The organism is Thiorhodococcus fuscus (assembly GCF_042682685.1).
Lineage (GTDB): Bacteria > Pseudomonadota > Gammaproteobacteria > Chromatiales > Chromatiaceae > Imhoffiella > Imhoffiella fuscus.
On sequence record NZ_JBHUHX010000004.1, the window covers coordinates 169,341 to 225,400 of the forward strand.

Sequence of the window (56,060 nt, forward strand, 5' to 3'; positions counted from 1 at the left end):
GCGCCAAGCGCGCACGGGAGTCGCGGTCATGAAAGAACCCGGTTTCGGTGAGGGCGTCCTGGTCGCCCTGGTGGCGGCGATCCTGGGCGCGGCCCTGTTCGACGGCTTGGCCCTGTTGGTTTCGGCGTCTGTCGCGGCGAGCTGGGCGCTCGTTGCGCTCGGGTTCGGCTATGTCCTCTATCTGCTCGGACGTGCCGATCCCTCGGTGGGGCGTCTGCCGCTGCTTCTGCTCTGGTTGGCCGTCGCCCTGGTGTCCGGGGCGTTGACCTCGGATCTCGGGATCCTCGCGCTCTCTCAATTGGCCAGCCTCTGGCTGGTGCGTGCGCTCTGTTTCCATGCCGGTCCGGTCGCAGCGGCGATGGATCTGGGGCTGTGCCTGCTTGGGGGGCTTGCCGGATTCTGGGCCGCTCAGCGTACCGGAAGCCCATTCCTCGCCATCTGGACCTGCTTCCTCGTCCAGGCGCTGTTCGTCTACATCCCTCGGCCAATAGGGTCGGGGGCTGTTGCGGACATCGATTCCAACGCCTTCGATCGGGCCGAAAGGGCCGCCGAGCGCGCCTTGCGCCGCCTCTCCCGGTTCGGATGAGTCCTGGTCTTGGAACATGAACCGATCGAAGTCACACGCCAAACTCCACATCCAGAGGTCGATCGCTATGAAATCGCAGACCATCCGATCCGCTTTCAAGAACAGCCCCGCGCTCAAGACGCGGCTGTTGGCCGTGAGTCTGCTTGGGCTCACCGCCGCTGCTCTGGTCTATTACCCGAGTCTCATGTCCGCCGAAAGGGGCGTCCCCGATCAGCCGGTCCAGCAGCCGATGCTCAGCCTGCCGGATACGGCCCAAACGCCGGTCATCGAGGCCGTTTTCGTGCTCGACACCACCGGCAGCATGGGCGGTCTCATCCAGGCGGCCAAGGACAAGATCTGGTCGATCGCCACCAGTATGGCGTCGGCACGGCCAACCCCCGAGATTCGCATGGGGCTCGTCGCCTATCGCGACCGGGGCGATGACTATGTCACCCGGGTGGTCGATCTGTCGTCCGATCTGGATGCGATCCAGGCCCAGCTCATGCGCTTTCAGGCCCAGGGCGGTGGCGACGGGCCGGAGAGCGTCAATCAGGCGCTGAACGATGCGCTGCACCGAATCGGATGGAGTCAGGGGACGGGTGTCTATCGGGTCATCTTCCTGGTCGGCGATGCCGAGGCGCACATGGACTATCAGGACGAGGTGCAGTATCCGGCGATTCTGCAAGAGGCCCGCCGTCAGGGCGTCCGCATCAACGCCATCCAGTGTGGCGATTTGTCTCGGACGCGGAATCAATGGCAGCAAATCGCCCAACTGGGCGATGGCAGCTATTTCCAGGTCGGCCAGTCTGGAAGCGCCGTGGCCATCGCTACGCCGTTCGACGAAACCTTGGCTAAGCTCGGCGCCGATCTCGACGACACCCGGATCTATTACGGTGCGGCGGATGAGCGTGCGCGCAAACGCGAGAAACTGGCCGCGACCAAGGCGGTTCAGGCCGAGGCGTCTGCGGCCAGCCGGGCGCGCCGCGCCGAGTATGCCGCGACCAAGAGCGGCGCGGCCGGTCTGTTCGGCGATAAGGAGTTGATCGAGGAGGTCTCGACGGGGCGGGTGGCGCTGGAGGATCTGCCAGTCGAGCAATTGCCCGAGCCGCTCAAGAGTCTGGAGGTCGAGCAACAGCGTGAGTTGATCGCCAAGCAGGAGGCCAAGCGCGATGCGTTGCGCCAGGAGATTCAGCGGGTTTCGGCCGAGCGCGCCAAATATCTCAAGGATCGGCTCTCCGAGTCGGGTGCTGCCGAGGCGTCGCTCGACAACAAGATCTTCGGCGCGGTACGCGAGCAGGCGGCGGATGTGGGTCTTGAATACGACGCTGCGGCACCGGCCTATTGAGCATCGACGGGGATGACGCCCCATCTTGACCCCGCAGACCCGTCACGGGATAGTGCCGCGCGTTCCCTCCATCCCCTCCATCAAGCGGGTCTGCATCATGTCGACATCCACTCGGGAAAGCGTCTCTCTGGCACTCGGAAGCGGTGGCGCTCGGGGGCTCGCCCATATCGGAATCATCGAATGGCTGAACGATCACGGCTACCGCATCGCCTCGATCAGCGGCGCATCGATGGGATCCCTGGTCGGAGGCGTCTATGCCGCTGGCGAACTGGACGCCTACAAACGCTGGGTCTGTTCGCTGGGGCGAACCGATGTGCTGCGGTTTCTCGACTTCGCCTTCAGCGGTGACGGTCTGCTCAAGGGCGATCGCATCATGGATACGCTGCGTGAGATGGTCGGCGAGTGCGCGATCGAGGATCTCCCGATCAACTTCACGGCGGTCGCGACCGATATCGAGCGTCAGCGTGAGGTTTGGATCACCGAGGGACCGCTCTTTGATGCGGTGCGGGCCTCGATCGCCGTGCCCGGTATCTTTACGCCTCATGAGTATCAGGGCATGACCCTGGTGGATGGCGGCCTGCTCAATCCGGTTCCGATCGCGCCGACCTTCCGCGATTTCACCGATCTGACCATCGCGGTCAATCTGAACGCCAAGGCGTCTCGATCGAAGCGGACGGATCCGCCGTCTACGCCCCACAAGTCCGAGCCGGATCGCGGCTATCAGACGCGGATACGGCAGTTTCTCGATGCGATCGGGGGGAATTCGACGAGTTCGGGGGATTCGCGGTTGGGGGTCTTCGAGCTGACGACGCGTTCCTTCGAGACGATGCAGAACGCCATCGCGGCGACCAAAATCTCGGCCTATCGGCCCGATGTGCTCATCGATGTACCGCGCGACTCCAGCGCCGCGCACGAATTCCATCGTGCACGGGAGCTCATCGATCTGGGGTATTCGCTCGCAGAATCGGCGATGGGGGCTCGCTGATGCTGAGTCGCTGAGATCGGGGGCGCGAGCGTTGGTGGATGAGGCGACTCAGTGCGCGGATGCCTTGATGGCCTCTTCGCGGGTGAAAAAGGCGTTGTCGCGGACGAAGCCGGAGACGATTTCCCTACGTGCCGCCGTGACATGACCTTCGGCATCCCGATCGGCGATCCAGGACTCTGGCAGACCGTCCAGTACATGGATCGGTGCCAGGGTCCCGTCACTGAAGCGTGACAGCTGATATTCGCCGGTGCTGCGGTTGAGATAGCCGGGGCGGAACCCGTAGTCTCGATTGTTCTGGCTGATCCCGCGTGTCTGGGCATAGAGCCGGTTTTCGTCACGTAACGACATCTGGGTCAGTGCTCCGCGCAGGCGTTGTGCGCGCTCGCGGTCGCGCTGTACGTCCTGAGTGATCGTGACGGTCTGAAGCTGTTCGTTGTACATGTCTTCACCCCTCATTCGGAGATTCGGTGGCGGGTCTTTTTGGCACTGTTGAACTAAGCAAACGCACTAAGCAAACCTTGCGCCAGTCTCGCCGAATTCGCATCGTCCAGTGTTGGGCGATGCGCTTCGTCTAGGTTATCGGCAGATTCGTCCGTTCCAGTACCCTCCTGAGCACGAAACTGGAATGTACCCCCGAAACACCGTCGATTCGTGTGATCCTGTTCAATAAAAGCTCTTGATAGGCATCCATGTCACGAACAATCACCTTAAGTTGGTAATCTGCGTCACGTCCTGTGATCAATAGGCACTCCAGCACCTCGGGCATCTCCTGCACGGCCGTCTCGAAACGCTCGAAGCGCTCCGGGGTGTGTCGGTCCATCGAGATGCTGAGAACGACCATGAGGTTGAGCCCCAGCCGTTGGGCATCCAGCCAGGCCCGATAGCCACGGATGATGCCGGATTCCTCCAGTGCCCTGACCCGTCTTAGGCAGGGCGAGGGCGAAAGCCCGATACGCTCTGCAAGGTCCTGATTGCTCATGCGTCCATCCTGTTGGAGTTCTTCCAGGATGCGTCTGTCGTAGCGGTCCAATGTGGCTCTCTCCCTTGCTCGCGCATGCGAAGGTTATCTTTGGTGAATGTCGTGCCGATGAGGTGTAATTTGGCAGAATATTGCTGATTATCTGCTTCATGCGCCTCCATTCGCAATCGTCTGCCGTGCGGATCGACGTATCCTTTCAACCGTCGACCAACCAGTCGGCATCTGCGGCAAGCGCTCACGAGGCGTGCGCCATCAGGCTCCGGATCCCAACCCGGATCGGAGCGGCCCGAGCCCCACCAGGGAGAGGCCAGAGATCCTTTTCACGCTAGCCAATTCCGATGACCAGGGAGAATTTCATGAGCAGTTTCGACCACCGCAGATATCGCCCCGGCCCGGTGGTGCATTTGCCCGACCGCCAATGGCCGAACCGAACCGTCCAGGCTGCGCCCATTTGGACCAGTGTGGACCTGCGCGACGGCAACCAGGCGCTGATGGAGCCCATGAGCGTGACTCAGAAGCGCCGTCTTTGGAGCCTGCTGGTCGGGATGGGATTCAAGGAGATCGAGGTTGGTTTCCCCGCTGCCAGTCAGCCGGATTTCGATTTCGTCCGCTGGCTGATCGACGAGCGCCAGATTCCCGAAGACGTGACCATTCAGGTTTTGGTGCAGGCGCGTGAGGATTTGATCCGCAAGACCTTCGAGGCGTTGCGGGGCGTTTCCCGGGCCATCGTGCACGTCTACAACTCGACCTCGCCCGCTCAGCGCGACTGGGTGTTCGGCCAGGATCGCGACGGCGTGAAGGCGATCGCCCGCCGGGGCGCCGAGTGGGTGCTGGCCGAATCGCGACGCTATCCGCAGACTCGCTGGACCTTCCAGTATTCCCCGGAGAGCTTCACGGCCACGGAACTGGATTATGCGCTGGAGGTTTGCGAGGCGGTTCTGGACGTTTGGGAGCCGACCCCCGAGCGGCCGAGCATCATCAATCTGCCGGCGACGGTGGAGGTGGCCAGCCCCAATGTTTTCGCCGATCAGGTGGAATATTTCTCCACCCATATCGGGCGGCGCGAGGCGATCGTGCTCTCGGTCCATACCCATAACGATCGTGGCGGCGCGGTCGCCGCAGCCGAGGTGGCCCTGTTGGCGGGGGCCGATCGCGTCGAAGGGACCTTGCTCGGCAACGGTGAGCGGACCGGCAATGCCGATCTGTTGACCCTGGCCATGAACCTCTACAGTCAGGGCCTGGATCCGTGTTTGGACCTGAGCAATCCGGACGAGATCGTGCGGATCTGCACCGAATGCACCGGTTTGCCCGTGCATCCGCGCCATCCCTGGGTCGGTGAACTGGTCTACACGGCCTTTTCGGGAAGCCACCAGGATGCGATCCGCAAGTGCCTGGCGCGCCAGACCCGCGAGGAGCCCTGGCAGGTAGCCTATCTGCCGATCGATCCGCAGGACTTGGGTCGCAGCTATGAGGCGGTGATCCGGGTCAACAGCCAGTCGGGCAAGGGCGGCGTGGCGTTCGTCTTGGAGCGGGATTACGGATTGGTGCTGCCGCGCTGGATGCAGGTGGAAATGGCGCGTCTAGTCCAGCAGGAGACGGAGAGGTGTGGCGGCGAGATGGATTCGGCCAGGATTTATGCCATCTTCGAGCGTTGTTTCATGACGGATCGCAGCCCGTACTGCTTGAGCGGATATCGTCTGGACCGCAACGGTAGCGATCGCATCGAGGTCCGGATCGGTTCTGCTGCGGGCGAACAGATTCTGCATGGCGCGGGACAGGGGGCGCTTGCCGCCTATGTGGACGCCTGGACGCGCTGGAGTGGGCGAGCGCTGCGGATCATCGACTATCAGGAGCATGCGATCGGTGCCGGGACCGACGCCGAGGCCGTGGCCTATGTGCAGCTGGAGATGGAGGGTACCCGGGTTTCTGGCGCGGCGATCGATCGGGATACGGTTGCGGCATCACTGCGAGCGGTGCTCGCGGCACTGAATCGGTGCGGGGCGGAATGGATGCAGGCCGCTTGAGGCTTGGGGTCTAGGTCCGCGAGACATCTGAGGCGACTGCCAGGGGGGGCGGATCATGCGATCCGCCCCCCTGGAACTTGCCGGCATTCAGGAAGAGAATCTCTTCCGTAGGATCCGGTGCATGTGTTCGCGGAACCGCCTGCCGTCAGGCTGACAGAAGGTCTGTCTCGACGGCTGAGGCTTCGAGCGGGGGCGAAGAATCCTGCGGGACGACGTTCAGTGCATTGCTGAGTACGCGTGGCGTCCGGCGAAGAATTTCGGGATGATCGCTCAGAACCACCACAGTGGCTCCAATGCGCTGGAGCTGTTCGTTCAGCATCCAGAGTAGCGCAAGCCCCGAGTCGAAGACGCGGTCGAGCCTGGTGAGATCCAAGATACAGGTACGCAAGGTCGTGGGGATGGTGGCTGAAATCAGACAGACGTCTTCGGATATCGTCAGGTCGAGATCGCCATGGAACGACAGATCCAATCTGTCTTCACTCGGAATAAACGACGTAATCATCGGCATGAACCCATCCTCCTGTGGTGCGCCGTGGGCCGATACCCCAAGGCTGCAGCAATGAAACTGGTCCTGATCGGACCGCTACAATCCCGGAAACCGGCTGCGCGTCGATTATGGACCCATTGATCCGTGTTGCCCAGCGTTCTTTTTTAGGTCGTTATTGCAAGGCTCTGGGCTAGATCGGAGGGATCGGTATTCAAGCCCATATTATAGAAGGAAATAAGACGGGCGTGTAGTCCGTAAGATTACTTAACCATGACCGCTGCGGGGTGCGATCCATGTGGGTTCATGTCGGCAAGTGGCATTGAGCCCAGCCCCATTGAACGGTCAAGAGGGAAGCAGAAGCAGCTCCGGTGGGTCGATGCCCCAGCTTTTCGGCAGTTCGGCGCTGACGATGCGCTCCTCGGATGCCTTGTTGATACGGGATAGATCGAGATCGCTCACGGCGAGGAAACGCCGCTGCTTGGCGTCCATGACGATTCGGATCACCGGCTTGAAAAGATCCTCGCGTCCGGATTCGATGACCACGCCCAATCTGCCGCTTTGCAGTTTTACCAGGGTACCCACAGGATAGATGCCGACGCAGCGGATAAACTGCTGGACCAGAGCCTGATCCAGATGATGGCGCCATTCGAGTAGTTTGCGCAGCGCCTGATGCGGCTCGACCCCCTTGTGGTAGACACGCTCGCTTGAAATCGCGTCATAGATGTCGACGATGGCGGCCATTTTGCCGTGGAGCGAGATGGCTGGTGCGGTCTTGTTGTTGGGGTAGCCGCTGCCGTCCATGCGTTCGTGGTGCTCGATGGCGACCGCCAGGGAGATCGGCGGAAAGTCGGGAATCTTGGACAGGATGTGATGGCCCTGATCCACGTGCCCGCGCATGATGTCGAATTCCTGCTCGGTCAGTCGTCCCGGTTTGTTGATGATGCGACCGGGGATCATGGCCTTGCCGATGTCGTGCAGTATGGCCCCAAGGGCGATGTCCTCGATCTCTTGTTGCTCCATGCCTAGCGCCCTGGCGAAGCATGTCATGAGGACGGCAACGTTTACCGAGTGCTCGAACTGATAGAGCCCGACGCGCCGAATCCGGCTGAATGCAAGCAGCGCATCCGGATTGCGAAACACGGAAGACACCATCTCGCTGACCAGTGGGCGTGCCTGATCCAGAGCGGGGGCCTTGCCGAGACGGGCGGCGCTCATGAAGTCGCCGATGAGGCCGATCGCTTCGGTATGAATGCGTCTCGCCGCGAGGCGCTCGACGCTGAGCGGAACCTCGTGCGCCTCTCCGCCGCCCTCTTGGGCGACCTCGGCCAAATCCTCTTCCAGCGCCTGGGTGACCTCCGTTTCGGTCGGTGCCTCTTCGACGTCCAGCCCGTACTCGGTATCGATGTAGAGTTCGCGGATTCCGAGCGTGCGGATCTTTTCCAGGGCGTTGTCGCTCTTGAGCATGAAGCGGCTGCGGATGAATCCGTGATCCAACCAGCCACAGTTCAGGTCGTGGATGTACATGCCGATCTGGAGCTGATCCACCCCGATCTTCTTGATCATATCGATACGTTCTCCGGTCGTAGCAGGGATGGATGTTCGCTTCGCCCTAGGCGTCTCTCCGGTCTAACATTTCGCTGGCGTGTTCGCGCGTCTTGCGTGTGATCTCCGTTCCGCCAAGCATGCGGGCGATCTCCTCGATTCGATTTGTGTCGTCCAATGGCTCGATATGCGTATGGGTCTGGCCATCGATGGCCTCTTTGCGCACCCGATACTGCTGGTGGGCTTGGGCTGCGACCTGGGGCAGGTGGGTGACGCAGAGCACCTGGCGCGAGGCGCCGAGACGGCGCAGAAGACGCCCGACGATCTCGGCGATTCCGCCGCCGATCCCGACATCGACCTCGTCGAACACCAGGGTCGGGACGCTGCCGCAACTGGCGGTGGCCACCTGGATCGACAGGCTGATGCGCGAGAGCTCGCCGCCCGAGGCGACCTTGGCCAGTGCCTGAAGCGGCTGTCCCGGGTTGGCGCTGACCAGAAATTCGATCCGCTCCAGGCCGCCGCCTCCGGCGCGTTCCGGCTCCAGGTCGTCGATCCGTACTTCGAATCGGCCTCCGGCCATGCCGAGTTCCTGCATGGACGCGGTGACCGTTTCGCCAAGACGCGACGCGCTCTGGGCGCGGGCCGCGCTCAGTTCGCGCGCTCGGTCGAGGTAGTGCCTATAGGCGGCGTCGCGTTGCGAACGCAGCGCGTCCAGGGTGATGTCGGCCGCCTCCAGTGTTTCAAGCTCGGAGCGACGTTCGACCAGAAAATCCGGTAGCTGGTCGGGAAAAACCCGGTATTTGCGCGCCAAGTCGTGGATATGGGCGAGACGCTCGGCGACGCTGTCCAGTGCGCCCGGATCGATCTCGAGTCCGTCGAGATAGTGTCTCAGGCTGGCGGCGGCCTCTCCGGCATTGATTGCCGCCGTTTCGAGCAGATCCCGGCAGACGCCGAGTTCGGGGTCGATCTCCAGGAGTTCGTCGACCTCGCTGGTCGCCGATCTCAGTTGATCCTCCACCGAGGGTTCGGTCTCCGATAGGGTCTGGAGGATGCGCGCCGCGCTCTGCTGAAGCCGATCGATATGCCCGAGCCGGCGCTCTTCCTGGTTCAGCGTGTCGATTTCGCCTGGGCTCAGGTCGAGGCGCTCCAGTTCATCGACCGTGAAGCGCAACAGGTCGAGCCGGGCAGCCCGGTCATGGCTGGCTGATTCCAGGGCCGAGAAACGCTGTGCCAGCGCGCGGTATTCGGCAAAGGCCGTAGCGACGGTCTGGGCAAGAGCGGTTTGTCCGCCATAGGCGTCGAGCAGATCGCGCTGCGCAGTGGCTCGCAGCAGCGACTGGTGGGCGTGCTGTCCGTGGATGTCGACGAGCAGATCGCCTAGCGCCCGCAGTTGGCCGCCATTCGCCGGTCTTCCATTGATATAGGCCCGCGATCGGCCTTCGCGCGGGATCAGGCGGCGCAGGATGCAGACGCCTTCGTCGTCCAAATCCTGTTCGGCGAGCCAGCGGGTCGCCGAGGGGCAGTGCGTCAGGTCGAACTGCGCGACGATTTCGGCGCGCTCGGCGCCCGCGCGGATGAGGCTGGCCTCGGCCTTGTCGCCCAGAACCAGACCGAGTGCGTCGATAAGGATCGATTTTCCGGCGCCGGTTTCGCCCGTGAGTGCGGTCATGCCCACGCTCCAGTCGAGCTCCAGGCTGCTGACGATTACCAGATCGCGAACGAGCAGGTGGCTCAGCATGTCGGCCCCCGAGTCGCAGGCGCGTTGTGTCCCCAATGCAGTTTGGCGCGGAGGATTTTGTAATGATCGTGTCCCTTCGGGTGCAGCAGGCGCACCTGATTGGGATGACGTGCGATCTCGACGATCGACTCGGGCGGCAATTGACGGATGGTTTGTCCGTCGCATGTCACCTGGACATGCCCTAGATCGTGTCCGAGCACTCGGATCTCGATGCGCCGGTTGCCCGGCACCACCAGCGGACGGTTGCTCAGGTCGTGCGGGCAGATGGGGACGAGCAGGATGGCGTCGAGCGCGGGATCGACCAGCGGGCCGCCGCCGGAGAGCGCATAGGCGGTCGACCCGGTCGGCGTGGACACGATGAGGCCGTCCGAGCGCTGGCTGTTGACGAAGACCCCGTCGATATAGGTCTCGAACTCGATCATCCGTGCCGTATTCCATTTATGGATGGCGACCTCGTTGAAGGCGGGGTAAGGCTCGCTGGTCCGCTCGCTGGCGCGTACCAGGGCGCGGAGCATGGAGCGGGACTCGGACTCGAACTCACCGGCGATCATCTGGTCGATGGTGGTCTCGATCGCGTCTGGGGACACGTCGACCAGGAAGCCGAGCCGGCCCAGGTTGATGCCCACGAGCGGGACTTCGTAGGCGGCCATGCTGCGGGCGGCGTGCAACAATGTGCCGTCGCCGCCAACGATGATGATGAGATCGCAACGGGCGCCCAATTCCGAAGCGGCTACTGCCGCGCCGACATCAGCGCCGATGAGGTGTGCGCCCTCGGCGTCCAGCAGGACCTCCAGGGTGTGCGAGCGCAGATGATGGACGAGACGGTGCAGCGTCCGTTGCACCCGCTCGGGATCTCCTTGTTTGGCAACGATGCCGACGGTTTGGAATAGCGGCATGGATTTTCTGAATGATGGATGGACAAGGCCGGTGGGCAGGAACGCGCAAACGTTAGCATGGGGCCCAAGTGACGCCAATACCGCCGCTGGAGTCGGGGCTTCGGCGGCCCTTATCGAGTTTCATCGCGTCGCGTTCTGGTGTCGGTGGTTTCGGTGTGTCTATTTTTCAGTCGGTTAGATGCACTAGATGCGATCGTTCATCCCCGCGTCATCGCGGAAATGCCAGCGATTTCAGCCTTTGCGTGGGCGATTCGGTCCTCGGTTCGGCTGGAACGCGCCTTGACAGCATCCGTGCGAATCCCTAAATTGCGGTGTTAGCACTCTATGTTGGTGAGTGCTAAAGCGCGGATCCGGGAATCGGCCCGGTTACGGCACAACAACCAACGGGTATCGGTGGCAAGACTTGGCTAACGACACGCGAAGCGGTGATTCCCAGGTAAGCGATCGTGCGCAGCATTTCCTGAAGGCGCTGGTCGAGCGCTATATCCGGGATGGGCAGCCTGTTGGCTCGCGAACCTTGGCGAAGGATACCGGGTTGGAGCTCAGTCCTGCCACCGTGCGCAATGTGATGTCCGATCTGGAGGATCTGGGGCTGGTGGTGTCGCCTCACACCTCGGCCGGACGGGTCCCAACGGCCGCCGGATACCGGATGTTCGTCGATTCGCTGCTCACGGTGCGGCCGCCCTCGCCGGATGATATCGCCTCGCTTCAAGGGCGTTTCGAATTCGGTATGGATCCGAAAACCCTGGTCGAGACCGCATCGAACCTGCTGTCCGGGATCACGCATCTCGCCGGTGTGGTGATGCTGCCGCGCCATGAGCGTAGCGCTTTTCGCCAGATCGAGTTGCTGCCGCTGTCCGACAATCGGGTGCTCGCCATTCTGGTGACCAGCGAGGGCGAAGTCCACAATCGGATCGTCAACACCGACCGGTGCTTCACCGCGTCCGAATTGGAGCAGGCGTCGAATTTTCTGACCCAGCTGTTCACCGGTCAGGATATCCGCGAGGTGCGCAAGCGCCTTCTGGACGACCTCAAGCACACGCATGCCAACATGGATCAGATGATGGTGCGTGCCCTGGCGATCGCGCAGGGGGTTGTCGAGTTCGCCGAATCGCATGACGACTGCTTCATCGCCGGGCAGACCAATCTGATGGAGTTCGGTGAACTGGCGAGCATGGATCGGCTCAAACAGCTGTTCGACGCCTTCAACAAGAAGCGTGAGATCCTGCATATTCTGGATCGCTGCATCGCCGCCGACGGCGTACAGATCTTCATCGGCGAAGAGTCCGGATACGGACTGCTCGACGATTGCAGCCTGGTCACGACCAACTATCGCGTCGAAGGCAAGGTCATCGGCGTGCTCGGCGTGATCGGGCCGACGCGCATGGACTACCAGCGCGTGATTCCAATCGTCGATATCACGGCGCGGCTGCTGTCCGCCGCGCTGCGACAGTAATCGAAAGTCACATTTATCCCCGCCGTCCCCGGTGCCGACAGTTGGTGCTGGGATCAGGCTGTACAGAGAATCGGAGGTCATGATGAACGCGGATCCACATCGCCCGGAGTCCACGGAGGAGGGCAGTACCCCGCAGGTGGAGGATGCGTCTCTGCGCGCGGCCGTGGATGCCTACATGGAGACGACGGCCGCCGAGCCACCGGCGCAGCAGGCCGCATCGGGCGAGCCGGAGGCCGAAGCCGAGGGCGAGTCTGAAACGATCTCGGTCGAGGAGTTGATCGCCGCGCTCGATGTGGCGAAGGCCGAGGCCGACGACCACCGTGAGCAGGTCCTGCGCACGCGCGCAGACATGGAGAACCTGCGCCGCCGTCACAGTGCCGAGCTGGACAAGGCGCACAAATATGCGCTGGACAATTTCGTGCGCGAACTTCTGCCCGTGCGCGACAGCCTGGAGCTCGGGCACCAGGCCTCTATGGACGAGGCGGTCGACATCACCAAGCTGCGCGAGGGGACCGAGCTGACTCTGAAGCTTCTGGGCGACGTCATGGAGAAGTTCGGCGTGTCTCTGATCGATCCTCAGGATCAGCCGTTCAACCCCGAACTGCATCAGGCCATGACGATGCAGTCGCGCGAGGACGTACCGCCCAACACCGTGGTAGGGGTCATTCAAAAGGGCTACTCGCTCAACGGCAGACTGGTGCGTCCAGCGCTGGTCATGGTGTCGCAGCAAGCATCCTGAGCCCAGGCTTGAATGGGGTCCGACCCTCCCCAATTCGACTGAATTATTCGGCGCCTCAGCGCCCCTGAGAACATTTTCGGAGAAGAAAAAATGGGAAAAATCATCGGCATCGATCTCGGTACCACGAACTCGTGCGTCGCCGTGATGGAAGGCGACAACGTCAAGGTCATCGAGAACGCGGAAGGCGATCGCACCACGCCTTCGATCATCGCCTTCACCGGCGATAGCGAGGTTCTGGTCGGTCAGTCCGCCAAGCGTCAGGCCGTCACCAACCCGGCCAATACGCTCTTTGCGATCAAGCGTCTCATCGGCCGCCGCTTCGAGGATAGCGTGGTCGGCAAGGACAAGGACATGGTCCCGTACAAGATCGTCAAGGCCGACAACGGCGACGCCTGGGTCGAGGTGAACGGCAAGAAGATGGCCCCGCCGGAGATCTCGGCCAAGGTGCTGCAGAAGATGAAGAAGACCGCCGAGGACTATCTCGGTCATACGGTCAGCGAGGCGGTCATCACCGTCCCCGCCTACTTCAACGATTCGCAGCGCCAGGCGACCAAGGACGCCGGACGTATCGCCGGCCTTGAGGTCAAGCGCATCATCAACGAGCCGACTGCGGCCGCGCTCGCCTACGGCATGGACAAGCAGCGCGGCGATCAGAAGATCGTCGTCTACGACCTGGGTGGCGGCACCTTCGACGTCTCCATCATCGAGATCGCCGAGATCGAGGGCGAGCACCAGTTCGAGGTGCTCTCCACCAACGGCGACACCTTCCTCGGCGGCGAGGACTTCGACCTGCGCATCATCGATCATCTGGTCGAGACCTTCAAAAAGGAGCAGGGCTTCGATCTGCACAACGATCCGTTGGCGCTGCAGCGTTTGAAGGAGGCTGCCGAGAAGGCCAAGATCGAGCTCTCCACCAGCCAGCAGACCGATATCAATCTGCCCTATATCACGGCCGATCAGACAGGTCCGAAACACCTTAACGTCAAGCTGACCCGCGCCAAGCTGGAGTCGCTGGTCGAGGATCTGATCGAGCGCACCATGGCGCCCTGCCGCACCGCGCTCAAGGATGCGGGCGTCAATGCGGGTGAGATCAACGAGGTCATCCTGGTCGGTGGTCAGACCCGCATGCCCAAGGTGCAGGAAAAGGTCGCCGAATTCTTTGGCAAGACCCCGCGCAAGGATGTCAACCCGGACGAGGCGGTCGCCATCGGCGCAGCCATCCAGGGCGGCGTGTTGGGCGGTGAGGTCAAGGACGTGCTGCTGCTGGACGTCACCCCGCTTTCGCTGGGTATCGAGACCCTCGGCGGCGTCATGACCAAGCTGATCGAGAAGAACACCACCATTCCGACTTCGGCCCAGCAGGTGTTCTCGACCGCCGACGACAATCAGACCGCAGTGACCGTGCACGTGCTCCAGGGTGAGCGCGAGCGTGCGGCCAGCAACAAGTCGCTGGGTCGCTTCGACCTCACCGACATTCCTCCGGCGCCGCGCGGCGTGCCCCAGGTCGAGGTCAAGTTCGACATCGACGCCAACGGCATCCTCAACGTTTCGGCCAAGGACAAGGCGACCGGTAAGGAGCAGTCCATCGTCATCAAGGCCTCTTCCGGTCTGTCGGACGAGGAAGTCGATCGCATGGTGAAGGACGCCGAGGCCCACGCCGAGGAGGATCGTCAGTTCCAGGAACTGGTCGCCGTGCGCAACCAGGCCGAGGGAATGATCCACGCAGCCCGCAAATCGATGGAGCAGCTCGGCGACAAGATGGAAGCCGGCGAGAAGGACGCCATCGAAGCCGCGATCAAGGACCTCGAAGAGGCCGTCGCGGGCGAGGACAAGGATCGCATCGAGGCGGCGAACAAGACCCTGGGCGATCTCTCCGGCAAGATGGCCGAGCGTCTCTACGCCAATGCCGGCGATGCCTCGGCGTCTGGCGCTGAGGCCGGCGAGAACGCCTCGGCCGGGAAGAGCGCGGGTGGTCACGACGACGTGGTCGATGCCGAGTTCGAAGAGGTCAAGGACGACAAGAAGTGAGGTGACGAACTAGCAGCTGACCCTGGGTCCTAGGAGCGAAAGCGTACAGGTGCCAACACCCGTGCGCTTTCTGCTTGATGGGGCTGGTAAACTGATCAGTTGCCGGTAGCTGGAAGCAAATCAATGTCAAAACGCGATTACTACGAAGTCCTTGGTGTCCAACGCAATGCGAGCGAGGCCGATATCAAAAAGGCCTTTCGCCGTCTGGCGATGAAGTATCACCCCGACCGAAATACGGGGGATGCGGACGCGGAAACCAAGTTCAAGGAAGCCAAGCAGGCTTACGATGTCCTGAGCGATGCGAAGAAGCGCTCGGCCTACGATCAGTTCGGCCATGCTGGTGTCGATTCGGGCGCTGGAGGCTTCGGTGGCGGTCCCGGTGACTTCGCTGGCGCGGGTTCCTTCTCCGATATCTTCGGGGATGTCTTCGGCGACATATTCGGTGGACGGACTGCCGGCGGTAGACGCAGCCAGCGCGGGGTGGACCTGCGCTACGACCTGTCGTTGACCCTGGAAGAGGCGGTTGCCGGCAAGGATGTCAAGATCCGTATTCCCACGCTGGTGGATTGCCAGTTCTGTGGCGGCAGCGGGGCCAAGCCGGGCACCCAGCCCAAGCAATGTCCGACCTGTGCGGGCATGGGGCAGGTGCGGATGCAGCAGGGCTTCTTCTCCATTCAGCAGACCTGTCCGGACTGCCGCGGCGCGGGCGTCGTGATCGACGAGCCTTGCTCGCACTGCCGGGGTCGCGGCCGAACCCAAGAGGAGAAGACGCTGTCGGTGAAGGTTCCGCCGGGCGTCGATACCGGGGACCGCATTCGTCTGGCCGGGGAGGGCGAGCGTGGCGAGCAGGGCGGCCCGCCAGGGGATCTCTATGTGCAGGTCCAGGTCATGGAGCACCCCATCTTCACCCGCGAGGACAGCAATCTCTATTGCCAGGTACCGATCGGCTTCGTTACGGCGGCGTTAGGAGGCGAGTTGGAGGTCCCGACGCTCGACGGCAAGGTCATGCTGAAGATCCCGGCGGGTACCCAGACCGGCAAGATGTTCCGGGTGCGCAATAAGGGCGTGAAGCCGGTACGTGGCGGCGTGGTGGGCGATCTCATCTGCCGAGTGACGCTGGAGACGCCGGTCAACCTGACCGACCGTCAAAAGGAGTTGCTCCAGGAGTTCGAGCTCAGCGTGCGGGAGGGTGGCTCGCGGCACAATCCGCAGTCCCATTCCTGGCTCGATGGCGTCAAGAGTTTCTTCGAGAAGATGGGTCTTTGACCGATCGGACCCGATAACAGTACAGGTTGGAGGCCGCCGAATGCATGGCGGTTTGACCTCGCCAGCCCCGATCCGGCATGCGCGAGCCTTCCGATGAGGAGTCGAATGAATCATGAGTGAGATCAGAATCGCCGTTGCCGGCGCGGGCGGACGTATGGGGCGCAACCTCATCCAAGCGGTCACCGAGGCCCAAGGATTGAGATTGGGTGCCGCGACCGAACAGCCCGAGAGTTCGCTGCTCGGCGCCGACGCGGGCGAGTTGGTCGGTGTCGGGCATCTGGGCGTTCCCCTCGTCGCCGACTTGTCCGAGGTGATTGACGATTTCGACGTCCTGATCGACTTCACCGTGCCGACCGCGACCATGGTGCACCTGGCGCTCTGTCGTCGTTCAGCAAAGCGGATGGTGATCGGCACCACCGGGCTCGATGAGGCGCAGCGGGTTCAGGTGACCGCCGCTGGCGAGGAGATCGCCATCGTTTTCGCGCCCAACATGAGCGTCGGCGTCAATCTCTGTCTCAAGCTGTTGGATATCGCGGCGCGGGTTCTGGGTGATGACGTCGATATCGAGATCATCGAGGCCCATCATCGCCATAAGGTGGATGCGCCTTCTGGAACCGCGCTACGGATGGGCGAGGTCATCGCCGACGCGCTCGGGCGCGATCTCAGAGAGGTTGCGGTTTACGGTCGGGAAGGGCAGACGGGCGCGCGCGCCCGTCGGACCATCGGATTCGAAACCATCCGCGCGGGCGATGTCGTCGGCGAGCACAGTGTCTGGTTCGCCGCCGAGGGCGAGCGGATCGAGATTGCCCACAAGGCGTCGAGCCGCATGACCTTTGCGGGCGGTGCCGCGCGCGCAGCGGGCTGGATCGCGGAGCGCGAGCGCGGTCTGTTCGACATGCAGGATGTCTTGGGGCTGCGCTCCCTCTGAGGGCTCGGGCTTGCGAGTGGCGAGGTCTCGCTGCGTCACTCCTGATCGATGGCGCCGGGCTTCGCCCGGCGTTGTTTCAATCCTCGCAGGAATACCCGTGGGCGATGAGCCCTTCCGTCAGGTGATCGGCGATCATGGGGTGCGATAGCAGATAGGCCGCCGCGTTCAGCGAATAGTCTCCGATCGCGTCATCGACCGCCGATTCCCAGTCCTCGATGCTGTAGTCGCCGCGTCCGAGCCACATGAGTGCGACCAGCTCGGCGCGTTGGCGCTCGCTCATCGTTCCAATCGCCTGCATCATCTCCTGGACACTGTAGTCCTCACTGTGATCGGCGAGTATCTGTAGGGCCCAATCCTCTGTGGGGCTCGACGGGCTGTCGGGGATAACCACCTCCTCCTTGGCCTGGAACTCCCGTGCCTTATCGATGATGCGGCACAGGGTTTCTAATTTCAGGTGCAGCATAGTTGGGAGCCTCTTCCCCCTGTTTCAGGTCGACCTATGGCTTCGCCAGGATGGCTGTCCGCAGGGTGACGCTTGGTCTGGTTGGAGTCCATTGTACTGCGATCTGCTCGGTTGTCTGGCCGAACTCAGATCAGTATCGGCATGATCGTTGGTTCTCTTGTGCGTTGTGGTGCGCTCCGATTTTGCAACGTTCTATCCAACAGGGTAGCGGTTCGTTACTGGATGCAAACGCGAGCGGATCCGAGATACGATAGGCTCGACGGGCAAAAATCGAACAAGGGTTGCGCTCTGCCGATAAGGTCTCTATACTTGGTTCCTCTGATGCGGGGTGGAGCAGTCAGGCAGCTCGTCGGGCTCATAACCCGAAGGTCGTAGGTTCAAATCCTGCCCCCGCTACCAAATCCAAAAAGGCTTAGAATTATAACTCTAAGCCTTTTTTCGTTGCGTCCGGCCCTAGGGTCGAGCCTCGACGCTTGCGCGCAACGGATCCTGGCGATAGAAGGCCCTGAGCTGCCGGTAGACCTCCGGGTATGGGGTGGCCAGGGTGTCGGGGATTTCGAAGAAGGCCTCGGTTGCGACGGCGAAGAACTCGGCCGGCGATTCGCTCGCATAGGGATCGATCGCTGTGTCCTCATTTCGGCTGACGCGCTGGCAGAGGTCGTCGAAGGCACTGATGAAGGCCTCTTTCCAATCTGCGGCCGACATGTCTGCGTGGAGCGGTGGACAGCCGTTGGTGGCTCCGGAGCGCGCGTCGAGTTTGTGAGCGAGTTCATGAAGGACGACGTTGTAGCCATCGAGCTTGCCGCCCGCCTTGATGTCGGCCCAGGACAGGATGACCGGCCCGTGGCTCCAGGACTCGCCACTCCTGCTCTCTCGCTCGGTTTGGACCAGTCCGTCTTCGTTGATGAACTGGTGCTCTGGCATGAAGACATCTGGATAAAGGATGACGGAGTACCAGCCTCGATACCAATCCAGACCCAGTTCGAGGATCGGCAAGGCGGCCTGAAAGGCGATCGTCAGGCGCATCCGGTCGGTTACCACGAGACCTTGGGCGGGCTCCAGCGTCTTGTCGCGCAGGAAGCGCATGGCGAGATCGGCGAGGCGTTCCGAGGTGTCTTTGTCGAGTCGGTCGAGGAGCGGCAGTCGTTTCCAGGCCCAACTCCAGTCCGCCGAGTCGAAACGCGTCCGCTCGCGCGCGATGCCGCGTGAGCGCCACCAGTCCATTAGATGTCGCATGCTGCTGGTCTCTCGGTTCCAATGGATTCTGGTACGCCTGGGTTCTCGACTCAGGCTACAGGTCCTTTCAGAGGGTCCTGCTCTCTGCCGCTGACGACGGGCGTCGTCAGCGGACGTTCCGCGACGTCAGACTTTGAACTGCCCCATCTCGTTGCGCAGGGCGTTTGCCAGACGTGACAACTGCTCCGTCGATGCGCCTACCTGCTCGGTCGCGCTGGCAACGCGCGCCGTCTGCTCCTTGAGGTTGCCGACGTTGCGCGCGATGTCTCCGGCCACGGCGGTCTGCTCTTCGGTCGCGGTGGCGATCTGGGTGGTCATTTCATCCATCGTGCGCACCCTGGAGACGATGCCGTCCAGTGCCTGGTCGACATGCTGGGCCTGGTCGACGACGTTTTCGGTCTGCTCACGGCTATGGTTGATGCGCTCCACGGCCAGGCGCGTACTGCTGCGCAGCTGTTCGATGGTCTGGCGGATCTCCTCGGTCGAGTTTCGGGTGCGTCCGGCGAGCGTTCGCACCTCGTCCGCCACCACCGCGAATCCTCGACCCTGCTCTCCGGCCCGGGCGGCCTCGATCGCGGCGTTGAGGGCGAGCAGGTTGGTCTGCTCGGCGATGCTCTTGATGACCTCCACCACAATGTCCACGGTCTCGCTGGCGCGCCCGACCTCCTCGATCACGCTCGCGCTCTCCTGGATGTCGCTGCCCAGGGTGCGGATCGCGATCAATGCCTGAGCCTCGGCCTCGCGACCTTGGCTCGCCTCGGTACGGGCCTGATCGGTTGCCCTCGCCGTGTCGTGAACATTGCGCGACACCTCTTGCAGGGTCATCGACATCTCTTCGACCGCAGCGGCGACCTGCTCGGTTTCGGCGACCTGTTGCTGAATCGTCGTGCGATTCTCTTCGCTCACCATGCTCAGCTCTTTCGCTGCGGATGCCAACTGTGCGACGGAACCCTGAACCGAGCCGACGATGCCTTGGAGCTTCTCGACGAAGCGGTTGAAGCTGTGGGCGAGCGTGCTCAGTTCGTCCCGTCCGTCTGCGGGAAGACGGGCAGTGAGGTCGCCATCGCCATCGGCGATATCGGCGAGCATCAGGTTCATTCGGTGCAAAGGTCGCGTGATGGCCCGAATGACCATCCAGGAGAGCAGCGCGCCGAGCATGACGGCGATGCTGGTCAGTACGATCAGGCGCAGATCGGTCTCCTTGATCCGGTCCTCGATGCGGTCGGATTGCTGGTCCAGGGATTCGGCGACGCTCGTACGCAATGCCTCGGCCTTTTCCGCGATTTGAGGGCCGATTTCGTCCAGCGTTTGAATCCCTGCGTTCCGGGCTTCGATGACGGCGACCACTTCATCGAAGGCCTCCTCATAGCTGGATAGAAGTCCCTGCACCTTCAGGCCAGGCGCACGCTGTTCGGGTTGATCGACAATGGCGTTCAAGGCGTCGTGCAGCGGCTCGAGCTCTCCTTTCACGCCTTGCAGCGAGTCGGCATTGTTCTCCAGCAGATATTTGACGACAAAGAGGCGCGTTTGCAGCAGGTGGCGTTGGGCGACTCCCACGCGGTAGCTCGTCTCGATGTCGCCATTGCGATGCGCGGTCTCCATCATCTCGGTCAGCGTATCCGCGATCTGGGGACCGATGACATCGAGCTTCTCTGCGACGAGCGTATTGCGCTGCTCCATGTTGGTCACGATCGTCGAGTCGAACGTGTCGATGTATCGGGCATTCAGTGCGGCGATGTCCTCCATCAGCTTTACCCGGCGCGGTTCCTCGATCGCCTGACGCGCCCGCTCCAATTCCGTCTGGCTCGTTGCGCGCTCCTCTCGGAATTGCTCGGCATCCTTCGGGTCGCGCGATTTCAAATAGGACTTCACCGCAAGGCGCTGTCGCAGTAAATCTGCAAGGACCTTGGAAGCGACATCGGCGTCTGGGATCAGATTCTGTGTGATCGTCCCTACCGATTGATCCACCGCTCGATTGGCCTCGAAGGCCACGATACCCTCGATCACCAACAGGAGGATCAATACTCCGGGTACGAGCCAGATCTTGAAGCCAACGGATAGCTTGTTGAGCAATAGCTGCATGTCCTCGTTCCTTCATCAATGTAGGAATGGTCCCAGCTGAATCGGCATCGGACGATGACAGCGTTGACTGGGAGGTTAAGGTTTGGCCTGGTCGTTGAATCGGACTCTACGCCGTTCTTGCGCACCTGTATTTGACCGTTGTGAAGAATAGCGTCGTCGCCGGAATCGAACTGAGGTGGGTATCGCAGAATTCCTTACTAATACAGTCTGGATTGTGGATTGTGGCGTGGGGTAGGGTAGGGTGGGCGACGGCCAAATACAATGTATTGGAATGAAACTGAAATGCCGTGCACACAGGAGGCCAGTCGTAGTGGCCAAGCGGTCTCATTGCGACTCCGGTCGCACTTGCGAGTCGTACTCTGCGACCAGAACTCGGTTGCGACCTTGTGCCTTGGCTTCTAGAAGGGCGTCGTCGACGCGTTTGAGCAGGGATTGGAGCGGCTCCTCTGGCTCGGCTTCGGCAACCCCGAGGCTCACGGTGAATGGTGTCAGCGGAGGAATCCTCAGCGATGCAACACAGGTGCGCACGGTTTCGGCCACGGTTACGGCGGCCCGCAGCTTCGTGTTCGGGAGCAGGACCATGAACTCCTCTCCACCCCAGCGCGCTAGTTCGTCGGTTTTGCGCAGCCGCTCCGAGAGCGTTTGGGTGAGGCGTGTGAGGGCGAGATCGCCTACATCGTGCCCGAAGGTGTCGTTGATCGATTTGAATCGGTCTATGTCGAGCATGATCAGCGAATAGGGCGTTCCATAACGCTCGGTCTGAGCGTGTGCCGTCTGTAGCATCGTTTCGCAGTAACGACGATTCCAGGTGCCGGTGAGCGGGTCGTGATGCGCTGCGTACTGGAGTTCGGCTTCCAGGGTCTTGCGCTCGGTGATGTCGATCAGTACGCCGTTGAAGAGCGTGGAGCCGTTGGTATGCTGGCGCGGCTGAGAGCGTCCGAGCAGCCATTTGACGCCTTGGGGGGTGTTGACGCGCCACTCGCATTGCCAAGGGTGGTGGCCGCGAACGGCGCGCTGGATGCTTCTGCTGAGCAGTCCCTGGTCGTCTGGGTGTGTCGTGGCCAGCAAGGGAATGGGATTGCGCAGATCCGGCTCTTCCAGTAGACCGAGCAGCGTTCCCAGTCCGGCGCTGACGAACAGCATGTCGATCTGGCCGTTGGCGTCGATCTGCATCTGGAAGACGACACCGGGGAATGAATTGGCCAGATCGATGACCTGCGCCTCGCGCGCCTTCTGTTCGGTTAGATCCGAGAAACTGACGACGACGCCGACACATGACCGTGCTCGCGCGATGGGGGCGGCGTAGAGAAGGGTGGGTATCTGTACGCCGTCGCCACGGATCAGCCATTCCTCGTGGTTTTTGAGTGCCCGTCCGCTCGTTCCCACGCCTTGAATCGCGTAGGTTTTTGCTTCGTTTGCGTCGGGGATGATGGTTCGCAGATGGGAGTTCAGCAGTTCGCTCTCGTGGCGATATCCGAGCAGGTGCAATGCCGCTGGATTGACGAAGGTGAAGCGGCCGTCCAGGTCGATGCCGAAGACGCCGTCATGGATACTGTCGAGCAGGAGTCGATTGAAATGCTCCGTCTCTTTCTGCGCGGTGATGTCGTGGATGATCGAGAGCAGTAGACGCCGGTCGTCCACCTCCACCGGGCCCGCGTAGGTTTGTACGTCGCGCAGGCTTCCGTCCGCGAGACGATGCTTGAAGTGCAGCGGTTTGTGGCCGCCTTTCCAGGAGGCGATGCGTTGGGCGATGGGCAGGGCGGATCTGCCCAGTGAGTTGATTTCCCAGATATGCAGGGAACAGAGTTTGTCGTAGGGGTATCCGTAGAAGGCGACTGCGGTTGGGTTGGCGTCGACGATGGCGCCTTCACGCTCCGGATCGATCAGCAGCATGGGGGCCGTATTGGCGCGGAACAGGCTTTCGTAGAGCGTGCGTTCGCCATTCCGCTCCGGGCCGGATACGTGCGCCGTTCCCGCACCCGGATGCCTGTGGGCGTGGATGGTGGCTGAGTTTCTATGGTGTCTCTCTGGCTCTGGATGTCCCTCTGCAAGCCAGCCGATGCGGCCGTCGGCGAGCCGAGTCTCGAAGCAGCGGCAGGTCATGAGGGTCTCGGCTTCGGGCGAACGGATGTGCCAGATCTCGGAGACCGCTGACATTCGGTCGGCTGGAGCTGGGCAGGTGTCGGACAGCGACGCATCTTGGTGTTCGTCGACTCGGCGCTCGAGTTGCCCGTTCGCTGGACCATCCCAGTACTCCCGCGCGCTCAGATTCGCCCAGAGTAGGGCGTCCGTTGCGGGATCGATGATCCATACTGGAATTCGAAGTCGGGTCAGGATCTGCAGCGCGTCTAACATCGGGAGGTCGCTTTGTGGGGCACGGGGGCTGGGTGGAACTTGGGTTCAGGTGATTGCCGGATACCGAATGACTCAACGCTTTCGGCATGGGTCGATGGTAAACGAGAGCGAACTTGAGAGTGGCGTCTTCATCCGATCTGTCGATCTGTATGCGAATACCCGCTCGATTGACCGCGTGGTTGCCTGACCTCATGCTTGAGGGGCCTTAAGCCAATGCCGTCGATTTCAATGGTGTCCTCTGCGCGTTTCTTGTGGTGTTTGCCGATCATCCTCCTGTGCCTTTCCGCCCCATCGATGGCGGGACATTGGCGCTCCGCCGAGGCGTTCGACGCAGCGACCTCGGTCTCGGATCTCAGCGAGGTCAGCCGTCACCTGATCCGGGCCTCCGATGGGGATCAAATTGAGGCGCATCTGGTTCTTTTCACTTCCCGCGCCTTTCGTCTCAAGGTCGTCGATCTCGGAGACAGGGCGTTGGCCGGCGCTATCGATTTTGCCGATGCGCTCAGATCCGCCGGATGCGTTGCCGGCGTCAACGGCGGTTTTTTCCATCATGATGGCCGTCCGCTCGGTCTGGTGATCGCATCGGGGCGGAGGATCAACCGCTTCGAGACCTCAAGGCTGCTCAGCGGCCTCGTCTATGGCGATGCGCGCGGGATTTATCTGATACGCCGGAGCCGATTCGAGGATCGCCCGGACATCAATGCCTTGCTGCAAAGCGGGCCTTACCTGGTCGAGGCGGGCAGGGCGGTTCGAGGGCTCTCGGACGCTGCGAGCGCCTCGCGAACCTTCGTCGCTACCGACTGGCGCGGTCGTTGGCTGCTCGGTGCGGTGCGTGCTCGCATCACTTTGGCCGAGTTGGGTGAGCTGCTCGCGACGCCCGGACTGCTGACACCCTGGCGGGTCGAGCGCGCGCTCAATCTCGACGGAGGCTCGTCGACTGGCTTCTTCTTCGCCGGTGCCGCCGATCGGGCCCCCGTGATTCTCCGCCCGCGTAAGGCCGTGCGCACGCTGCTCGGAATCGCGCCACGCTGACATTCGCCGACCACCCCAATCGGAGACCGCACGATGCCTTTCTCGCACGGCTATGCGTTCGACCCAAGCTACGGCTTCGACCTTGAGCGGCTTTTCGCAATCGCGCCGCCCCAGGAGCCGGACGATTTCACCGCCTTCTGGCGTGCCAGGCTGGAGCGTGCGCTGAGGGTCGAGACGAATCCGCGTCTATCGACATCCACGCTGGTGGATCCGCACTTTCGCCTCATCGATCTCCAGTACAGATCGACCGACGGCTTTCAGATCGGTGGCTGGCTGCTGGTTCCAGTGCATGCAGACATCCAGCGCGGCATCCTTCTGGGGCACGGCTACGGGGGGATCGACCGTCCTCCCGTCTCTCTTCCGCGCCAGGATTGCGTCTATCTGGTTCCCTGTTTCCGAGGTCTCTCGCTCAGCCGTCGGTCCCCCATCTCGGAGGATCCGAACTGGCACGTCCTGCACGACATCCAGAGCCCCAATCGCTACATCATCGGCGGCTGCGTCGAAGATATCTGGACCGGCGTCAGCGTGCTGCTGGAACTCTTTCCCGAGGTCGAAGGGCACGTCGGCTATGCCGGAACCAGTCTTGGGGGCGGATTGGGGGCCATGGCGATGGCCTGGGACGCCCGGATCGGGCGCGGACACCTCAACGTGCCGACCTTCGGTCATCAGCCATTGAGGTTGAAGCTGCCGAGCGCCGGCAGCGCCGAGTCGGTGCGAAACTTCGTAAGCGATCGCGGCCGCGTACCCAACGCCCTGCGCTACATGGATGCCGCAATCGCCGCGCGTTACATCCGCCAGCCGATGCACATCGCCGCCGCGCGTTTCGATCCTGTGGTGCCGCCGCCTGGTCAGTTCGCGGTCTACAACGCCATTCCGGGCGACAAGCGACTGATGCTGCTGCAGGCCGGGCATTTCGACTATCCGGATCGGGCGCGCGAGGAGCGGGAACTGATCGGTCAGCTATGGAGCTTCTTCGCGCCCTTGTGAGGGCGCTGGACTCAGACGGCCCAGTCTCAACGGCTCATTGGCAACAGGAGCGCGAGTCCTGGGAAGGCGATCAGGGCGCCGATGCGGATGAAATCCATGAAGACGAAGGGCAGGAGTCCGTGAAAGATGGTCGACAGGGGCACGGTTTTGGTGACCGATCGCAGGACGAAGGCATTCATGCCGACCGGCGGGGTGATGTAGCTGATCTCGGTGGCGACGACCACGAAGATGCCGAACCAGATGAGATCGAAACCGGAGGCAGCGACCACGGGATAGAGGATCGGCACGGTCAGCAGCACCATCGACAGGCTTTCGAGCACGCTGCCAAGCAGGAGATAGACGCCCAGGATGGCCAGGATCAGCAGGAGCGGAGTGTCTGCGAGCGGCCCGAGCGCCTCCCGGATGTCGGAGGCCATGCCGGAGAGGTTGACGTAGTTGGAGAAGGTGAGGGCGCCGAACAGGATGAAGAACATGATGGCCGTCAGCTTGGCCGTCTCGGCCAGGGTCTCGACGGTGCGCCGTACCTGGAGTCGCCCCCTGAGCGCCGTCAGCAACATGGCGCCGGCCGCGCCCATGCCTGCCGCTTCCGTGGCGGTGAAGACCCCGAAATAGATGCCGCCCATCACGAAGGCGAACAGGACCATCGCCCCGGCGACCCCGCGCAATGCGGTCAGACGCGCGCGCAGTGGCAGCTTGGGCTCGACGGGGATCTCGCGACCCGTGCCGACCGATACGCTGAATCGAACCGCCACCATGTAGCCGACGACGCCGAGCAGTCCGGGCAGGATGCCGGCCAGGAACAGCTTGCCGATATCCTGCTGGGTCATGATGCCGTAGAAAACCAGGATGACCGACGGTGGAATCAGGATGCCGAGCGTGCCGCCGGCAGCGACGGAGGCCGTCGCCAAACCGTCCGGATAGCCGAAGCGCCGCATCGAGGGCAGCGCGATCCGCGACATGGTCGCCGCAGTCGCCAGTGAGGAGCCGCACACCGAGGAGAAGCCGCCGCAGGCGACGACGGTGGCCATGGCGAGCCCGCCGCGCCGATGACGCAGCCAGGCATAGGCTGCATCGTAGAGTTCGTGGGCGATCCCGGACTGGACCACGAAATTTCCCATCACCAGGAACAGCGGCAGCACCGAGAGCGAATAGGTGCGGCTGTTGTCGAAGACGGTCTGTCCGAGGAGCGACAGCGCCGGGTCGACGCCGATCAGCGTCGCGGTGCCGAGCGTGCCGACGAGGAGCATGGAGGCGGCCAGCGGAACGCCGGCCAGCATCAGAATCACGAGCAGAAGAATACCGTAGGGCCAATCCATCAGGGTCTCGGGGCGAGTCGGTGGGGTGGGCGCTCGAACTCAGTCGGCGCAGGGGGCACTGTCGGTCTGGCGATGATGCCCCGGGGTACGGAAGATCACCATGCCGATCAGCAGAGCGGAGGCCAGCCAGCAGAGTACCGCCGCGCCATAGGCGAAGGGGGCGATCGGCAGACGCAGATAGATGCTCGTCTGGCCGTAGCCGGCGAGCATTCCGCCCATGACCAGAAGCCGCCAGCCGATCACGCCCAGCACCAGGGCGTTGACGAGCCGTGCCAGGGTGAGCAGGGGTGTGCGTGTCCAGGCCGGCAGGCGCTCGGTGACTAGATCCACCGTGACGTGACCGTCGGACAGCGAGACCAGCGGAAGGCCGAGGAAGACCACGCCGACGAGCATCAGCTCGGTGAGTTCGCCCGCCCCCGGCAGGGGCGCGGCGAACAGATAGCGGCCGATGACGTCCACCACCGTCAGCAGAATCATCGCCAGCATGGTCAGGGCGCAGGCGCCTCCGAGCAGTGCCGAGCCGATATCAGCGAGCGAGCGGTTCGATATGAACGGCGGTCTCATCGGGTCTCGGCGGCGATCCGGGTCTTCATCGCGTCCAGGGCGGCTTTGGCGTCGACACCCGTCGCCGCGATCTCATCGAGTTTCGACGCGATGACCGGATCCAGCATCTGGTGCAGCGCACCGAGCTGTGCCTCGGTGGCGACATGGAGCTGGACCTTGCCTTCCAGCGCGTCGCGCCCGGCCGCGTCGGCGGCGTCCCAGGCCTTGCCGGCGAGACGGGCCAGGGCCTCGCCCGAGACGCTGTCGATGGCGGCCTTGTCGGCCTCGGACAGACGATCCCATTTACGCTTGTTCATGACGAAGAAGAACGAGGTGTTGTAAAGACCGCCGGGGACCACGAATCCCTGATCGACCAGTCCGTCGAGACGGAAGAAGGTGACGGATTCAAAGGGGAATAGGATGCCGTCGGCAACGCCGCCCGAGATGAGCTCATAGGCCTTGGACGAGGGGCTTTGGACCGGGACCGCGCCGAGCGCGGTGGCGACGTCGTTGGCCATGCCGCCGCCGATGCGCAGCTTGGCTCCGGCGATACCCGCGAGCGAGGAGAGATCGCGTCCCTTGGTGAATGCCTCGCCGGGGCCGTGGGTGAAGACGCCCAGGACCTTGACGCCGGCATATTCTCCGGCCGCTGCGAGCCGTTCCTCGAACACCTGCCAATAGGCGACCGAAATGGCCTCCGAGCTGTCGCCCAGGAAGGGAAGCTCGGCGAGCATGGAGGTCTTGAAGCGGCCCGGCGTATAGGCCTGGGCGCCGAAGGTGATGTCGGCGATCCCATTGGCCGCCAGATCGTAATGGGCCGGCGGTGGTCCGAGCGGGGCGTCCAGAATCTGTATCGAGACGCGTCCCTCGGTCGCCTTCTCCACCGCCGCCTTCCAGGGCAGCATCACATCTTTCACGATCGGATGGCTCGTCGGCAGCCAGTTCGAGAGTCGAAGCGTCTCGGCGGAGGCCGATCCGGCAAGCGCGATCAGTCCGGCGGCCACGCCGGTCAACAGGGTACGGAGCATAGGGGTCCCCTTGGATTGTCGATGCGTCCGTGCCGAGCGTGGCATTTCCGGACACTTTGTCCGGAAAACGTAACATGGCGAAAGTTGCCGAGAAAGTGGAATCTCAAATCAGGCCACCAACCTCCCAGCCGATCCTATCGATCCTGTCTCGTTCGCGCCCGCCCAATGGGGCCATTTGCCTCAAATAAGGTCATGCGATCGTCACTCGCACGTCACAGATCCTCAATCGGTGCTGCTTAGCATCCTTCCCGAACGAGGCGAAGGGCGCCATTCGTTTTTGACGTCCAGACACGCGCGCAACGCGGTTTCGGACCCATTTTTACAGGACGAGAAACACTGATGCAGACACCGACACGGGGAATTTTTCTGCCCTCCTTGCTTGCGATGGGGGTGGCTATGGCGACCCAGGCCCAGGCCGATACCGGCTGGGATGGGGTATCCGCCACGATTTCAGACCTGAGATCCAACGCGGTTGGCATGCACTTTCAGCGCATTGCGACGTTCGGCAACTATCTGAACCTCGATGCGGAGGACATCGGCGAGGAGACCGTCTCCGAGATCGTCGCCGCCACCAAGAACGGCGAGACGCTCGTCTATACCGACAGCCCGGGCAAATCGATCGGGTTCGTCGACATCGCCGATCCGACCAAACCGACGCCGCTCGGCCGTGTCGCGGTAGGCGGCGAGCCGACCTCCGTGGAGGTGATCGGCAACCTGCTGGCGCTGGTCGCGGTCAATACGAGCGATGATTTCGTGAATACCAGCGGCCGGTTGCTGGTGGTGAACATCCCGCGACAAAGCGTTGTCGGCTGGATCGAGCTCGGCGGTCAGCCGGATTCCATCAAGATCAGCAGCGATGGTCGCTATGCCGCCATCGCCATCGAGAACGAGCGCGACGAGGACGTGACGGTCGACGGCGTTGAGGGCGGTCTGCCGCAGGATCCGCCCGGCTATCTGGCGATCATCGATATTCATGGCACGGATCCGACCGGCTGGAATCTGCGTCGCGTGGAGCTGACCGGTCTCGCCAGCTACGGCAGCAGCGATTCTATCAGCTCAATCGCGGCAGACCGGACTATCCGCAGGTCCTCTCCGCAGACGACGGCAGCGGTGCGCCGATCACCTGGGCAGCGCTTTCCGGGATGGTTGCCGACCCCAACGATTCGAACCGCCTGTTCGCCGTCTGGGACTCCTTCTTCTCCGAGAGCCGCATCCTCACCATCGATGTCTCTCAGTCCCCCGCCGTCATTACGGGCGCCATGACCATCAGCGGCGGCACCGGTAACTATGACCCCGAGGGTATCGCCATCGCGCCGGACGGCAGCTTCTGGATCGCCAGCGAGGGCAACAAGGACGACTCGCGCCCCAACCGTCTGCTGCAGGTCGACTCCAGCACCGGCGCGGTCCTGCAGGAGATCGGTCTGCCCAGCGAGATCCTGGCCTGTCGCGCGGCCTCCGAGGAGACCGCGACGCTTGGTTCGGGCTTCGAGGGTCTCGCGGTCCAGGGCGATGCATCCGGGTACCGTCTGCTGGTCGCCCAGCAGCGCGGCTGGAACTACACCAGTTCCGGGTGCGAGGATCTGGACGACGATGCCGGTGGGCTCGACGCCAACGGCCAGCCGCTGCGGACGCGGATCTGGACCTATGATCCGGTTAGCGGCAGATGGGGCCACATCGGGTGGGAGCTGGCGGCGGTTCCGGAGCATGCGAGCTGGGTCGGTCTGTCCGAGATCAGCGCCATGCCGAACGGCGCCTATGTCCTGATCGAGCGCGACAATCGTTCCGGCGATTTCGCCGCGATCAAGAACCTGGTCGAGGTGAGCGCGGACGCCATGACCGATGGTCTGATCTCCGAGTCGGAGAAATCGACCTTCGATCTCATTCCCAGCCTCAAGGCCACCAACGGCTGGATGACCGACAAACCGGAAGGTGTCGCCGTCACCCGTGAAGGACGCGTCTATCTGGTAACGGACAATGATGGTGTCGACGACTGGTCGGGTGAGACCTGGTTCCTCGACCTCGGTCGTTATCCGCGTCTCTTCGACTGAAGCCGACCCTGATCGGAGGTCCCGCCCCTAATCAGGGGCCTCCGATGGCACGACCGGGCGGGTTGGACTGAATGCCCGGTGGATATATTTCGTCAGTGCTGTAGCATACCCCTCGGCTACGCAATGTGGCCGATTGGATCGGCACCCTCGTGTGCCACATCAAGACGGCGGCTTCTGACCGCCAACTCAATCACAGTCTCTGTGTTCAGCGCGGGTCTATTCCCGCACGACACGACGCAGCATCCGCGTCGATCGATCGTTCGTGTCTTCTGGAGTCGAGCACTTGCGTGCCTTGACTTCGCAAAAACAGGGGAGGCGTGTGCCTGCTCGGCGTGCGTCATTCGCTGCCTGTAGTTTCATTCCATTGACGGGAGCCGAGATCGCATGATCAATACAGCAGTCAAACAAGAATTCGGGTCGAATCCACTCAAGGTTCGCGATACGAATCACTATCAGGCCGAGTACGTGCATTCGTTCGTCGACAAATGGGATCAGCTGATCGATTGGGATCGCCGGGCCGAGAGCGAGGGCGACTTTTTCATTCGTCTCCTCAAGGAACAGGGGGCCAAGAAGGTCCTGGACGTCGCGACGGGGACCGGTTTCCACTCGGTCCAGCTGCTCAAGGCGGGTTTCGAGGTGACCAGTGCCGACGGCAGCCCGGTCATGCTCGGCAAGGCGTTCGAGAACGCGCGCAAGCGCAACCATATCCTGCGGACCGTGCATGCCGATTGGCGCTGGCTCAATCGTGACGTTCACGACTATTACGACGCAGTCATCTGTCTCGGCAACTCCTTCACCCATCTGCACGACGAGAACGATCGACGCAAGGCGCTGGCCGAGTTCTATGCGACGCTGAGGCACGACGGCGTGCTCATCCTCGATCAGCGCAATTACGACGCCATCCTCGATCACCAGATCGAGCCACGCCATAACTTCTATTACTGTGGCGACAACGTTCGTGCCACACCAGAGCACATGGATGAGTCGCTGGCTCGCTTCCGCTATGAGTTTCCGGGCGAGGAGGTCTTTCATCTCAACATGTTCCCGCTGCGCAAGCAGTATATGCAGCGACTGTTGCACGAGGTCGGCTTTCAGCGCGTCACCACCTATGGCGATTTCAAGGAGACCTACCGCGAATCCGAGCCAGACTATTTCATCCACGTTGCCGAGAAGCGTTACATCGAAGGGGGTGACGAGGGATGAGCGCAACCTATTCCAACGTGGTCGAGACGGCACGGACCTATTACAACAGCGAGGATGCGGACAACTTTTATTTCCATGTCTGGGGCGGAGAAGATATCCATATCGGTCTCTATGAGAGCACCGATAGTCCGATCGCCGAGGCCAGCCGCCGCACCGTCGAGCGCATGGCCGCGCGCGTGAAGGGATTGGGTGCCGAGAGCCGCGTGCTGGACCTCGGCAGCGGTTACGGTGGTGCGGCGCGCTACCTGGCGAAGACCTTCGGCTGCAACGTCACCGCGTTGAACCTCAGCGAGCGCGAGAACGCACGCAATCGCGAGATGAGCCAGGAACAGGGTGTCGATCACCTGACCGAGGTCGTCGAAGGCAGCTTCGAGTCCGTTCCGGCGCCGGACGCCTCGTTCGATCTGGTGTGGTCGCAGGACGCGATCCTGCACAGCGGAGAGCGCGATCAGGTCATCCGCGAGGCGGCCCGCGTCCTGCGTCCCGGTGGCGCGCTGATCTTCACCGATCCCATGCAGACCGACGACTGCCCGGATGGCGTTCTGCAACCGGTCTACGATCGCATCCATCTCGACTCGCTCGGTTCAATCGGTTTCTATCGCGCAGCTGCGGCTCGCCATGGTCTACAGGAGGTCGATGTCATCGAGCTGACTCCGAACCTGATCGTCCACTATGCTCGGGTTCGTCAAGAGCTCGAACGGGTTCGGTCCAACCTCGGCGGTTTGGTTTCCGATGCCTATATCGACCGCATGCTGGCCGGATTGGGCCATTGGGTCGAGGCTGGAGAGAAGGGCTATCTGAGCTGGGGTATTCTGCACTTCAGCAAGCCGAGCTCCTGATCCCGAGGCACGGCGGGCCTGGCTCGCCGCGCCGGCGCGAATGGATTCGCTCAAATGCCCGTATCCCGCCGCCCGGATGAAGCGCAGCCGAATCCTGGGCCGTCAAGGCAGACTGCTGCCGCTTCGGCCGGGCGTCCACCCCATCGTCGTGCGCTCGAACTCCCAGCGCTGAGCGACGCTGAAACGCGTGCCATCCCAACGCATGGCGTCGATACGGATCCGCTGTCTCGACGCCTCGATCCGATTGAAGGCGTTCGGTTCGCCCTTGCGGCGCCTTGAGATGGCGGTGCCGGCCTGTGCGACGACGATCCCATGGGTCGTTCCCGCATCGCTCTGGTGCAGGTGTCCGCCGAGAATGAGGTCGATCCTGGCCGAACGCAGTCCGCCCAATACATCCTGCGCGCGACCGACCAGGCCACGTCGACGCATGGCGTCGGACAGCAGGAAGGGATGATGGGCGACCAGGATGCGCATCGCATCGGGTTTGGCGGCACTGGCGAGCCGTACCACACGTCCCAACTGATTCAGATTGATCCGACCCCGCGACCAGTCCAGGTGCAACCCCCAGCGCCGCGCGGTCTTGACCCCGATCGCAATGAAATCCTCTCCTGAAACGCTGGATTCCAGCTCCTCCGAGATGTGTCTGCGCCAAGCCCGCCAGGGATGGATGAAGCGGCGCCATGGACGCCAGCCGGGCAGGTCGTGGTTGCCCGGTACCACCAGCAGGGGTTCGGGGAGCATGCGGATGAACTCGGCTGCGGCGGCGAATTCGCGCGCTCGGGCGTGCTGAGTGAGATCGCCGCTCAGGGCGACCAGCGTGGGGTCCATGCGATGGATCTCGGTACTCAATGCCTCGGCCAGTCGCGGCAGATGGGTGCCGAAATGCAGATCTGAGATATGAGCGATACGCATCATGCTGAACAGGGCGGCCTGGCCGCGAGCAGAGGATTCAGGTCGAGGGCGCCAGCATCGCGACGCGGCGCGGTTCGATGCGGAATCGAAGCGGCGTTTTCAAGCGCCGGATCTCGCCATCCAGCATGACGCTGATCGTTCCGCGTCCGGAGATGGACAGGCTCGCCTCGGCGGCGGCGGTGGTCAGCACGGCGTCGTCGGCCTGCCAATTGCCGAGCATCAGCCGCGTGAAGAGGCGCGTGAGTTCGCGCAAAGTCGCCTTGCGGACCGCATAGATGCCGAGCAGGCCTGCATCCAGGTGCGTTCTCTGGAGCAGTGTTCCGAACTCGCTATCGAGTAGGTTGTTGGTGACTACCACCGTGTGCGAGTGCAGCCGTTCCGAATCCTTCTCCGTGACCAGTTGCATGCGCCGATGCGGATAGATCCGAAGGAGTTTCAGACCGCGCCAGACCAGTTTGGGCCAACGGGTCCAAGGCGCCGTGTATCGCTCGCGCTCGCGTTCGCGTCCCACCAGGGTTCCGACGCCGATCATGCAGGCGCAGAGAAAGGGGCGATCGTTGACCTGACCCAGATCCAGGAGCTGGATGCGGGCTTCCAGCAGGGTTTGGATGGCTGCATCCATATCGAGCGGGATGCCGAGATCCTTGGCCATCCAATTCATGGTGCCGCGCGGGAGGATGCCCAATGGTATGGAACACGGACCGAGTGCCTCGACAACGCTCAGCAAGGTGCCGTCGCCGCCCGCAACGTAGATGGCGCGGACATCCTCGTCGAGCGCGGCGCGCAGACGAGCGGCGAGCCCGTGCGGTCCGAATGGAATGATCTGGATTCGGAGGCCGCGTTCACTCAGGCGGTGCTCCAGCAGATCGAGCAGTGGATCGACCCCGTTCGCATCGGCGTTGCCCGATGCCGGGTTGATGACGACGAGGATGCGGGATCCTCTCGTGTCGGACGCTGTCTCGATCGGCGTCTCGATATCGCGTGTCGCAAGCATGCCCCGTCTCTACGAGTGGAGTGAACCGTTACAATGAGATTGGTCCACGGAGGTTGATGTTCGGGCTATAACCGTGCCGCGCCGCCTGTGTTGCGTAGGAACCGATGCGCGAACTCGTTTTGATCTGGGGTTGAGCCCAACCTTTTGCCAAGTACCCAGCGTACGTCTGTCTGGCGCATGGCCTTACTACATTGCATGAGGGATCGAATCGATGACAACGCCCCCAAATGCTTGGTCAAGTGCCTTCACCGGCGATCCGCTCGACAGGATTCGCTATGGACTGATCGTGGCGGATATCCATGATAGCCGGATCATCCTCGCCAATCGCGTCGCCTGCCGTCTGCTGGCGGCCAGCGAGTTTCATCTGCTCGGAACCCTCGTCGAGTCTCTGCCGATCTGGCCGGAACGTCGGTTTTTTCAAGATGCCGTCGGAAGCCCTGCCCGGATGGTTCGAAGCGTGGTCGCTTGGACCCTGAGCCTGGTGCAGGGCCTCGTCCTAATGGAGCGGAATTCGGCTTCGCTCTCGGTGGATTGCTCTGATGGTCACAGAGTATAAAATGGCTTGATCTTTGCTTTTGATTCGATCAGTCAGCGCCTTCTCGCGCAGGCTGGATTGGAGCGTCCGGATGAGGGGGCAGGTAGGCCCGCTGCTTTCAGGCCGACTCCATTGGGTCAACCAATAGATCGATTGCCGCTATGTCGTCCATGCCAGATCAGTCCGCTTTTCCATCCTCTCCGCTCGATTCGGATCGGGAGCGTCTTGCCGACCTGGAGCGGCGTTCGCTGCTTGCCGAGCAGGCCCGCCAGCAAGCCCATCACCTGCGTACGCCGCTGAGCGTGATCAAGCTGATTTCCGAGACCTTGCAGTTGGAGCTCTTCGATGATCGGGGCCACCGCGAGCGATTGCAGCGCCTGCTGGGGGCCGCCTCGACCCTGTCTAACGGTTTGAGCGACGCCGTGCGCTCGACGGGTTTCGGCGACGGTCCCCAGCAGCGGCTCGATGGACAGGCCATCGCTGCCGATGTCATGCGCCTCCACGGTGGCCGAGTCGTCGCGTCCGACGAGGGCAGGCGGCATTCCACAGAGATCGAAATCGAGCCCGACAGCTTCGAGGCCGCGCTTGTCCATTGTCTGCGGCTCCTGGGGGTCGGCACCGACTGCGGCGGGAATCGTGATTCGCGCCCGGTTATGAACTGCGAAGCGGGCGAGGGACGCCTCAGGCTGCGATTGAGCGTGGAGGGGCGCTTCTCTCCCGATATCCCCACCGAACGCGCCGACCTGAAACTCATGGCCTTGGCGGCGGAGCGTTGCGCACGCGATGGCGGCGGTACGCTGACACTGACCACCGAGAGCGTAACCTTCGAACTGCCATTGGCGCCGCCGCTGGAGGGGCGTGCCTCCTGACGCCTACGCCTAATTTCACCGCATGGGTTTTCGCGCTCGGGCATGATGGCGCTGGCGCTCGAACGGCGTGATTGCCGTGGACGTCGCTCGGCCTGGGTTATGGCCGAGTTGGAAGCGAACGGGGCTGGAATAATCCAGATTCGAGACCGAAATCGTTCGTATCGGGACCAATCAGCGTCGCTGATACTGGGCATTTGAAGGAGATTCGATGGGGAACTCCCTGCTGATCATTGAAGACAACGAGGCGCTCGGCCAGGAGCTTAACCGGCATTTCAATAACAAGGGCTGGGATGCCGAGTGCGTCGCGACCCTAGGAGAGGCCCGTTTGCGCTTGCTCGACGAGCGTCTCGAACCCCAGGTCGTTCTGGCCGACATGAGCCTGCCCGACGGCAATGCGTTGGATCTGCTCGACGAGGTGCGTCGGGAAAAAATCACCGGCGAGTGGATCTTGCTGACCGGATACGGCGGGGTGTCCGATTCGGTTAGGGCTTTGCGTCTAGGGGCCTACGACTTTCTGGAAAAGCCCTGCGCGCTCGCGCGGCTGGAGCTGGTGGTGGCTGGGGCCCGGCGCGCCGCATTGGCTCAGCGGCGTCTGCGCAGCGAGAGCCGGGATCGCAGCCGTCGCTACGGGATCGACTCCTACATCGGTTCCAGCGAGGTCACGCGGGCCACCCGCGATATGATCGCTCGGCTCGCCGAGGTTCCCTTCAGCGCATTGATCATCGGCGGCGAGACCGGCGTCGGCAAGGGGTTGGTCGCCCGTATTCTGCATCACTCCGGACCGCGCGCCGACGGTCCCATGATCGAGGTCAACTGCGCCGCCTTGCCACGCGATCTGCTGGAATCCGAGCTGTTCGGACATGAATCTGGGGCCTTCACCGGCGCCAAGGGTCGCCATCGCGGTTATCTGGAGCAGGCCAACGAGGGGACGCTGTTTCTCGACGAGATCGCCGAGATGGATCTCGATCTACAGACCAAACTGCTGACGGTACTGGAGGACCGGCGCGTACGCCGTCTCGGTTCGGAGAAGGCGCTGGACGTGGACGTTCAGGTCATCGCTGCGAGCAACCGCAATCTGGAGGAGCGCGTGCGCGATGGCGAGTTCCGCAGCGACCTCTACCATCGCCTCAGCGTCTTTCGTCTGGACCTGCCGCCGCTGCGCGAGCGTCTCGACGATCTCCCACAGATCGTGCCGGCCTTGGTGGAGGAATACAACGCGCGTTCGGATAGCCGGGTCCATGTGATCCCGAACGCGGTCTACGAGCGGATGCGTGGCTATCGTTGGCCTGGAAACGTGCGCGAGCTGCGCAATGTGGTCGAGCGGGCCGTGCTGCTGGCGCGGGACGAGGTATTTCCGATCGAGTGGATGCAGCTCGGCAGCAGCCCGGCTTTGACACAGGAGGGCCGAAGCGGGCCAGACGTCGACGGGGACCGTCTCATCATTCCGCTGGACGGCACAATGGCCCTGGACGAGATGGATCGCTACATCATCCGTACCGCGCTGGAGCGTAGTGACCAGAATGTCACCGCCGCCGCGCGAGCCCTCGGCACGACTCGCGAGACCTTGCGCTATCGCATCCAGAAATATGGGCTCAAGGACGCGTAGCGATTGGGCGCGAACGGCGATTCGGTCTGAACCCTCTCGGCTCGTCCTCCCTCACTTCCCGCTGGTGTATTTGCCCCATTGATCGGGGCTAAACCACCAATCCCATGCGTTTCACCAGGCTACGGGCGTAGCCCGAATGGTGCAGCGCACTCTCAATCGATTGAGGGCCCTTGTCATGTCTAGAAGCAAGCCAAGTGCGGGTCTGTCCCGCGAGGAGCGGAACGAGGTCTCCGAGCGCCTGGGCCTGCGGTCGTTGCAGGTGTTCGAGATCGTGCGCCAGGAAGGCGTGGAGGAGTTGTCGCGGCCGATCAACTCGCTGTTCTGGTCCGGGATCGCTGCGGGGCTGTCGCTCAGTTTGTCGGTTTATTGCATGGCCTTCCTGCACCATGCGTTGGAGGGCACTCGACTCCAGCCCGCGCTGGTCGGTTTTGGCTACAGTGTGGGATTCGTCATCGTGATTCTGGGACGTCTGCAACTCTTCACCGAGAACACCATTACGGTGGTGCTCCCGGTCTTGACCGATATCAGCCGCGTCAAGGTTCAACGGACCCTGCGGCTCTGGGCCGTCGTCTTCATCGCCAATATGATCGGGACCCTGGCTTCTGCGCGGGTCGCGATGTCGGGCGGCATTCTGCCGCCCGAGCAATTGGAGGCGGCGCTTCTGGTCTCGCAACACCTGCTTCAGTATTCCGCGCTTCAGACCCTGCTCTACGGTATCCCGGCCGGATTCATGGTGGCCTCGATCGTCTGGCTGATCCCGAACGCCAAGGGCGGCGAATTCTGGATCATCGTGCTCATGACCTACATGATCTCGGTCGGTGGACTGACGCACGTCATAGCCGGATCCACCGAGTGGTTCCTGCTCGCCATGGAAGGGGATTGCACCTGGGTGTATGCGGTCTTCTCGGGAATCCTGCCCGCCCTGGTCGGGAATGTGATCGGCGGGACTGGACTGTTCGCCCTCATCACCTATGCCCAGGTGAAGGATGAGATCTGAAATCGGGTGGCGCGGATGGGGGCGTTTCGCGATTCGTGGACCATTCGAATCCAGACATTGAAGCGGGGGGGGCATGCGCTTCGATCCATCTTCAGAAGTGGTGATCGAATGCAGGGTTTTAATTCAATGACAAATGTCATTGATGCCGGTCGGCGATTAGGGCTACGGCAAAAGCGCTCATTGAGATCGGGGCGGTGGCGGGTGAATGCCCGTCAACGCAGACTCCATCGATTCGGTATGGGGTTTGCGGGGATTGGTGAAATTAAGCGAATGTTTTTTATTGTATTTTTTCTTTAAATCAAGGCTTTGCGTTCATTTTTTCCTGTGTCTGCATAGGCGCTTCATGTGCTATTTGTGAACTGGTTATCAGGCTCCTGATTTCGACGCTGTTAACCTGATTTGGCTCTTGCATACCGTCGCCAGACGGTTCGGGAGAGGATTGTTTTAAACATCATGGAAATGGAGAAGTTAAGATGAAATTCCGTTTTGCCCTTGCTGGCGCCATCACCGCACTTCTATTCGCTTCGCCCGCCGCTTTTTCCGCTGACGAGTTCGCCACGCCCCAGGAGGCGGAGGCGATGGTGCAAAAGGCCATCGATCACATTCATGCCGTCGGCAAAGAACAAGCCTTTGCGGACATTACCGGCAAGAAGCCCGGCTGGATCGACCGCGATCTCTATCCCGTCGTCTTCGATCGCGAAGGCAACAATCTGGCCCATGGCCAGAACCCGAAGATGGTCGGAAAGAACTTCCTCGGCGTGACGGATGCCGGCGGTACGGCATTCATTTCGGAGCGCATGGAGCTCGCCAAGACGCATACCAGCTATTGGCACGACTACAAGTACAAGGATCCCGTCACCAAGGCCATTCTCCCCAAGACGAGCTATTGCCAGACCAGCGACGATCTCATCGTCTGCGCCGGCGTGTACAAGCGTTAACTGATCGCGCGCCGGGATTATCTCGCCATGAAACTCAGGCACAAGATATTTGCCGCACCAGGCATCATCCTGATATTCCTGGTCGTTTTCGGACTCCTCGTCCTCGACTCGATGCGCAGCCAGAACGCGGCGCTCGACGAGATCTACGTTGTCCGATTCGGCGACTATGAATTCGCGACGCGCCTCGCGGGCACGATCGACGACGTTCAGGCCCGCGCCTATCGTCTGATCAACTGGATGAGCGCCTTCGACGAGTCGACGATCGACAGCGAAACACAGGGAATCGTCAAGAGCCTCACCCAGGTGACCGATGCGCTTGCCGAGGCTTCTGAAGCGGGACAAGGAGACGCCGATCTAGATCAGACGTATGGCGAGATTCTCCCGGCGGTTAAGACGTATTCCAAACAGATCAGCGATGCCCTCGACCTCGCGACCATGGATCCCAATATGGGCATGGCCATGATGGAGAAGGCCGACAAGAGCTATCAGCAGTTTGCGGCTCGGCTCAAAAACCTGATCGAGACGGATCGCAAGGCGGCGGGCGAAAGCTATGACATGGCTCGGGCGCAATTCGGTCGCGCCTTGGGCATCGCCGGGGTCGTGCTGGGTCTGGCGCTGCTGACGGGGATTCTGGTCAGCTGGATCCTGGGACGCAGCATCATGAAGCCGTTGCGGTATGCCGCCGATGGGTCCAAGAAGATCGCGGCGGGGGATCTGACCGTCGCTCTGCGCAGCTCGGCGAACGACGAGGTCGGCGATCTCATTCGCGCGCTCGACGCCATGCGTGACAATCTCAAGGGTATGATCGAGTCCATCCACGAGACGGCCGGGCAGCTCGGCGCCGCCACCGATCAGCTCGTCGATGGGGCCACCAAGGTTGCCGAGGCATCGGAATCGCAGTCGGAGACGGCGTCCTACGTCGCGACGGCCGTGGAAGAGCTCAACTCATCGATCAATCATATGGCCGACAACGCGCGTCAGGTGCAGGAACTGTCGCGCAACTCCAGCCAGGTTTCCCATCAGGGCGGCGAGATCATTCGCCAGACCTTGGACGAGACTCAACGGATTGCCTCCGAGATCACCCAGGCCGCCCAGACGATCGAGGGGTTGGGCGAGCAGTCGGCGCACATCTCGGATGTCGTCGGCGTCATCCAGGGGATCGCCGCCCAGACGAATCTTTTGGCGCTGAACGCGGCCATAGAGGCTGCGAGGGCAGGGTCGCACGGTCGAGGGTTCGCCGTGGTCGCCGAGGAGGTCCGCGAGCTCGCCCGGCGTACCGCAGGCTCGACCGACGAGATTCGCGAGATGGTCGAGAAAATCCAGCAAGGCTCCAACGACAGCGTCGCGGACATGCGGCGCGCGGTCGCGGCCGCCGATGGCGGCGTCAATCGCGCTGTCGAGGCCGGTGAGTCCAGTCGCGAGATCACGGCGGGCATGGAGGCCATGCTGCGCGAGGTCGAAGCCATCACCGGTGCGCTGAACGAGCAGGGCACCGCCAGCCAGGAGATCTCCTCGCACATCCAGCGCATCGCCGACATGGCCATGGAGAACAGCACCTTCGCCTCCCACTCGGCTGGAGCGGCGAAGCAGCTGCAGGAGATCGCCGCAATCATGGTGCGCCAGGTCAGCCGTTTCCAGATCGTCGCCGTTTCCGCGCCTTCCTCCGAACCGACCGCCCTAAACGAGGGGGCGGAGGGGTTCGGGACGCATCGAATCGATGGGGAGACTGTCGGGGTACTCCAGACCTGATCTCGGCGCCGGGTGGCGGGGTGGAGATGCCCCGATGCTCGGCGCCGGTCTTCTCGTATCGTTCTCCAAGTCGCCCGCCACACAACCTGCCCGGCCTCGTCCGTGAGGACGATTCCAGGGCGCATGCCGCACGGATGCCGGTGTGTCGTGGCTTTCTTCTGAAGGCGGGCGACTTCCTCCGGTTCAACCCAGTTCGCGGTTCAACCAAGCCTCAGGTGAAGACGGGAGTAGTACATGATCAAAAGCCTATTTGCCACGCGTCTGCTGACCGGAGCGGTCCTTGCCGCCTCGACTGCGCTCGCGGCCGAGGACTCCATCAAGACGCCGAACGGCGCCATGCGGCCCACCGTACAGGTCATGAACGCCGCCGTGTCGGCGCCGGATCAGTATTCGGCGCTCGCGGCCATCGAAATCTTCAAGGCCGGCGGCAACGCCATCGACGCCGGTATCGCCGCGACCATGGTCTCCAAGGTGACTCAGCATGCTCACGACAGTTGGGGCGGCGAGACGCCGATCATGATCCACCATGCGGCGACGGATAAGACCACCTTCATTGCAGGCATCGGCCCGTCGCCGCGTTTGGCGACGGTCGACTATTTCCAGAAGGTCCATGGCGGGATACCCACCGAGGACAGCGTCGATATCGCATCCGTGCCCGGCAGCCTGGCCGGCCTGGCCCTGGCGCTCGAAGAGTACGGCACCCTGCGTTTGGCGGACGTGATGGCGCCGGCCATCAAGCTCGCGGAGGAGGGGTTCCCCATCTCGCCCATTCAGGTGATGTGGCTCAAGAAATATGCGCCTGTCTACTCGAAATGGCCTGACTCGAAGCGCCTCTTCATGCCCGAGGGCAAGGTGCTGGAGGTCGGCGACATCTTCAAGCAGCCCGATCAGGCCAGGGTGATGAAGGCGATGGTCGCCGCCGAAGGCGCATTCCCCAATGATCGGGTGAAGGGCATTCAGGCTGCGGTCGACTATTTCTACAAAGGGGACGTCGCGAAAGAGATCGATCGTTTCATGCGCAACCTTCCTGATGTCGGGATCCCCGACAAGGGTCTCCTGAGGTATGGCGACTTCGTGAGCTTCGTCGACGAGGTGCGTCTGGAGTATGCGCCGCTGCATACCACCTACGAAGACTCCAAGGGCAACCGCTACGACTTCTACGCCCCCAACACCACGACTCAGGCGCCGGCGCTGCTGATGGCGGTCAATATCCTCGATGCCTACGACATCGGCGCGATGGAGCACAACAGCCCCGAATATCTGCACCTGCTGGTCGAGGCCATCGATCTGGTCATGGCCGACCGCTACAAATATTTCGGCGATCCCGACCTGGTGGACGTCCCTCAGGAGCAGCTGGTCTCGAAGGAATATGCCGACGTTCGCCGTCCCCTGATCGATCCGAAGAAGGCCGCTCCGCACTTCGAGCCGGGCGATCCCCGCGCGATGAAGGCGCGTCTGGCAGGGTCCCTTGATCTGGCCCAATCGGACGGCCCTCCGAGCGATTGGGAGACCAGCACGGTTCAGCTCGCCACGATGGACAAGGACGGCAACATGTTCAACGCCACCTCCAGCAACAACATGGGGGTCAAGTTCGGCGTGGTGCCGGGCAACGTCGGCTTCCTGCTCGGCGGGCGCATGCGCATGTTCTACATGGATCCCAATAGCGCCAACCAGGTGGGACCCTTCAAGCGTCCGCGCATCACCCCGTGCCCGGTCCTGGTGTTCAAGAACGGCAAGCCCTGGCTCAACCTCGGCACTCCGGGCGGAGACCAGCAGGTCCAGACCATGCTGCAGCTGTTCATGAACGTGGCCGAGTTCGGCATGCCGCTGCAGAACAGCGTCGAGCAGTACCGCTTCCGCAGCTTCGCCTTCCCCAAGGCCTTCTATCCCGGCGAGATCCTGGACTATCAGATGGGCATCGGCCACCTGGCCAGCCCGCAGGTCGTGAAGGGACTCCAAGCCTTGGGGCATCAGGTGAAGATCGAGGATAGCTGGAAGGAACCCTATGGCGGCGCCGCCTTGGTTTCGTTCGAGAACGGGGTGCTCTCGGCGGGAGCCGATCCCAGGCGCGAAACCTACGCGCTCGGATACTGAGGGAGTCCGGGGTTCCGGCGAGTGGAGAGAGGAGACCTGGACGTTGGCGCGTTCTGAATGCCGTGGCCAGCGTCCATGAGATCCTCGCCAACGCCCGCCATGGAGCCCCGGTCAGAGCAAAATCAGGGTGGCCAGTCCCAGGAAGGCGAAGAAGCCGACGATGTCGGTGACCGTGGTCAGCACCACGCTGCCGGCCAGTGCGGGGTCGATCCCGATGCGCGACATGAGGAGCGGTATGACGACCCCGGAGGCGGCGGCGCACAGCAGATTGAGCAGGATGGCCACGGCGATGATGCCCCCAATGGTCCAATTGCCGAACCAGACGATGGCCAGCGCGGCGACCACCAAGGCCCAAAGCAGCCCGTTGAGCAATCCGATTCCCATCTCCTTGAGCAGCAGGATGCGGGTATTGCCGCTGCCGAGCTGACCGGTCGCCAGTCCTCGGATGACCAGGGTGAGGGTCTGACTGCCGGCGATGCCGCCCATGCTGGCGACGATCGGCATCAGCACGGCGAGCGCCACCACGTGCTGTAGGGTGCCTTCGAACAGGCCGATGACCCAGGCGGCGAGGAAGGCGGTGATGAGATTGATGCCGAGCCAGACTGCGCGTCGACGGCTGCTGGCCAGCACTGGCGCGAACATGTCCGTCTCTTCGTCCAGGCCGGCCATGCCCAACAGCGCATGGGCGCTCTGTTCGCGGATGACGTCGACCACGTCATCGATGGTAATACGCCCGAGCAGGCGTCCCTCGGCATCGATCACCGGGGCCGAGTTGAGGTCTTCCTGCTCGAAACGCTGCGCCACCGCGTCGCTCTTCTGATCCGCCGGGACCGGCTCGAAATCCGTTTCCATCAGATCCGACACCGAGGTTTCGGGGCGCGCGGTAAGCACGCGTTCCGTCCGCAGGATGCCCTGGTAGCGGTGCTTGCGATCGATGACGAAGAGTTTGTCCGTATTCGGCGGCAATTCCTCGCGCAGACGCAGATAACGCAGCAGTGTGCCGACCTTGATGTTGCTGCGCACCTCCACCTGGTCCATGTTCATGAGTCCGCCGGCGGTGTTCTCGGGATAGGAGAGCATCGACTGCAGTCGTTCACGTTCGCGCTGATCCATGGCGTCCAGGATCTGACGCCCGGTGGCCGTCGGCAGATCCTGGATGAGGTCGACCAGATCGTCGGGCTCGAGCCCGCGCGCGGCCTCGATCAGATGCTCCAGATCCATCTCTGCGGCTAGGCGCCGACGCACCTCCTCGTGCAGATGCCGCAGGACCTTGGCCGTGCGCTCACCCTCCACCATGTCCCAAACTCTGGCGCGCTCGGTCGCCGGCAGGGATTCCAGCAACCCGGCGATGCGCGCCGGATGCAGCGTGTGAAACAGTCGGGCGATTCGCTTGAGCTTGCCCTGATCCAAGGCATCCAGAACCAGGCGCAGCTGGGTTTCCGGTTCCTCGTCGACACGACCGTCCGTGGGCGACGCGCCGTTCTTGGGCTGGGTCATATCCGCATCCAGGTCATAAGCTAGCTGGGTGCGGAGCGCAGTGGACAGGTAGGAGAGAACCTTGGGCTCGGTGCGGGCGTCGAGCTGATGCAGGGCGTCGACTCGCTGCTGGGGTGTGAGTCGCTCCAGAAGGCTCGCAATCTTCGCCGGGTGCATCGTCTTGAGCAGCCGGCGGGCACGTTTGCTCTGATCGCGCGAGAGCATCTCGCGGAGCTGGTCGACTTCGGTTGCGACGGGCTCGGATTGATTCTGCTGAGGTGTCTGCTTCAAGGGTCGTGTCCGATGTTTCAAGGCACTGACATTGCCAAAGGCTGGATGGAGAAGTGTAGGGCGACTGGTGGCTTTCAGTCTCTAGCATATGCAGACTCACGGCTTCGATCTCATCCTGGAACGCGTCTCATGATTTACCGCGCCGGTCTGGCTGGGGCGTTCCTCAATGTTTGATGTATTTCATGGATGCTCCGTCGATCATGGTGTCTCTGCGCTGTTTTGGGATGGGGCAGCGGTATCGCGTTTGTATTTATTAAGGTCGAATGGAGCGCGGTGAGACTGGGTTTTCGCTATGATTTCATTGTTGACTTAGCACATAAATCATGAGAAGTCTAACGGTGTTTATTTAGTTTGTTTTTTGTTAATTTAAACATTGGTTTATGTTTAATTTTCGTGTGTTTTCTATTCGTTTTCTGATGGCTGGGTTGTATATTTCGATTCGAGTGCGTTAGCATGTTTAGCAATAGGGGCAGGTAATGGCGAATCTTTTATCGATATTGCCAGGTAACTATTCAGGTACGACATGCTGTGCGCGACCTAGCGCAGAACACTATATCTTGTGTCTACGGTTCGATAAGCACAGCCATTTTAGGCGGATTTGATGGCAGGTGTCACCATCACGAACCGCAAGCCACTGTTTTATAAAGGGCTAGCAGTCGATAGGAGACCTGAATAGTTACATTGCCAGTATGCGTTTCGGGTTCGGATGCCCATAGCGCGGCATTCAAGTTTCTGCGGTAACCGTTCTCCAGTCGCACCGGATTCGGTGTGTTTCCGCACGTTCTCCAGTCGCACCGGATTCGGTGTGTTTCCGCATTCGATCATCGAATTCCATGCGTCGAGTTGATGCGTGCGATACTCTGCAGTTATCTTGGTTTTTACTTTTTAGCGTCTTCCTGCTTGCGCCACATTTCTTAAGACGAATGAATTCCTCATTCGTCAGACATAGAAGGAGCAATCATGACGGACACTCAATCCGCCCACACCGAAGAACGCGATGTCACCAAGCTGATCGGCGTGACATCCGCCAAGCTCGACGAGCTGGAAAAATACTACGATAGCTGGTCCGCTACCTACGAGAAGGATCTGACTTCCATGGGGTACGATGCCCCGCAGAGGGCGAAAGCGATCGAGAAGCACGGGATCGATCCGTCCCTTCCGATTCTCGATGCCGGTTGCGGTGTCGGTTTGACCGGCCATCATCTCGGCGAGCTGGGCTTCAAATCCGTCGTCGGTGTCGATTACTCCAGCAAATCGTTGGAGCGCTCCGAGGAGCGCGGCTGCTATTCAGAGCTCATCCGAGTGGATCTGAACAAGCCGCTGAATTTCCCGGACGATCACTTCGGTGCGGCCCAGTGCATCGGAACCCTCACCTACATCGAAAACATCCACGGGCTGATGTGCGAGTTCCATCGTGTCGTCAAGCCGGGCGGGATCGTGCAACTGAGCCACCGCGTCGACCTCTACGACGACGACTACAGGAAGGCGCTGGCGAGTCTGACCGAAAAAGGACTCTGGGCACACGTCCACCATTCGGACCCGCATCCCTATATTCCTGGTCACGAGGACTTCGGCGACGACCAGGCGATCATCTTCGACATCTTCCGGATCAATTGATCCGAATGTTGTTTCCGAATCCCGGTTGAGCCGGGATTCTTTGGCACCATCCGGGCTGCGTCCCGGATGGTGCGCCATCAAGATTTCCCCTTCGTGCCGAGCAGTCGGTTACAGCGGTGCATTTGAACCGTTCCATGGTTCATAGAACCCGATGCAGGGTTGCGGCACCCTCGGTATTTTGAAAAAAGACTTTTCGAATAGCGGCTTGCCTAGTTTGGCATTTGATTTGCTTTAAATATAGGGCGAGTGCGAGATCGGCGATCCAGTCTTTGATCGGGCGGCGCTTCAAACAGGACGCTTGATCTTTTCAGATAGACGCCGAGATCCGCTGTGCCCCCTACATCCCCTGTCGCCACCGAATGTGGCGCAATTTTGAAGGAGCGACCTTTATGAAGATCACGAACATGAGCAAGACCGGATTTGCCGTTCCTACCGCCATCGTGCTGGCCCTGATGCTGACGGCGTGCGGCGATACGGACGACGGAAAGGCCGAGAAGATGGGTGCTCAGATCGACCAGGCTGTTGAACAGGCCAAGAGCAAGGTCGAGGAGGCGAAGGATTCGGTGTCGAACGCCGTGGAGAATGCCGGCGACAAGATGGAAGAGATGGGCGATCGCGTCGAAAACAAGACCGACTGACCTGCGGTTCGCTCACGAGGCTCGCACAGGGCTTCGTGACTCGATGATCCGAGATCCCGACGGTGCTCGCCTCTCGGCGCCCCATGCCTGGGCGCGTGGGGCGCGCCCGTCTCCGTTCATCCAGTACACCTCAATTTGGAGCATTCAAGATGAATCAATCCGCGATCGCCGAAGAGCTTGAGTCTCTGCCTGGAGACCTGCCTCGCAACTGGGGCGGGTTGGTGGCGCTCGGCGTCGTATCGACACTGCTCGGTCTCTTTGGACTGTGGTCGACCTTCTGGCTCACGCTTGCGGGCGTGCTGATGTTCGGTGCGCTGCTGGCGCTCGGGGGAGGTCTGCAACTCTTCGACGCCTTCAAGTGCAAGAGCTGGAATAGCACCTTCGCGCATGGAGGCATCGCACTCATCTATCTGATCGCCGGCGGGCTGATGATCTTCGATCCGGTCGGCGCCGCCGTTGCGCTCACGCTGGTCCTGGGCGTCGCCTTGCTGACCGCCGGCTCGCTACGGTTGGTGATCGCCTTCCAGCATCGCAAAGAGGTCGGTTGGAAGTGGGCCGCCGGAGGCGGTCTGCTCTCCATGCTGCTCGGCGCGCTGGTTCTCGTGCAGTGGCCGGTGTCCGGCGTCTGGTTGATCGGTCTGGTGATCGCCGTTGAATTGCTGATCAATGGCTGGACTGCGATCTTTCTCGGTCTCGTGGTGCGGCGGGCCAAGCGTTTGGCCTGAGCCGGTGAGCCAGACGTGTCTTGCGCTGGTCGATCACACGAGAACGCGGTGCGACTCATATGGAGGACGATGCGATGTACGGTTTTGCTATCGAGGTCGATCTTGAATTCGACGCGGCCATCGACCGCGTGATCGAGGCATTGCAGGCCGAGGGGTTCGGCGTGCTCACTGATATCGATGTTCAGGCGACGCTCAAATCGAAACTTGGAATCGACAAGGGGCCTTATCGGATCCTGGGTGCCTGCAATCCACCGCTTGCCAGTCAGGCGCTGGATCTGGAACCCGACATCGGCTTGCTGCTCCCCTGCAACGTCGTGGTACGTCAATCTGACGATCACAAGACCCGTATCGCCTTCATGGACCCGAAGGCGGTGTTGGATCTGGTCGACAACCCGCAGGTGGCCAGGGTCGCCTCGGATGTCCGGGACCGTCTCGACCGGGTCGTCACCGCTCTCGGCACGCTCTGAGGGTCGGCGGCATCCCGGATTGGGTCGAGCAGCGTCATCCGGGGTGCCGTCACATGCTATCGGGCTGGCGTCAGGATGGCGTACGTCATATCGGGCATGTATCCGGTATCCGTGGACGGGTCGAACGGCCACTGTGGGTCGCCCGAACGGAATTGCCCGCCGACATGGATCAGCTCGCAGGCGTAGGACATCGCCGCAGAGGGCGCCGAGCCCGTCGCATGATTCGGAATGAGGATTGTGCATGCGTCGCTCGACGCGCATCCGCGCGGCCTCAAATCGCGTCGAGCCTGCAGTGTGCCGCTGTCGCTTGCGGCGACGATCGCCTTGACCGCGTCGCATGCGAGGACGCCATATCCGGCGAAGTCGGCCGGGTACCCACCATTGAATGAGCTGTCGACGAATCTCAGGTCGTACAGCCCGCCTTGTATCTCCACGCCCACCACAGCTGTGATCTCGCCGTTGTCGACGACGAGCGATTCCGCTTGAGCCTGGCCGATTGCGCCACTGCATATGGCGGCCATGGTCAATCCTAAGATCTTGTCAAATCGCATGTCTGTCTCGGTTCTCGTGCGTCGGTATGAGATGTCTTCCCTCTTGTCGATCCCCGCTCCGCCCTCGATCCGAACGAAGAACGATCGATCGGGCCATCCAGCGAGATAGATTCCACAATTTCGATCGAAAGATGCGCTGGGTAAATGCAACCAGCATTAGTGGTAACTTATACTCCACGGGCAATCGTCATGCGGGCATCGCGATGATCTTTATCACGTATGAATCGAGTGATGAAGCCATGTCCATGACATCTTTCAGATATTCTGTAGGTGAGGGGTGCGAATGCACACGATATGGGTAATGAATGGCAAGGGGGGCGTCGGTAAATCGGTGCTCCTCATGGCGTTGGCCTGGCTTTACGAAGCCATGGGGCGCCCGCTGCGCCTGGTCGATGTCGACGACAAGTCCAAATTGGCGGAATTCGTAGGGGCCAGCAATGTGCTGTCGCTGCACATCGGTGCAGACGCGGAGGCCCTGCGCGCCGATCCATCGCTGGCCTACAGCTATTGGGATCAACTGGCGGCCGAGATGCTGGAGCAGGACACGGCTGTGGATTTCGGGGCCAACATGGATCGGCACATCCTGGAGTGGGCCAGCAAATCCGAACTCGGTGAGCTGCTGACCGACAGTGGGGTCAGCATGGACATCTATGTCCCGATCACCGCCGATCCGGTTGCGGTGATGGCGGGCATCGAGGTCTTGGAGGCCACGACCAAGATCTTTCCGCAGAGTCGGCGGATTCTGGTTTTGAATCAGGTCGCCGGTTCCTTCAATGCCTATGAGTCCACGCCCGAGTTCAGCCGCATCGCGGCGATGCGGAGCGAAGGGGTGCTGGTGGTTCCTCTGGAGTCCTGCATGAGCGAGGCATGGATCGACTTCGAGCGGCTCAAGCTTCCGCCGTGGCGTATCATCGAGATGAATGCCGCCACCGTGGCGCAACAGACCGGCTTGGGTATCCTGGCCGCAAAGCGCGCGGTCGGCGATTACGCCTCCTGGCTCAAACAGTTTCAGCAGCTCTATGCGCCGCTCATCGTGAAGCAGGCCGACTGAGGCACTGGACTCGAGATCCTTATGGAACCACGCTGGCTCTCTTACCTCGACGCCCATATCGCCAGGGGAATGGTCGCGACCGAGGCGGAAAGCGCAGACACCCTCAGTTGGCTGCTGAAGCTCGAGCCCGAGCAGCGTTGGTGTCTTCTGCTTCGACGCGACCCCTGTCTGAAACGTCTGGTCGCGGACGATTATCGACGGATCTTGACCCTGATGGTCGAGCTGGAGGCCGACGCGCTGTCGGAGGCATCCACGTCCACGGAGCCCTGCGTCGATCCGGGATCGCTGCCGTCGTCGGAGCATCGGTTCATGATCGCTCCGCTCCACCAAGAACAGGAGTCGAGCCTCGGCCGACGCTCGACGGCCAGACTCCGCCCGACGCCCTGGATTCTGACGGCCCTGACGCTGGTCGGGGCGGCGGCCGGCCTTTGGCTGTTCGTCCAGCATGAAGGGCATCGCGTGCAGGACCTGGCGCAGACGACGGTCGCGCTCCAAGGGAATGTGGAGCGCAGACTGACGGAGCTGGATCAGGTCCATCGGCAGGTCGTCGCGGCTGTGCGGGACATCGATCGGCAGCGTCATGCGACTCAGTCCCTTTTGGCGCTTAGCGATCTGTCCGAGAAACTGACCGCCGGACAACCGTTCGTGTCCGAACTGGCTGGGCTCGAAGCCGTTTGGAGCGAGCCGGCGCAACTCGAATTTCTCAAGCCGCTGGCGGAGCAGGGCATCGCAACACCGGCGACCCTGATCTCCGAGCTGACCCGACTGAACGAGACGCTGGACCAGCGCAACAGCGTCCGATTCGATCGACGCACCCCCTACGGACCGGCCTCGGCCTATCCTTACTACCCCGCGTTCGCCGCCACAGGCGTCCAGCAGGCCCGAAGCCAAGCCGGAACCAAGGCGCTCGAACAGGCGCGCGCAGGGCATTGGCAGGCGGCCATCGACATCCTGCGAAAGCATGGCGATTCGGTCTATCGGGATTGGATCGAGCGGGTAGGGCGTTGGCTTGCGACCTATCGTCAGCTCGCGGATCTGCGTCAGCGTGTCTGGTCGCGGGGGAGCGACGGTCTGGCGGCCTCCACCTCGCGCACCGCGACCAGCCCCCCGCCGTGATGAGCGGTCTGTCCATCACCCTGGCCATCCTGGTGGGCATGGTGGTGATGATCTGGCTCATCCGATGGTTCCAGGTTCGCGCGCGCGCCACCTCGCCGAGGCGTCTTAGTGCCTACGTCCTGGCGGCTCCGACCGATTCGTCCATCACCGATCATCCCAGACCGCCGATGGTCGAGCTGGGCGTCTGGCGTCCACCTCCGCGCCAGCAGCTGCTGGCGCGTCAGATCGCACTGCGGCTCGCAGCGGCCGAGCAGGCCGGCGCCCCTTCGGCGGACCAGAATCCTCGGCGGATCCTGACCGCTCGATCCTATCGCCAATCCATCCGCGCGGCCGAGACCATCGGCTCCAGTGCTCCGGAGCGCGCGGAGCCGCGTGCGATCGATCGGGTCGCCATCGCGCCTGCCGTCGAACCGTATGCCTCGCGCATCGGACGTAAACGCCGGGGACTGGAGAGCCTCATCACCGAATTGCCTGCAGTCACCGAGAACGATCGCCATGACTCGAACGCTTGCTGAGCGGCAGAAGAACGCGCCCGAAATCATCGCAGTGGCCAGCCAGAAGGGCGGGGTCGGCAAGAGCACAACGGCCCTCAACCTGTCCATCGCGCTTGTCGCCGCCGGACGCAACGTTCTGCTCATGGATCTGGATCCGCAGGGCAATAGTGGCTACACCCTCATGTCAGGGATCCAGGCGAGCGGGACGGAACGCATGCTGCGCGAGGCCGCGCTGACGCGCGACATGATAACCGCCACCGAGATTCCGGATCTCTTTCTGGCGCCGGCGACTCCCGGACTGAGCGGTCTCGAAAACGAGCTGGCCCAATTCGGCGACAGTCGCACCCGACTGCATCAGGCGCTCGCGACACTGCCCGCGCTGCCGGTTCATTTCGATCATATCGTGCTCGACTGCCCGCCCTCCGTGGGACTGCTCACCCTGAACGCACTGGCCGCCGCGCATCAGATCCTGTTGCCGCTGCCCTGTGATACCGTCTCGCTCGAAAGCCTGCCCGCGCTGCTCCAAACCATCGAGCGATTGCGTGCCGGCCTGAAGCAGCCGCTGCACGGCGTGCACCTGCTGCTCGTCCATCGCGCCGCCTTGCACGCCTCGGCCCTGGCGCTGGCCAGAACCCTGCGTCAGGACTACGGCCATCTGGTGCTGCGGACCGAGATTCCCTACGGCGACGCCGTCCGAGAGGCCGCCGATCGTGGCCGGCCACTGTTGGCGTACAACCCGCAATGCGATGTGAGTCAGGCCTATCTGGAGCTGGCCTGCGAATGGATGCTGGAATACGACGAACGTCTGCAACCGGAAAGCAGTTGGTCCTTTCGCGGACGGCAGGAACGCATGGAGGTCTATCACGACAGGATGCGCAAACGGATCAGAGCCTGGCTCGTGGATCCCACGTCGCTGCTCTATGACGAGACCTGGGAAAGCCGCCATCTGCAGGACGCGCTGGTGCTCAATGAGCTGTTCGCCACCAAGCGGGCGCCGAGACGGGGACGATTCCTGGCGCTGCTGCTATTCATGCTGGCCTTGTCGGGAGGTCTCTTCCTTCAGCTCCGATTGTCGGATCTGAACTGGTGGTCGAATCCGGGCGAGCTGCTTCTGACCGCGAGCGAAGAGTCCGTCACGCGAGAGACCGGGCCGGCTGAACCGAAGCAGCCGGGGTCTGCTGTCGAGCCCGACCGACAGGAACGGGCGGCCGAATCCGATCGAGCACCGATGGTGGCCGATTCGGACCGGACGGAAGGGATCGTCGAGCCCGAACCATCGGAGGCGCCGCTCGCGTCCGACCCACCGGCGGTCGAACCGGATCGGGCATCGGACCTGTCGCGGAAACCGCCGTTGCCAGATTCGGCAACGGAACCGCAGCCCCGTGATACGAGAGCGGATGAAGAACACACCGGGGAAGATGCTGCGGCGTCCGACAGCCCAGTCCCGCCAGCGGATATTCAGGAGATCAGGTTGACGCCCAGCGTCTACCGCTGGCAGGTGCAGGTATTGGCGGGACGCTCGCTCGACAGGGTCAAGGAGGACAGCCAGCGTTTTATGCGGGAGTTTTCATCCATGCTGGAGGGGCGCACCCTCACCATCAGTCAGCCGCGTGAGGACGGTACAGAGAGCCCTTTCTATCGGTTACGCGTCCTGGACTGGGAGAGCCGAAGCGAGGCCGCGAATTGGTGCGCTCGCCTGCGTACTCGCGGCCAACAATGCTTCGTGACTGGGGCTGCCGTGGAGAGTCCGTAACCGGATTCCGCCGTCGACATCCCTGGTTTCCCGTCATGGCATCCGCATGCGTTGCGGCTGGGACATGGACCACTGCACGGTCAGCACGCTAGAGAGCACCATAAGCAAACCCACCAAAGAGGTACCGGTCATCGCCTGCCCCAACAGCACCCACCCCAGCACCACCGCTGTCAACGGACTCAGCAGACTCAGCGAAGACACCGCCACCGAAGGCAGGCGCGCGATACCGCGAAACCAAAGCGCGTAGGCTAACAAGGCGCCCGCGAGACATAGATAGGCATAACCACCCATCTGCGTCAGGGACAGCGCCGGCAGGGGAGCGTCCGCAATCCAGGCCACCGGGGCTAGCATCAGACCACCGAGCAGCAGTTGCCACCCAGTCAGTGCGAGCACCGGCAGGTCCGGTTTCCAGCGTCGGGTGAGAAAGGTGCCCGCCGCCATGCAGGCCGCGCCCGCCAGCGCGGCAATGATTCCCACGGGTTCCCAAACGCTATTGGGCGAGAGCAACAGCACAGCCATCCCGAAGACACCCAGGATGCTGGCCCACAGGGTCAATCGGGCTGGTGTGTGTCGGTCCAGGCTCCAGGCCAGCGCCATGACCAACAAGGGCTGGGTCGCACCCGCCACGGCAGCCAAACCGCCGGGAAGCCGATAGGCCGCAACGAACAGCAGCGCCTGAAAGACACCGATATTCAAGGCGGCCAACACCAGCAGCCGGAGCCTATCTCCAGGCGCGGGCAAGCGCTTCATAAACAACACGAGCAGCAGACCGGCGGGCAGTACCCTAATCAGGGCCGCAGTGAACGGTCGGTCTGGTGGCAGCAGTTCAGTGGTGACGATATAGGTCGACCCCCAGATGGTCGGGGCCAAGGCGGTCAGCAAGATGTCGCCCCAGACCGAGGGCGTCAGTGATTTCGGCATCGAACTATCTTCAACTCAAGATAAAATACCAGCCTGCCGGCAAACTATCTTGAAGTCAAGACATATGGGGATTGCAATGACCGATAGGCGACAGCCCGATGCAGTGGATGCGATCCTTGCGCAGTGGAAGAGAGAGCGGCCTGATCTCGATGCCAGCCCGATGGGGCCAATTGGGCGCATCATGCGCTGCTCGGCGCTGCTTCAGCGCCGGCTTGGGGAGACCTTCTCTCGATTCGGAATGAGCGCGGGGGAGTTCGATGTTCTGGCGACGCTTCGGCGGTCGGGGGCGCCTTACTGTCTATCCCCCAAGGCATTGTTCTCGACCTTGATGATTACCTCGGGGACCATGACCCACCGGTTGCAACGATTGGAGGCCAATGGGTTGGTGCTGCGTGTACCCAACAGCCAGGATGCGCGCAGCATGCTGGTGCAATTGACGCCAGCCGGGCGGGATCTGATCGATCGCGCGGTCGAGGCCCACATCGAGACCGAACGCGCCATCCTGGCCTTGATCGAACCAGCGTCGCTGACGCTTCTGGATGAGCATCTCTCGGCGCTCCTGTCCGAATTGGAGCGCCCAGAGTGCGAGACGCCGGTCAAGGACGGTCGCTAAAACGGCGGGGACTCGGTCTCTCCACCTTCTTGGATGGCCGCACTGACTGCGTCTTCCGATTCGGCATCCCGGTAGTAGCGTGCCCGCACCGCTGCGGGTGCGTAGATCGGCAGCGTTTGGAGCAAGGGGGCGTCGCAGTCGAAGACCACGTCGCTGCGCTGGCGCCGCCGCGCGCTGAGAAAGGACGCCGCCGCCGCATCGTGCGGCCAGTGCCCGAGCTTCCCGGAGCGCACCAGCGGACGTCCTGGCTCGCCCGGATAGAGTAGCGGCAGCACCGCCTGGTGGATCGAGCGCCGTCCATCCATCCAGGTGAGATTGGCCTTGGGGTGGGTGTGAGCGGCGTTGATCCATGCCAGCCGAATGGGTTCATCGAGATCGTGACGCCGCTGCAGGTCGAGAAAGATGCGCCAGTCGGCCTGCAGGCGGCTGTCGTTCTCGATGGCTCCGCGCAGACGCTCCAAGCGCGTGCGCAGATCCTCGATCGAGATGGACTTGAGCCGGCGAGGCGAGGCCCAGGTGAAACCCACCGATTCCGGCGCTTCCTCCAGCACCTGAAGCTGGCGTTTGATGCGATGCAGATGTGCCCGGACGAGACCGAGCGAGTGAAGCAGGTAGGGCAGCAGCGGCTTGCCGACCTGGATGCCCGAGCGGTCGTCCTCGGGGCCGACCAGCAGCTTCTTGGCATTGATCTCCTCGACCACCTGAGTAACGGCCGCTTTGGCGGCGTTGACGGCAAGGGCGGCTTCGATCAGACGCGGGGAGGCGCTGATGAGACCGGGGGCGAGATCGTAGCGCAGGTACTGGTTGCGCAGCTGCGCCGAGAGCGCCTCGGAGGGGTCGCGCTGGCGCGGCACCTCATCGTCCTCAAGGGTCAGGCGGGTCGCATTGGCGATCGCACGCTGGCGCAGCTCCCGAGGGTCGGCGTCGTCTTGCCACGCCGGCGGTCGCCACCACCACTCGGCATAGATCTGCGCATCGTCGTCCATCAGGGTGGCGAAGTCCTCCTGCGCCTCGCGCAGCCGGCTGATTCCCGCGATCAGATCGAGCCGGTATTCGATATGGCGTTTCGTGTCGTCTGCTGGCGGTGATTTCGTCATCTCCGATACCCACAATCGCACTATATCCAAATAATATTATGCCAGTTCAACATTATGAATTCCACAAAGCATAAATAACTCAACCCTCAGAAGTAAAATTACATAATCAGCCTCAAATCAAATCGGCATTATTCTCGGTGGTAACTGAGAATCTGACCCTTGAACGGCTGTTCCAGATAAGCGGAATGCTGTGGTCTTTCCTGGGTATGGGAGTACCCCAAGCTCACCATTTTCTTACTGAAGCGGGCGTGATACCCCCGACCTGGATCGACGAGGATCACATCGCAGGCCGCGTTAGCGTGCCGTTCGATGAAAGACGCCAGCAATTCGACATGCCCACGCTCATAGAGCAGGTCGCTGCCGATGATGAGATCGAATTTACCCAGCTCGGAATCCTCGTCTTCCCATCCGGTACAGACGAATGGAATCTCCTTTCCATCGTTGAG

Annotated in this window: 52 protein-coding genes and 1 tRNA gene (2 of these 53 cut by a window edge); 31 read left to right on the forward strand and 22 right to left on the reverse strand. The window is 62.1% G+C overall.

Annotated elements, in window-relative coordinates:
- The 4 genes from ACFSJC_RS02395 to ACFSJC_RS02410 all read left to right on the forward strand — a co-directional run.
- A protein-coding gene (locus ACFSJC_RS02395) for a PspA/IM30 family protein (RefSeq protein WP_386022660.1) crosses the window boundary here: on the forward strand, nucleotides 1-32 show its 3' portion. 514 nt of this gene lie to the left of the window's left edge; 32 of the gene's 546 nt are visible here — the last part of the coding sequence; the start codon falls outside the window, past its left edge; it ends in the stop codon at nucleotides 30-32.
- Entirely contained in the window at nucleotides 29-586 is a 558-nt protein-coding gene (locus ACFSJC_RS02400; protein WP_386022663.1) for a hypothetical protein, read from the forward strand. The genes ACFSJC_RS02395 and ACFSJC_RS02400 overlap by 4 nt, the downstream gene beginning before the upstream one ends.
- A gap of 67 nt (nucleotides 587-653) precedes the next feature.
- Nucleotides 654-1,910, forward strand: coding sequence for a vWA domain-containing protein (locus ACFSJC_RS02405; protein ID WP_386022666.1), 1,257 nt, complete (start codon nucleotides 654-656; stop codon nucleotides 1,908-1,910).
- A gap of 97 nt (nucleotides 1,911-2,007) precedes the next feature.
- Nucleotides 2,008-2,895 carry a patatin-like phospholipase family protein gene (locus ACFSJC_RS02410; RefSeq protein WP_386022931.1) on the forward strand — a complete coding sequence of 296 codons (888 nt, stop codon included), beginning with the start codon at nucleotides 2,008-2,010 and terminating at the stop codon, nucleotides 2,893-2,895.
- Between the two features lie 48 nt (nucleotides 2,896-2,943).
- Here the strand turns inward: ACFSJC_RS02410 and ACFSJC_RS02415 are convergent, their stop codons facing one another.
- Nucleotides 2,944-3,336 (reverse strand): hypothetical protein, encoded by a 393-nt coding sequence (locus ACFSJC_RS02415; RefSeq protein ID WP_386022669.1) that lies wholly within the window; start codon nucleotides 3,334-3,336, stop codon nucleotides 2,944-2,946.
- 130 nt (nucleotides 3,337-3,466) lie between these two features.
- Nucleotides 3,467-3,925, reverse strand: coding sequence for an Lrp/AsnC family transcriptional regulator (locus ACFSJC_RS02420; RefSeq protein ID WP_386022672.1), 459 nt, complete (start codon nucleotides 3,923-3,925; stop codon nucleotides 3,467-3,469).
- Nucleotides 3,926-4,230: 305 nt separating this feature from the next.
- On the opposite strand from ACFSJC_RS02420, the gene leuA reads away from it, so the two are divergent.
- Nucleotides 4,231-5,898, forward strand: a complete 1,668-nt coding sequence (gene leuA, locus ACFSJC_RS02425; protein WP_386022675.1) for a 2-isopropylmalate synthase — start codon at nucleotides 4,231-4,233, stop codon at nucleotides 5,896-5,898.
- Between the two features lie 145 nt (nucleotides 5,899-6,043).
- On the opposite strand, the gene ACFSJC_RS02430 is transcribed toward leuA, so the two are convergent.
- The 4 genes from ACFSJC_RS02430 to ACFSJC_RS02445 form a co-directional block, all read right to left on the reverse strand.
- A complete protein-coding gene (locus tag ACFSJC_RS02430) occupies nucleotides 6,044-6,400 on the reverse strand; it encodes a hypothetical protein (RefSeq protein WP_386022678.1) in 357 nt (118 codons plus the stop codon).
- Nucleotides 6,401-6,727: 327 nt separating this feature from the next.
- Nucleotides 6,728-7,948 carry an HD-GYP domain-containing protein gene (locus ACFSJC_RS02435; protein WP_386022681.1) on the reverse strand — a complete coding sequence of 407 codons (1,221 nt, stop codon included), beginning with the start codon at nucleotides 7,946-7,948 and terminating at the stop codon, nucleotides 6,728-6,730.
- Between the two features lie 46 nt (nucleotides 7,949-7,994).
- Entirely contained in the window at nucleotides 7,995-9,665 is a 1,671-nt protein-coding gene (gene recN / locus ACFSJC_RS02440) for a DNA repair protein RecN (protein WP_386022684.1), read from the reverse strand.
- A complete protein-coding gene (locus tag ACFSJC_RS02445; protein ID WP_386022687.1) occupies nucleotides 9,659-10,561 on the reverse strand; it encodes an NAD(+) kinase in 903 nt (300 codons plus the stop codon). The genes recN and ACFSJC_RS02445 overlap by 7 nt, the downstream gene beginning before the upstream one ends.
- A 403-nt stretch (nucleotides 10,562-10,964) precedes the next feature.
- On the opposite strand from ACFSJC_RS02445, the gene hrcA reads away from it, so the two are divergent.
- From hrcA to dapB, 5 genes are all read left to right on the forward strand, one after another.
- The gene (hrcA, locus tag ACFSJC_RS02450) at nucleotides 10,965-12,017 is read left to right on the forward strand and encodes a heat-inducible transcriptional repressor HrcA (protein WP_386022690.1); all 1,053 of its coding nucleotides are present in this window, start codon (nucleotides 10,965-10,967) and stop codon (nucleotides 12,015-12,017) included.
- An 82-nt stretch (nucleotides 12,018-12,099) separates the two neighbouring features.
- The gene (gene grpE / locus ACFSJC_RS02455) at nucleotides 12,100-12,756 is read left to right on the forward strand and encodes a nucleotide exchange factor GrpE (protein WP_386022693.1); all 657 of its coding nucleotides are present in this window, start codon (nucleotides 12,100-12,102) and stop codon (nucleotides 12,754-12,756) included.
- Nucleotides 12,757-12,846: 90 nt separating this feature from the next.
- Nucleotides 12,847-14,784 (forward strand): molecular chaperone DnaK, encoded by a 1,938-nt coding sequence (dnaK, locus tag ACFSJC_RS02460; protein WP_386022696.1) that lies wholly within the window; start codon nucleotides 12,847-12,849, stop codon nucleotides 14,782-14,784.
- A 123-nt stretch (nucleotides 14,785-14,907) separates the two neighbouring features.
- Nucleotides 14,908-16,050 carry a molecular chaperone DnaJ gene (gene dnaJ, locus ACFSJC_RS02465; protein WP_386022699.1) on the forward strand — a complete coding sequence of 381 codons (1,143 nt, stop codon included), beginning with the start codon at nucleotides 14,908-14,910 and terminating at the stop codon, nucleotides 16,048-16,050.
- A 112-nt stretch (nucleotides 16,051-16,162) separates the two neighbouring features.
- The gene (gene dapB / locus ACFSJC_RS02470; RefSeq protein WP_386022702.1) at nucleotides 16,163-16,978 is read left to right on the forward strand and encodes a 4-hydroxy-tetrahydrodipicolinate reductase; all 816 of its coding nucleotides are present in this window, start codon (nucleotides 16,163-16,165) and stop codon (nucleotides 16,976-16,978) included.
- Nucleotides 16,979-17,054: 76 nt separating this feature from the next.
- On the opposite strand, the gene ACFSJC_RS02475 is transcribed toward dapB, so the two are convergent.
- A complete protein-coding gene (locus ACFSJC_RS02475) occupies nucleotides 17,055-17,441 on the reverse strand; it encodes a DUF3775 domain-containing protein (RefSeq protein WP_386022705.1) in 387 nt (128 codons plus the stop codon).
- Nucleotides 17,442-17,763: 322 nt separating this feature from the next.
- Here ACFSJC_RS02475 and ACFSJC_RS02480 point away from each other — a divergent pair.
- Nucleotides 17,764-17,840, forward strand: a tRNA-Met gene (locus ACFSJC_RS02480).
- A 54-nt stretch (nucleotides 17,841-17,894) separates the two neighbouring features.
- On the opposite strand, the gene ACFSJC_RS02485 is transcribed toward ACFSJC_RS02480, so the two are convergent.
- The 3 genes from ACFSJC_RS02485 to ACFSJC_RS02495 form a co-directional block, all read right to left on the reverse strand.
- Nucleotides 17,895-18,677: a M90 family metallopeptidase gene (locus tag ACFSJC_RS02485; protein WP_386022708.1), complete on the reverse strand. Its 783-nt coding sequence runs from the start codon at nucleotides 18,675-18,677 to the stop codon at nucleotides 17,895-17,897.
- Between the two features lie 126 nt (nucleotides 18,678-18,803).
- The gene (locus tag ACFSJC_RS02490; RefSeq protein ID WP_386022711.1) at nucleotides 18,804-20,759 is read right to left on the reverse strand and encodes a methyl-accepting chemotaxis protein; all 1,956 of its coding nucleotides are present in this window, start codon (nucleotides 20,757-20,759) and stop codon (nucleotides 18,804-18,806) included.
- Nucleotides 20,760-21,083: 324 nt separating this feature from the next.
- Complete coding sequence (locus ACFSJC_RS02495; protein WP_386022714.1) at nucleotides 21,084-22,916, reverse strand: sensor domain-containing diguanylate cyclase; 1,833 nt, start codon at nucleotides 22,914-22,916, stop codon at nucleotides 21,084-21,086.
- 492 nt (nucleotides 22,917-23,408) lie between these two features.
- On the opposite strand from ACFSJC_RS02495, the gene ACFSJC_RS02500 reads away from it, so the two are divergent.
- Both ACFSJC_RS02500 and ACFSJC_RS02505 read left to right on the forward strand, forming a co-directional pair.
- Nucleotides 23,409-24,146 carry a phosphodiester glycosidase family protein gene (locus ACFSJC_RS02500; RefSeq protein WP_386022717.1) on the forward strand — a complete coding sequence of 246 codons (738 nt, stop codon included), beginning with the start codon at nucleotides 23,409-23,411 and terminating at the stop codon, nucleotides 24,144-24,146.
- Between the two features lie 33 nt (nucleotides 24,147-24,179).
- On the forward strand, nucleotides 24,180-25,133 hold the full coding sequence (locus tag ACFSJC_RS02505) for an acetylxylan esterase (protein WP_386022720.1): 954 nt from the start codon (nucleotides 24,180-24,182) through the stop codon (nucleotides 25,131-25,133).
- Nucleotides 25,134-25,159: 26 nt separating this feature from the next.
- On the opposite strand, the gene ACFSJC_RS02510 is transcribed toward ACFSJC_RS02505, so the two are convergent.
- From ACFSJC_RS02510 to ACFSJC_RS02525, 4 genes are all read right to left on the reverse strand, one after another.
- On the reverse strand, nucleotides 25,160-26,449 hold the full coding sequence (locus ACFSJC_RS02510; RefSeq protein WP_386022723.1) for a TRAP transporter large permease: 1,290 nt from the start codon (nucleotides 26,447-26,449) through the stop codon (nucleotides 25,160-25,162).
- A 39-nt stretch (nucleotides 26,450-26,488) separates the two neighbouring features.
- Complete coding sequence (locus ACFSJC_RS02515; RefSeq protein ID WP_386022726.1) at nucleotides 26,489-27,013, reverse strand: TRAP transporter small permease; 525 nt, start codon at nucleotides 27,011-27,013, stop codon at nucleotides 26,489-26,491.
- The gene (locus ACFSJC_RS02520; protein ID WP_386022729.1) at nucleotides 27,010-28,020 is read right to left on the reverse strand and encodes a TRAP transporter substrate-binding protein; all 1,011 of its coding nucleotides are present in this window, start codon (nucleotides 28,018-28,020) and stop codon (nucleotides 27,010-27,012) included. The genes ACFSJC_RS02515 and ACFSJC_RS02520 overlap by 4 nt, the downstream gene beginning before the upstream one ends.
- Before the next feature lie 450 nt (nucleotides 28,021-28,470).
- The gene (locus ACFSJC_RS02525; RefSeq protein WP_386022732.1) at nucleotides 28,471-28,995 is read right to left on the reverse strand and encodes a hypothetical protein; all 525 of its coding nucleotides are present in this window, start codon (nucleotides 28,993-28,995) and stop codon (nucleotides 28,471-28,473) included.
- Nucleotides 28,996-29,162: 167 nt separating this feature from the next.
- Here ACFSJC_RS02525 and ACFSJC_RS02530 point away from each other — a divergent pair, with 167 nt between their 5' ends.
- The 3 genes from ACFSJC_RS02530 to ACFSJC_RS02540 all read left to right on the forward strand — a co-directional run bounded on the left by ACFSJC_RS02530 (nucleotide 29,163) and on the right by ACFSJC_RS02540 (nucleotide 32,110).
- Nucleotides 29,163-30,068: an esterase-like activity of phytase family protein gene (locus ACFSJC_RS02530; protein ID WP_386022734.1), complete on the forward strand. Its 906-nt coding sequence runs from the start codon at nucleotides 29,163-29,165 to the stop codon at nucleotides 30,066-30,068.
- Nucleotides 30,069-30,452: 384 nt separating this feature from the next.
- Nucleotides 30,453-31,271 (forward strand): glycine/sarcosine N-methyltransferase, encoded by an 819-nt coding sequence (locus tag ACFSJC_RS02535; protein WP_386022737.1) that lies wholly within the window; start codon nucleotides 30,453-30,455, stop codon nucleotides 31,269-31,271.
- Nucleotides 31,268-32,110: a class I SAM-dependent methyltransferase gene (locus ACFSJC_RS02540; RefSeq protein ID WP_386022740.1), complete on the forward strand. Its 843-nt coding sequence runs from the start codon at nucleotides 31,268-31,270 to the stop codon at nucleotides 32,108-32,110. The genes ACFSJC_RS02535 and ACFSJC_RS02540 overlap by 4 nt, the downstream gene beginning before the upstream one ends.
- A 102-nt stretch (nucleotides 32,111-32,212) precedes the next feature.
- Here ACFSJC_RS02540 and ACFSJC_RS02545 read toward each other — a convergent pair whose 3' ends face one another.
- From ACFSJC_RS02545 to ACFSJC_RS02555, 3 genes are all read right to left on the reverse strand, one after another.
- The gene (locus tag ACFSJC_RS02545; protein ID WP_386022743.1) at nucleotides 32,213-33,025 is read right to left on the reverse strand and encodes a metallophosphoesterase family protein; all 813 of its coding nucleotides are present in this window, start codon (nucleotides 33,023-33,025) and stop codon (nucleotides 32,213-32,215) included.
- Nucleotides 33,026-33,059: 34 nt separating this feature from the next.
- On the reverse strand, nucleotides 33,060-34,016 hold the full coding sequence (locus tag ACFSJC_RS02550; RefSeq protein ID WP_386022746.1) for a diacylglycerol/lipid kinase family protein: 957 nt from the start codon (nucleotides 34,014-34,016) through the stop codon (nucleotides 33,060-33,062).
- A 235-nt stretch (nucleotides 34,017-34,251) separates the two neighbouring features.
- Entirely contained in the window at nucleotides 34,252-34,437 is a 186-nt protein-coding gene (locus ACFSJC_RS02555; RefSeq protein WP_386022749.1) for a hypothetical protein, read from the reverse strand.
- Between the two features lie 275 nt (nucleotides 34,438-34,712).
- Here ACFSJC_RS02555 and ACFSJC_RS02560 point away from each other — a divergent pair, with 275 nt between their 5' ends.
- The 6 genes from ACFSJC_RS02560 to ACFSJC_RS02585 all read left to right on the forward strand — a co-directional run bounded on the left by ACFSJC_RS02560 (nucleotide 34,713) and on the right by ACFSJC_RS02585 (nucleotide 42,804).
- A complete protein-coding gene (locus tag ACFSJC_RS02560; protein WP_386022752.1) occupies nucleotides 34,713-35,420 on the forward strand; it encodes a hypothetical protein in 708 nt (235 codons plus the stop codon).
- 208 nt (nucleotides 35,421-35,628) lie between these two features.
- On the forward strand, nucleotides 35,629-37,026 hold the full coding sequence (locus ACFSJC_RS02565; protein WP_386022755.1) for a sigma-54-dependent transcriptional regulator: 1,398 nt from the start codon (nucleotides 35,629-35,631) through the stop codon (nucleotides 37,024-37,026).
- A 175-nt stretch (nucleotides 37,027-37,201) separates the two neighbouring features.
- The gene (locus ACFSJC_RS02570; RefSeq protein ID WP_386022758.1) at nucleotides 37,202-38,023 is read left to right on the forward strand and encodes a formate/nitrite transporter family protein; all 822 of its coding nucleotides are present in this window, start codon (nucleotides 37,202-37,204) and stop codon (nucleotides 38,021-38,023) included.
- Nucleotides 38,024-38,496: 473 nt separating this feature from the next.
- Nucleotides 38,497-38,961, forward strand: coding sequence for a cache domain-containing protein (locus ACFSJC_RS02575; protein WP_386022761.1), 465 nt, complete (start codon nucleotides 38,497-38,499; stop codon nucleotides 38,959-38,961).
- A gap of 27 nt (nucleotides 38,962-38,988) precedes the next feature.
- The gene (locus ACFSJC_RS02580; protein WP_386022763.1) at nucleotides 38,989-40,710 is read left to right on the forward strand and encodes a methyl-accepting chemotaxis protein; all 1,722 of its coding nucleotides are present in this window, start codon (nucleotides 38,989-38,991) and stop codon (nucleotides 40,708-40,710) included.
- Nucleotides 40,711-40,944: 234 nt separating this feature from the next.
- A complete protein-coding gene (locus ACFSJC_RS02585) occupies nucleotides 40,945-42,804 on the forward strand; it encodes a gamma-glutamyltransferase family protein (protein ID WP_386022766.1) in 1,860 nt (619 codons plus the stop codon).
- A gap of 111 nt (nucleotides 42,805-42,915) precedes the next feature.
- Here ACFSJC_RS02585 and mgtE read toward each other — a convergent pair whose 3' ends face one another.
- Complete coding sequence (gene mgtE / locus ACFSJC_RS02590; RefSeq protein WP_386022769.1) at nucleotides 42,916-44,571, reverse strand: magnesium transporter; 1,656 nt, start codon at nucleotides 44,569-44,571, stop codon at nucleotides 42,916-42,918.
- 960 nt (nucleotides 44,572-45,531) lie between these two features.
- Between mgtE and ACFSJC_RS02595 the strand changes: the two genes are divergently transcribed.
- The 4 genes from ACFSJC_RS02595 (at nucleotide 45,532) to ACFSJC_RS02610 (ending at nucleotide 48,018) form a co-directional block, all read left to right on the forward strand.
- Nucleotides 45,532-46,188, forward strand: a complete 657-nt coding sequence (locus ACFSJC_RS02595) for a class I SAM-dependent DNA methyltransferase (RefSeq protein WP_386022772.1) — start codon at nucleotides 45,532-45,534, stop codon at nucleotides 46,186-46,188.
- Nucleotides 46,189-46,577: 389 nt separating this feature from the next.
- Nucleotides 46,578-46,826, forward strand: coding sequence for a hypothetical protein (locus ACFSJC_RS02600; RefSeq protein WP_386022775.1), 249 nt, complete (start codon nucleotides 46,578-46,580; stop codon nucleotides 46,824-46,826).
- A 149-nt stretch (nucleotides 46,827-46,975) separates the two neighbouring features.
- Entirely contained in the window at nucleotides 46,976-47,551 is a 576-nt protein-coding gene (locus ACFSJC_RS02605) for an HdeD family acid-resistance protein (protein WP_386022778.1), read from the forward strand.
- 74 nt (nucleotides 47,552-47,625) lie between these two features.
- Nucleotides 47,626-48,018, forward strand: a complete 393-nt coding sequence (locus tag ACFSJC_RS02610; protein WP_386022781.1) for a DUF302 domain-containing protein — start codon at nucleotides 47,626-47,628, stop codon at nucleotides 48,016-48,018.
- A 56-nt stretch (nucleotides 48,019-48,074) separates the two neighbouring features.
- Here ACFSJC_RS02610 and ACFSJC_RS02615 read toward each other — a convergent pair whose 3' ends face one another.
- Nucleotides 48,075-48,569, reverse strand: a complete 495-nt coding sequence (locus ACFSJC_RS02615; protein ID WP_386022784.1) for a hypothetical protein — start codon at nucleotides 48,567-48,569, stop codon at nucleotides 48,075-48,077.
- A gap of 301 nt (nucleotides 48,570-48,870) precedes the next feature.
- Between ACFSJC_RS02615 and ACFSJC_RS02620 the strand changes: the two genes are divergently transcribed.
- Genes ACFSJC_RS02620 through ACFSJC_RS02635 form a run of 4 tightly spaced genes read left to right on the forward strand, consistent with a single transcriptional unit; the run spans nucleotide 48,871 to nucleotide 52,983 of the window.
- Nucleotides 48,871-49,620, forward strand: coding sequence for a P-loop NTPase family protein (locus ACFSJC_RS02620; RefSeq protein ID WP_386022787.1), 750 nt, complete (start codon nucleotides 48,871-48,873; stop codon nucleotides 49,618-49,620).
- 21 nt (nucleotides 49,621-49,641) lie between these two features.
- A complete protein-coding gene (locus ACFSJC_RS02625) occupies nucleotides 49,642-50,736 on the forward strand; it encodes a hypothetical protein (protein ID WP_386022790.1) in 1,095 nt (364 codons plus the stop codon).
- Nucleotides 50,736-51,251: a hypothetical protein gene (locus ACFSJC_RS02630; RefSeq protein WP_386022793.1), complete on the forward strand. Its 516-nt coding sequence runs from the start codon at nucleotides 50,736-50,738 to the stop codon at nucleotides 51,249-51,251. The genes ACFSJC_RS02625 and ACFSJC_RS02630 overlap by 1 nt, the downstream gene beginning before the upstream one ends.
- The gene (locus tag ACFSJC_RS02635) at nucleotides 51,232-52,983 is read left to right on the forward strand and encodes an AAA family ATPase (RefSeq protein ID WP_386022795.1); all 1,752 of its coding nucleotides are present in this window, start codon (nucleotides 51,232-51,234) and stop codon (nucleotides 52,981-52,983) included. Before ACFSJC_RS02630 ends, ACFSJC_RS02635 begins: the two co-directional genes overlap by 20 nt.
- Nucleotides 52,984-53,016: 33 nt before the next feature.
- On the opposite strand, the gene ACFSJC_RS02640 is transcribed toward ACFSJC_RS02635, so the two are convergent.
- A complete protein-coding gene (locus ACFSJC_RS02640; protein WP_386022798.1) occupies nucleotides 53,017-53,904 on the reverse strand; it encodes an EamA family transporter in 888 nt (295 codons plus the stop codon).
- A 160-nt stretch (nucleotides 53,905-54,064) separates the two neighbouring features.
- Between ACFSJC_RS02640 and ACFSJC_RS02645 the strand changes: the two genes are divergently transcribed.
- Nucleotides 54,065-54,517 (forward strand): MarR family winged helix-turn-helix transcriptional regulator, encoded by a 453-nt coding sequence (locus ACFSJC_RS02645; RefSeq protein WP_386022801.1) that lies wholly within the window; start codon nucleotides 54,065-54,067, stop codon nucleotides 54,515-54,517.
- Here the strand turns inward: ACFSJC_RS02645 and ACFSJC_RS02650 are convergent.
- Both ACFSJC_RS02650 and ACFSJC_RS02655 read right to left on the reverse strand, forming a co-directional pair.
- A complete protein-coding gene (locus tag ACFSJC_RS02650) occupies nucleotides 54,514-55,614 on the reverse strand; it encodes a DNA replication terminus site-binding protein (RefSeq protein WP_386022804.1) in 1,101 nt (366 codons plus the stop codon). The genes ACFSJC_RS02645 and ACFSJC_RS02650 overlap by 4 nt on opposite strands.
- 128 nt (nucleotides 55,615-55,742) lie before the next feature.
- Nucleotides 55,743-56,060, reverse strand: the end of a protein-coding gene (locus ACFSJC_RS02655) for a class I SAM-dependent methyltransferase (RefSeq protein ID WP_386022807.1). It continues 321 nt past the right edge of the window; the window shows 318 of its 639 coding nt (coding positions 322-639); its start codon lies off the right edge, out of view; it ends in the stop codon at nucleotides 55,743-55,745.

Bases quoted from the DNA above. Each gene is read 5' to 3' on its own strand.
- dnaJ (WP_386022699.1), top strand. From the start codon at position 14,908: ATGTCAAAACGCGATTACTACGAAGTCCTTGGTGTCCAACGCAATGCG.
- ACFSJC_RS02645 (WP_386022801.1), top strand. From the start codon at position 54,065: ATGGGGCCAATTGGGCGCATCATGCGCTGCTCGGCGCTGCTTCAGCGC.
- ACFSJC_RS02585 (WP_386022766.1), top strand. From the start codon at position 40,945: ATGATCAAAAGCCTATTTGCCACGCGTCTGCTGACCGGAGCGGTCCTT.
- ACFSJC_RS02635 (WP_386022795.1), top strand. From the start codon at position 51,232: ATGACTCGAACGCTTGCTGAGCGGCAGAAGAACGCGCCCGAAATCATC.
- ACFSJC_RS02545 (WP_386022743.1), bottom strand. From the start codon at position 33,025: ATGATGCGTATCGCTCATATCTCAGATCTGCATTTCGGCACCCATCTG.
- ACFSJC_RS02535 (WP_386022737.1), top strand. From the start codon at position 30,453: ATGATCAATACAGCAGTCAAACAAGAATTCGGGTCGAATCCACTCAAG.
- dapB (WP_386022702.1), top strand. From the start codon at position 16,163: ATGAGTGAGATCAGAATCGCCGTTGCCGGCGCGGGCGGACGTATGGGG.
- ACFSJC_RS02570 (WP_386022758.1), top strand. From the start codon at position 37,202: ATGTCTAGAAGCAAGCCAAGTGCGGGTCTGTCCCGCGAGGAGCGGAAC.
- ACFSJC_RS02445 (WP_386022687.1), bottom strand. From the start codon at position 10,561: ATGCCGCTATTCCAAACCGTCGGCATCGTTGCCAAACAAGGAGATCCC.
- ACFSJC_RS02505 (WP_386022720.1), top strand. From the start codon at position 24,180: ATGCCTTTCTCGCACGGCTATGCGTTCGACCCAAGCTACGGCTTCGAC.
- ACFSJC_RS02560 (WP_386022752.1), top strand. From the start codon at position 34,713: ATGTCGTCCATGCCAGATCAGTCCGCTTTTCCATCCTCTCCGCTCGAT.
- ACFSJC_RS02525 (WP_386022732.1), bottom strand. From the start codon at position 28,995: ATGAATATCGATGATCGCCAGATAGCCGGGCGGATCCTGCGGCAGACC.
- ACFSJC_RS02400 (WP_386022663.1), top strand. From the start codon at position 29: ATGAAAGAACCCGGTTTCGGTGAGGGCGTCCTGGTCGCCCTGGTGGCG.
- ACFSJC_RS02485 (WP_386022708.1), bottom strand. From the start codon at position 18,677: ATGCGACATCTAATGGACTGGTGGCGCTCACGCGGCATCGCGCGCGAG.
- ACFSJC_RS02580 (WP_386022763.1), top strand. From the start codon at position 38,989: ATGAAACTCAGGCACAAGATATTTGCCGCACCAGGCATCATCCTGATA.
- ACFSJC_RS02650 (WP_386022804.1), bottom strand. From the start codon at position 55,614: ATGACGAAATCACCGCCAGCAGACGACACGAAACGCCATATCGAATAC.
- grpE (WP_386022693.1), top strand. From the start codon at position 12,100: ATGAACGCGGATCCACATCGCCCGGAGTCCACGGAGGAGGGCAGTACC.
- ACFSJC_RS02415 (WP_386022669.1), bottom strand. From the start codon at position 3,336: ATGTACAACGAACAGCTTCAGACCGTCACGATCACTCAGGACGTACAG.
- ACFSJC_RS02435 (WP_386022681.1), bottom strand. From the start codon at position 7,948: ATGATCAAGAAGATCGGGGTGGATCAGCTCCAGATCGGCATGTACATC.
- recN (WP_386022684.1), bottom strand. From the start codon at position 9,665: ATGCTGAGCCACCTGCTCGTTCGCGATCTGGTAATCGTCAGCAGCCTG.
- ACFSJC_RS02490 (WP_386022711.1), bottom strand. From the start codon at position 20,759: ATGCAGCTATTGCTCAACAAGCTATCCGTTGGCTTCAAGATCTGGCTC.
- ACFSJC_RS02430 (WP_386022678.1), bottom strand. From the start codon at position 6,400: ATGATTACGTCGTTTATTCCGAGTGAAGACAGATTGGATCTGTCGTTC.
- ACFSJC_RS02540 (WP_386022740.1), top strand. From the start codon at position 31,268: ATGAGCGCAACCTATTCCAACGTGGTCGAGACGGCACGGACCTATTAC.
- ACFSJC_RS02605 (WP_386022778.1), top strand. From the start codon at position 46,976: ATGAATCAATCCGCGATCGCCGAAGAGCTTGAGTCTCTGCCTGGAGAC.
- ACFSJC_RS02565 (WP_386022755.1), top strand. From the start codon at position 35,629: ATGGGGAACTCCCTGCTGATCATTGAAGACAACGAGGCGCTCGGCCAG.
- ACFSJC_RS02600 (WP_386022775.1), top strand. From the start codon at position 46,578: ATGAAGATCACGAACATGAGCAAGACCGGATTTGCCGTTCCTACCGCC.
- ACFSJC_RS02640 (WP_386022798.1), bottom strand. From the start codon at position 53,904: ATGCCGAAATCACTGACGCCCTCGGTCTGGGGCGACATCTTGCTGACC.
- ACFSJC_RS02575 (WP_386022761.1), top strand. From the start codon at position 38,497: ATGAAATTCCGTTTTGCCCTTGCTGGCGCCATCACCGCACTTCTATTC.
- ACFSJC_RS02520 (WP_386022729.1), bottom strand. From the start codon at position 28,020: ATGCTCCGTACCCTGTTGACCGGCGTGGCCGCCGGACTGATCGCGCTT.
- ACFSJC_RS02500 (WP_386022717.1), top strand. From the start codon at position 23,409: ATGGCGGGACATTGGCGCTCCGCCGAGGCGTTCGACGCAGCGACCTCG.
- leuA (WP_386022675.1), top strand. From the start codon at position 4,231: ATGAGCAGTTTCGACCACCGCAGATATCGCCCCGGCCCGGTGGTGCAT.
- dnaK (WP_386022696.1), top strand. From the start codon at position 12,847: ATGGGAAAAATCATCGGCATCGATCTCGGTACCACGAACTCGTGCGTC.
- ACFSJC_RS02615 (WP_386022784.1), bottom strand. From the start codon at position 48,569: ATGCGATTTGACAAGATCTTAGGATTGACCATGGCCGCCATATGCAGT.
- ACFSJC_RS02510 (WP_386022723.1), bottom strand. From the start codon at position 26,449: ATGGATTGGCCCTACGGTATTCTTCTGCTCGTGATTCTGATGCTGGCC.
- ACFSJC_RS02495 (WP_386022714.1), bottom strand. From the start codon at position 22,916: ATGTCAGCGGTCTCCGAGATCTGGCACATCCGTTCGCCCGAAGCCGAG.
- ACFSJC_RS02550 (WP_386022746.1), bottom strand. From the start codon at position 34,016: ATGCTTGCGACACGCGATATCGAGACGCCGATCGAGACAGCGTCCGAC.
- ACFSJC_RS02405 (WP_386022666.1), top strand. From the start codon at position 654: ATGAAATCGCAGACCATCCGATCCGCTTTCAAGAACAGCCCCGCGCTC.
- ACFSJC_RS02530 (WP_386022734.1), top strand. From the start codon at position 29,163: ATGGTTGCCGACCCCAACGATTCGAACCGCCTGTTCGCCGTCTGGGAC.
- ACFSJC_RS02620 (WP_386022787.1), top strand. From the start codon at position 48,871: ATGAATGGCAAGGGGGGCGTCGGTAAATCGGTGCTCCTCATGGCGTTG.
- ACFSJC_RS02410 (WP_386022931.1), top strand. From the start codon at position 2,008: ATGTCGACATCCACTCGGGAAAGCGTCTCTCTGGCACTCGGAAGCGGT.
- ACFSJC_RS02625 (WP_386022790.1), top strand. From the start codon at position 49,642: ATGGAACCACGCTGGCTCTCTTACCTCGACGCCCATATCGCCAGGGGA.
- ACFSJC_RS02610 (WP_386022781.1), top strand. From the start codon at position 47,626: ATGTACGGTTTTGCTATCGAGGTCGATCTTGAATTCGACGCGGCCATC.
- ACFSJC_RS02475 (WP_386022705.1), bottom strand. From the start codon at position 17,441: ATGCTGCACCTGAAATTAGAAACCCTGTGCCGCATCATCGATAAGGCA.
- ACFSJC_RS02630 (WP_386022793.1), top strand. From the start codon at position 50,736: ATGAGCGGTCTGTCCATCACCCTGGCCATCCTGGTGGGCATGGTGGTG.
- ACFSJC_RS02595 (WP_386022772.1), top strand. From the start codon at position 45,532: ATGACGGACACTCAATCCGCCCACACCGAAGAACGCGATGTCACCAAG.
- ACFSJC_RS02515 (WP_386022726.1), bottom strand. From the start codon at position 27,013: ATGAGACCGCCGTTCATATCGAACCGCTCGCTCGCTGATATCGGCTCG.